The organism is Streptomyces cupreus (assembly GCF_014257025.1).
Lineage (GTDB): Bacteria > Actinomycetota > Actinomycetes > Streptomycetales > Streptomycetaceae > Streptomyces > Streptomyces cupreus.
Genome location: NZ_JACMSF010000053.1, coordinates 1 through 57671, shown reverse-complemented (window position 1 = coordinate 57671; position 57671 = coordinate 1). Strand labels below are relative to the sequence as shown.

At 70.8% G+C, this 57671-nt stretch carries 38 protein-coding genes and 2 pseudogenes (1 of these 40 running past the window's edge); 11 read left to right on the top strand and 29 right to left on the bottom strand.

What is annotated here, in order from left to right; genetic code table 11:
• Both H4N64_RS34500 and H4N64_RS34495 read left to right on the top strand, forming a co-directional pair.
• Positions 1 to 325: the end of a PaaI family thioesterase gene (locus tag H4N64_RS34500; RefSeq protein ID WP_186286474.1), read on the top strand. The gene continues 410 nt to the left of window position 1, outside the view; 325 of the gene's 735 nt are visible here — the last part of the coding sequence; its start codon lies beyond the left edge, outside the window; it ends in the stop codon at positions 323 to 325.
• 235 nt (positions 326 to 560) lie between these two features.
• Positions 561 to 1547 (top strand): cytochrome P450, encoded by a 987-nt coding sequence (locus tag H4N64_RS34495; protein ID WP_336246881.1) that lies wholly within the window; start codon positions 561 to 563, stop codon positions 1545 to 1547.
• Positions 1548 to 1590: 43 nt separating this feature from the next.
• Here the strand turns inward: H4N64_RS34495 and kynU are convergent, their stop codons facing one another.
• The 13 genes from kynU to H4N64_RS34430 all read right to left on the bottom strand — a co-directional run bounded on the left by kynU (position 1591) and on the right by H4N64_RS34430 (position 17610).
• A complete protein-coding gene (kynU, locus tag H4N64_RS34490) occupies positions 1591 to 2784 on the bottom strand; it encodes a kynureninase (RefSeq protein ID WP_186286472.1) in 1194 nt (397 codons plus the stop codon).
• The gene (locus tag H4N64_RS34485; protein WP_472910309.1) at positions 2730 to 2963 is read right to left on the bottom strand and encodes a flavin reductase family protein; all 234 of its coding nucleotides are present in this window, start codon (positions 2961 to 2963) and stop codon (positions 2730 to 2732) included. Before H4N64_RS34485 ends, kynU begins: the two co-directional genes overlap by 55 nt.
• Positions 2964 to 3017: 54 nt before the next feature.
• Positions 3018 to 4607, bottom strand: a complete 1590-nt coding sequence (locus H4N64_RS34480; protein ID WP_186286471.1) for a tryptophan halogenase family protein — start codon at positions 4605 to 4607, stop codon at positions 3018 to 3020.
• Positions 4604 to 5533 carry an alpha/beta hydrolase gene (locus H4N64_RS34475; RefSeq protein WP_260860148.1) on the bottom strand — a complete coding sequence of 310 codons (930 nt, stop codon included), beginning with the start codon at positions 5531 to 5533 and terminating at the stop codon, positions 4604 to 4606. Before H4N64_RS34475 ends, H4N64_RS34480 begins: the two co-directional genes overlap by 4 nt.
• A gap of 31 nt (positions 5534 to 5564) precedes the next feature.
• Entirely contained in the window at positions 5565 to 6470 is a 906-nt protein-coding gene (locus H4N64_RS34470; protein ID WP_260860147.1) for a tryptophan 2,3-dioxygenase, read from the bottom strand.
• Positions 6471 to 6603: 133 nt separating this feature from the next.
• Entirely contained in the window at positions 6604 to 8418 is a 1815-nt protein-coding gene (locus tag H4N64_RS34465) for a non-ribosomal peptide synthetase (protein ID WP_186286470.1), read from the bottom strand.
• Between the two features lie 55 nt (positions 8419 to 8473).
• Positions 8474 to 9856 (bottom strand): FAD-binding oxidoreductase, encoded by a 1383-nt coding sequence (locus H4N64_RS34460; RefSeq protein WP_186286469.1) that lies wholly within the window; start codon positions 9854 to 9856, stop codon positions 8474 to 8476.
• A gap of 65 nt (positions 9857 to 9921) precedes the next feature.
• Entirely contained in the window at positions 9922 to 11304 is a 1383-nt protein-coding gene (locus H4N64_RS34455; protein ID WP_186286468.1) for a DoxX family protein, read from the bottom strand.
• Between the two features lie 40 nt (positions 11305 to 11344).
• Positions 11345 to 12019, bottom strand: a complete 675-nt coding sequence (locus H4N64_RS34450) for a class I SAM-dependent methyltransferase (protein WP_186286467.1) — start codon at positions 12017 to 12019, stop codon at positions 11345 to 11347.
• Positions 12020 to 12135: 116 nt separating this feature from the next.
• A complete protein-coding gene (locus H4N64_RS34445) occupies positions 12136 to 12954 on the bottom strand; it encodes an ABC transporter permease (protein ID WP_186286466.1) in 819 nt (272 codons plus the stop codon).
• Positions 12951 to 13934: an ATP-binding cassette domain-containing protein gene (locus H4N64_RS34440; RefSeq protein ID WP_186286465.1), complete on the bottom strand. Its 984-nt coding sequence runs from the start codon at positions 13932 to 13934 to the stop codon at positions 12951 to 12953. Before H4N64_RS34440 ends, H4N64_RS34445 begins: the two co-directional genes overlap by 4 nt.
• 65 nt (positions 13935 to 13999) lie before the next feature.
• Positions 14000 to 14938, bottom strand: a complete 939-nt coding sequence (locus H4N64_RS34435) for an NAD(P)/FAD-dependent oxidoreductase (protein ID WP_186286464.1) — start codon at positions 14936 to 14938, stop codon at positions 14000 to 14002.
• Between the two features lie 293 nt (positions 14939 to 15231).
• Positions 15232 to 17610 (bottom strand): ATP-binding cassette domain-containing protein, encoded by a 2379-nt coding sequence (locus H4N64_RS34430; RefSeq protein ID WP_186286477.1) that lies wholly within the window; start codon positions 17608 to 17610, stop codon positions 15232 to 15234.
• 157 nt (positions 17611 to 17767) lie between these two features.
• Between H4N64_RS34430 and H4N64_RS34425 the strand changes: the two genes are divergently transcribed.
• The 3 genes from H4N64_RS34425 (at position 17768) to H4N64_RS34415 (ending at position 21665) form a co-directional block, all read left to right on the top strand.
• The gene (locus tag H4N64_RS34425) at positions 17768 to 18544 is read left to right on the top strand and encodes a MerR family transcriptional regulator (RefSeq protein ID WP_186286463.1); all 777 of its coding nucleotides are present in this window, start codon (positions 17768 to 17770) and stop codon (positions 18542 to 18544) included.
• 68 nt (positions 18545 to 18612) lie between these two features.
• Positions 18613 to 19821 (top strand): erythromycin esterase family protein, encoded by a 1209-nt coding sequence (locus tag H4N64_RS34420; RefSeq protein WP_186286462.1) that lies wholly within the window; start codon positions 18613 to 18615, stop codon positions 19819 to 19821.
• An 89-nt stretch (positions 19822 to 19910) separates the two neighbouring features.
• A complete protein-coding gene (locus H4N64_RS34415; RefSeq protein ID WP_186286461.1) occupies positions 19911 to 21665 on the top strand; it encodes a non-ribosomal peptide synthetase in 1755 nt (584 codons plus the stop codon).
• 6 nt (positions 21666 to 21671) lie between these two features.
• Here H4N64_RS34415 and H4N64_RS34410 read toward each other — a convergent pair whose 3' ends face one another.
• Positions 21672 to 22859, bottom strand: a complete 1188-nt coding sequence (locus H4N64_RS34410) for a cytochrome P450 (protein WP_186286460.1) — start codon at positions 22857 to 22859, stop codon at positions 21672 to 21674.
• Positions 22860 to 23047: 188 nt separating this feature from the next.
• Between H4N64_RS34410 and H4N64_RS34405 the strand changes: the two genes are divergently transcribed.
• Positions 23048 to 23743: a tryptophan 2,3-dioxygenase family protein gene (locus tag H4N64_RS34405; protein ID WP_336246882.1), complete on the top strand. Its 696-nt coding sequence runs from the start codon at positions 23048 to 23050 to the stop codon at positions 23741 to 23743.
• Positions 23744 to 23882: 139 nt separating this feature from the next.
• Here the strand turns inward: H4N64_RS34405 and H4N64_RS34400 are convergent, their stop codons facing one another.
• The 9 genes and pseudogenes from H4N64_RS34400 to H4N64_RS34365 form a co-directional block, all read right to left on the bottom strand.
• A complete protein-coding gene (locus H4N64_RS34400) occupies positions 23883 to 24386 on the bottom strand; it encodes a winged helix-turn-helix domain-containing protein (RefSeq protein WP_222109746.1) in 504 nt (167 codons plus the stop codon).
• Between the two features lie 190 nt (positions 24387 to 24576).
• Entirely contained in the window at positions 24577 to 24789 is a 213-nt protein-coding gene (locus H4N64_RS34395; RefSeq protein WP_113687523.1) for an MbtH family protein, read from the bottom strand.
• Positions 24790 to 24836: 47 nt separating this feature from the next.
• A complete protein-coding gene (locus H4N64_RS34390) occupies positions 24837 to 34244 on the bottom strand; it encodes a non-ribosomal peptide synthetase (protein ID WP_186286458.1) in 9408 nt (3135 codons plus the stop codon).
• An 8-nt stretch (positions 34245 to 34252) separates the two neighbouring features.
• A pseudogene (locus tag H4N64_RS47145) lies at positions 34253 to 34489 on the bottom strand (phosphopantetheine-binding protein); the annotation flags it as partial.
• A gap of 126 nt (positions 34490 to 34615) precedes the next feature.
• A pseudogene (locus H4N64_RS34385) lies at positions 34616 to 42046 on the bottom strand (amino acid adenylation domain-containing protein); the annotation flags it as partial.
• Between the two features lie 245 nt (positions 42047 to 42291).
• On the bottom strand, positions 42292 to 42630 hold the full coding sequence (locus tag H4N64_RS34380) for an antibiotic biosynthesis monooxygenase family protein (protein ID WP_186286456.1): 339 nt from the start codon (positions 42628 to 42630) through the stop codon (positions 42292 to 42294).
• Positions 42621 to 43997 (bottom strand): FAD-dependent oxidoreductase, encoded by a 1377-nt coding sequence (locus H4N64_RS34375; RefSeq protein ID WP_186286455.1) that lies wholly within the window; start codon positions 43995 to 43997, stop codon positions 42621 to 42623. The genes H4N64_RS34380 and H4N64_RS34375 overlap by 10 nt, the downstream gene beginning before the upstream one ends.
• A gap of 66 nt (positions 43998 to 44063) precedes the next feature.
• Positions 44064 to 45098 (bottom strand): isocitrate/isopropylmalate dehydrogenase family protein, encoded by a 1035-nt coding sequence (locus H4N64_RS34370; RefSeq protein ID WP_186286454.1) that lies wholly within the window; start codon positions 45096 to 45098, stop codon positions 44064 to 44066.
• Between the two features lie 7 nt (positions 45099 to 45105).
• Positions 45106 to 45852, bottom strand: coding sequence for a thioesterase II family protein (locus H4N64_RS34365; RefSeq protein WP_186286453.1), 747 nt, complete (start codon positions 45850 to 45852; stop codon positions 45106 to 45108).
• A 364-nt stretch (positions 45853 to 46216) separates the two neighbouring features.
• Between H4N64_RS34365 and H4N64_RS34360 the strand changes: the two genes are divergently transcribed.
• Positions 46217 to 47803 carry a (2,3-dihydroxybenzoyl)adenylate synthase gene (locus tag H4N64_RS34360; RefSeq protein ID WP_186286452.1) on the top strand — a complete coding sequence of 529 codons (1587 nt, stop codon included), beginning with the start codon at positions 46217 to 46219 and terminating at the stop codon, positions 47801 to 47803.
• A gap of 528 nt (positions 47804 to 48331) precedes the next feature.
• Here H4N64_RS34360 and H4N64_RS34355 read toward each other — a convergent pair.
• On the bottom strand, positions 48332 to 49663 hold the full coding sequence (locus H4N64_RS34355) for a class I SAM-dependent RNA methyltransferase (RefSeq protein WP_186286451.1): 1332 nt from the start codon (positions 49661 to 49663) through the stop codon (positions 48332 to 48334).
• 70 nt (positions 49664 to 49733) lie between these two features.
• Positions 49734 to 51782, bottom strand: coding sequence for an amino acid permease (locus tag H4N64_RS34350; protein ID WP_186286450.1), 2049 nt, complete (start codon positions 51780 to 51782; stop codon positions 49734 to 49736).
• A 403-nt stretch (positions 51783 to 52185) separates the two neighbouring features.
• Here H4N64_RS34350 and H4N64_RS34345 point away from each other — a divergent pair, with 403 nt between their 5' ends.
• Together H4N64_RS34345 and H4N64_RS34340 are read left to right on the top strand one after the other, a co-directional pair.
• Positions 52186 to 52857, top strand: a complete 672-nt coding sequence (locus tag H4N64_RS34345; RefSeq protein WP_186286449.1) for an NAD-binding protein — start codon at positions 52186 to 52188, stop codon at positions 52855 to 52857.
• A complete protein-coding gene (locus tag H4N64_RS34340; RefSeq protein ID WP_186286448.1) occupies positions 52857 to 53534 on the top strand; it encodes a potassium channel family protein in 678 nt (225 codons plus the stop codon). Before H4N64_RS34345 ends, H4N64_RS34340 begins: the two co-directional genes overlap by 1 nt.
• Before the next feature lie 58 nt (positions 53535 to 53592).
• Here H4N64_RS34340 and H4N64_RS34335 read toward each other — a convergent pair whose 3' ends face one another.
• Both H4N64_RS34335 and H4N64_RS34330 read right to left on the bottom strand, forming a co-directional pair.
• Positions 53593 to 54333, bottom strand: coding sequence for a DUF3159 domain-containing protein (locus H4N64_RS34335; RefSeq protein ID WP_186286447.1), 741 nt, complete (start codon positions 54331 to 54333; stop codon positions 53593 to 53595).
• 3 nt (positions 54334 to 54336) lie between these two features.
• Positions 54337 to 54735 carry an OB-fold nucleic acid binding domain-containing protein gene (locus tag H4N64_RS34330; protein WP_186286446.1) on the bottom strand — a complete coding sequence of 133 codons (399 nt, stop codon included), beginning with the start codon at positions 54733 to 54735 and terminating at the stop codon, positions 54337 to 54339.
• A gap of 135 nt (positions 54736 to 54870) precedes the next feature.
• Between H4N64_RS34330 and H4N64_RS34325 the strand changes: the two genes are divergently transcribed.
• Complete coding sequence (locus tag H4N64_RS34325) at positions 54871 to 55440, top strand: TetR/AcrR family transcriptional regulator (RefSeq protein ID WP_186286445.1); 570 nt, start codon at positions 54871 to 54873, stop codon at positions 55438 to 55440.
• 9 nt (positions 55441 to 55449) lie between these two features.
• Positions 55450 to 56589 (top strand): SGNH/GDSL hydrolase family protein, encoded by a 1140-nt coding sequence (locus tag H4N64_RS34320; protein WP_186286444.1) that lies wholly within the window; start codon positions 55450 to 55452, stop codon positions 56587 to 56589.
• Here the strand turns inward: H4N64_RS34320 and H4N64_RS34315 are convergent.
• Positions 56586 to 57269 carry a response regulator gene (locus tag H4N64_RS34315; protein WP_186286443.1) on the bottom strand — a complete coding sequence of 228 codons (684 nt, stop codon included), beginning with the start codon at positions 57267 to 57269 and terminating at the stop codon, positions 56586 to 56588. The two genes, H4N64_RS34320 and H4N64_RS34315, sit on opposite strands and share 4 nt — an antisense overlap.
• A partial coding sequence (locus tag H4N64_RS34310; protein WP_260860145.1) for a sensor histidine kinase occupies positions 57266 to 57671 on the bottom strand: 406 nt, incomplete at its 5' end. The genes H4N64_RS34310 and H4N64_RS34315, both read right to left, overlap by 4 nt.

The window sequence follows — 57671 nt, the reverse complement described above, 5'->3', positions numbered from 1 at the left end:
GACGCCGACGGCGGCGCTGTCCGACCGGCCCGAGCTGGTATGGAGTGTTCTGGACTGCCCCGGCGGATGGACCGCGGACCCTGTCCGGGAGCCGATGGTGCTCACCCGCATGACCGCCGTTCTGCACAGACCGCCCCGCCCGTCGGCACCCCATGTCGTGGTCGCACGCCGATGGCGTCGGCAAGGCCGCACCGCGACGGTCGGCACCGCCTTGTACGACGACCGTGGCGAGCTGGTGGCCAAGGCGACGGCCATGTGGACCGTTGTCTGCGTCCGGGAACCGGCTGACGGCCGAGAACAGGGAGACCTCGATGAAGTTGAGTGAACCAATCGCGCCGGCACCGTCCACGGATCTGGACTCGCTGGATCTCACGGATCCGCGCCTGTACGCCTCCGGTGATCCGCACGCCATCTGGACAACGCTGCGTGAGCGCGCCCCGGTCCACCTCCAGTCGTCACCGGACGGTCGCCGATTCTGGTCGGTCACCAAACACCATGACGTCCGCGAAGTGCTCCGGGACCACACCAGGTTCACCTCGAGCCGGGGGACCCTGCTGTCGGTGCTCGGCAGTCGCGACCCGGCCGGCGGCAGAATGATGGCGGCCAGCGACCCGCCGGAGCACACGATGCTGCACGAGCCGATCGCCAAGCTGCTGTCCAGGAAGGCACTGGAGCCGTTCGTCCCGAAAGTCAGGCAGGTGGCCCACGGCCTGCTGGAGCGACTGGCCGACGGCCCCCGCGACCTGGCCGAACTCGCGGCGGGTTTCCCGATGGCGTTCACCGGCACGTTGATGGGCATTCCGCAGCAGGACTGGGCGCGGCTGACGGTGCTCACGACCGCGGCCATCGCACCGGAAGACCCTGAATTCCGGCTGGGGAACGGGCTCAACACCTTGGCGACGGCACATCACGAGCTGTTCTCGTATTTCTCCCGCCGGACGCGCCACACGTCTCGGGAAGACGGTCTGATCGGCGCGCTCCTCGGCCTGGAGGTGGGCGGGCGCAGACTGCGTCACGACGAGCTGGTCTACAACTGCTACAGCCTGCTGCTGGGCGCCAACGTCACCACACCGCACGCCGTCACCCAAACGGTGCTGGCGTTCATCGAGAACCCTGCGGAGTACCGCAAAGTGGTCGACGATCCACGACTGGTGCCCGGCGCGGTGGAGGAGGGCCTGCGCTGGTCCTCGCCGGCCAATCACTTCCTGCGCCACGCGACTCGGGACACGACGTTGCGTGGCCGGCAGGTGCCTGAGGGCGACGCGCTGGTGACATGGCTGGGGTCGGCGAACCGAGACGAGGAGGTCTTCTCCGAGCCCTTCCGGTTCGACGTCACCCGATCACCGAACCCGCACGTCGCGTTCGGCTTCGGGCCGCACCACTGCGTCGGGGCCGCCTTGGCGCGGATGGCGCTGAACGCGCTGTTCGCCGAGATCGCCGCTTCGGTGGAGCGATTCGACCTCGCCGGCCCGGTGGAGCATCTGGCGTCCAACTTCGCGGCCGGCATCAAGCACATGCCGGTGGTCGTGACGTTGCGCACCACCTGAGCACGCGGGCCCGGCGCGTCAGTGCGCCGCGGGGGTCACTCCCTCAGGTGCACGAACGCAGTGCCTCGACGACTGTGAAGATGTCGGTGTAGGAGATGTAGAGGCTGTTGAACCCGAAGCGCAGCAGACCGGGAGGACGCACGTCGCCCATGATCCCCTGCTTGTTCAGGGCCCGCATGATCCCCTCCGCCTCCGGATGGCGCAGCGTCACCTGGCTTCCGCGCCGATCGCCACGACGCGGCGTGACCAGCTCGAATCCGCACCCGGCCAGGTGGGCGTCGACCGCCTCGATGAAGAAGTCCCCGAGCGCCACGTTCTTCTCGCGGACCGCGGTCATCTCCACGTCGTCGAAGACGTCGAGTGCCGCGTCCAGTGCCAGCATGGACAGGATGTTCGGAGAGCCGACCCGCAGCCGTCCGATTCCGGGTGTGGGCTCGTAGTCGGGCACCATCGCGAACGGTTCGGCGTGCCCGTGCCAGCCGGACAGTGGCTGATCGATGTCGCCGTGATGGCGGCGGGCGGCGTAGACGAACCCCGGGGCGCCGGGGCCGCCCGACAGGAACTTGTAGGAGCACCCCACCGCGAAGTCCACGCCGTCCGCGTCGAGGGTCAGCGGGAGGGCGCCGACGGCATGACAGAGGTCCCAGACGACGAGCGTACCGACGTCGTGCGCCGCGTCCGTGACCGCGCAGACGTCCCAGAGTTCGCCGGTGCGGAAGTCGACGGCCCCGGCTGTGACGACCGCGACCCGCTCACCCAGCCGGCGGAGGGTGGATGCCATGTCGGGCATGGGTACCCGGCGGACCTCCAACCCGAGAATGCGGGCGACCGAAGCGGCCAGGTAGTGGTTCGTGGGGAAACCGCCTTCTTCGACCAGGAGCAGCCGGCGATCCGGACGCAACCGGGCCGCGGCCGTCAGCACGTTGAACAGATGGACCGAAGTCGAATCACCTACGACGGTCTGGCCGGCCTGCGCACCGAGCAGGCGCCCGACGCGGTCGCCGACCCGCAGCGGCACGTCCCACCAGCCGTCCTCGGTCCAGACATTGATGAGGTGGCGGCCCCAGTTCTCGACGATGGCCGTCTGGACCGCCGCCGGAACGCCGACGGACAGGGCGCCGAGGGAATTGCCGTCCAGGTACACCATGCCCTCCGGCAACGAAAACCTCTCTCGCAGCGCGATCAGGGGATCGGCCCGGTCGAGTCGTTCGGCGGTTTCCCGACTGGGGGTGGGCATGGCTGTCTCCATCCAGGTCGACCAGTCACGGCGAACCGCCCACAGCGGACGATCGCGTCCAGCGTCGGGTTCTCCCGGCGCAGGCAGACCAGCAGGGTCGGCGGGGTACCGGTGACGCTGCACAGGGCGGAGCAGGTCATGCCGCGAGGCTCGCCGTCGTGGTCGAGGGACGTCACCACCGTGTTCCTCCGCGTCTCCCCGTGTCCGGCTACGGTCTCGGCGCCGGGAAGCGGTCACTTCCCGTGGATCCGACGCAGGTACGTGTGCATCGGGGGCAGGGTGTCGAGCAGTTCGTCTCGTCGCCGTTGGACCTGCGCGAACACCGCTTCGGCGGATTCGACGGACTCGGGTCGGTAGTCGAGCGGCGTGGGATCGTGTTCCGGCATCATGCCGAGGCCGGCGAACACGCAGTAGTAGTTGGCGTTGCTCCAGAAGTTCCGGAACTCGGCCTCGAAGTTTCCGTAGTAGGTGGTCTCGTCGGTCACCGGTAGGTCCACTCCGAGGCCGGCCTTGTACATCTCGACCTTGTGGACGAACTCCGGCGCGAGCTCCAGCTCCTTGCATGCCCGCCAGAACGGCGTGTCATCGCGCGGTGCGAAGCTGAAATGGCCCTGGATGAAGTCTCTCGTGTCGTCGAACATCGTCTCGATCTCGCTGTTGAACCTGTCCCTCAGCACCGGATCGAAGCGCTTGTCCGGGAAGTGCCTCACCAACTGGTGGAGAGCGGCGTAGGTGAAGTAGATCCCGGTGGACTCCAGCGGTTCCAGGAAATACGACGAAAGACCGATTCCCACACAGTTCTTCACCCATGCCCGCCGGTTCCGGCCGACCCGGAACCGGACGTGGTTCATCGGATGTGTGTCCGGGGAGATGCCCCACATCCGACAGAACTCCCGGGTGGCCTCCTCCTGCGAGGTGAACCGGCTCGAGTACACGTACCCGGTGCCGAAACGGCCGAGCATCGGGATCTTCCAGGCCCAGCCGGAGCTCATCGCTATCGAGGAGGTGAACGGCTCGACGCCGTGCTCGTCGTCGTGCTCCACCCTGGTCGCCACCGCCCGATCGTTGAGCAGGTGGTCGCTCATGTCCAGGAACGGTTCTTTCATCACCTGGTTGATCAGGAGGCTGCGGAAACCGGAGCAGTCGATGAACAGGTCCGCCTCCAGCCTGCGTCCTGCTTCAGTGGTGACGGCGACGAGGTGGCCGCGCTGATCGGTCTCTGCCGCGACGAACTTGTCCTCGATGTGTGTCGCCCCCTGTTTGGCGGTGGCGAATCTGCGCAGGAAGTCGGCGACGAGGTCGGCGTCGAAATGCCAGGCGTAACTCGCCACGCGGCGGCCGTCCAGGAAGCGGGGGGAGAGTTTCCGGTCGAAGAGCGCCGGCTGTGGGTAGCAGGCGCGGTCGAACGGCTCATCGGTCAGTCCGTTGAGCTTCTTGTACGTCCAGTAGTGCGACAGCGGCAGGTTGTCGTGGGTGGGAAGCAGGCCGAAGAGGTGGTCGAACTGGTCCCCGTACCGCCCGTAGGGCCGTGGGCGGGCCATACCGGCGCCCGGAGTGCGCCAGTTGATGAATCTGATGCCCATCTTGTAGCTGGCGTTGCACTCCGGCATCCACTCTTCTTCGGTCAGGCCCAGGTAGTCGAAGAACACCCGCTGGAGATTGGGGATCGTGGCCTCGCCGACGCCGATCTTCGGGATGGCCGGCGCTTCCAGCACGGTGATCCGGACGGTGGAGCCGAGCGCTTTGCCGAGGTAGGAAGCGGCCATCCAGCCTGCCGTACCGCCTCCGAGCACGAGTATCTTCTTGATCAGATTGTCGCTCATACGCGTCCAATGTCTCGGTGGGATCGCACGGAGTCGCCTGCCGTTCGTCTGGACGCCCGCCCGGGCAGCCCGAGCCGACGGCGCACCGCGGCGCCCAGGTCACTGGCGGGATCGTCGAGGTCGAAGGTGATGTCGAAGTGGTTCCGGTGCGTGATCACCAGATCGTGGACGGCGGCCGAACGAGGCGTGGCGGCCTCGACGAGCTCGCGGTGCTGACGCGAGAACTCGGCGGTCTCGGCGCCGCCGCGCGCCACGACCAGCGGCGGCAGCCGGTCCGGAAGGTGGTGGATCGGGCCGAGCCGGGCCGCTGCCTCGGCGTCGAGCCCCAGCGGTTCGTTGACGTAGGTGAGCCGGACCGGCTCGAGGTCGTACACGCCGCTGAGCAGGACCGCTCCAGCGATCACGTCCGCCGGACGTGTGCCCTCGGGCATCCAGCCGTCGAGCAGCGCCATCAGTGCCAGGTGAGCGCCGGCGCTGCTTCCGGCGAGCACGATCCGCTCGTTGTCGACCCCGAGGTCCTGGGCGTGCTCCACCAGCCACCAGACAGCGCGTCGTACCTGATCGACGATCTCGTCGAGCCGGTACCGCGGAGCCAGCCCGTAGCCGATCGCCGCGAACGCGGCGCCCGCCGGCACGAGCCGGCGCGCGGGGAAGGAGGAGTCGTCCTTGCCGAGTTCCTGCCAGTAGCCGCCGTGGACGAACACCAGGAGCGGCGCCTGTGGGCCGCGCGCCGGGAAGAAGTCGAGGGTTTCGCAGGGCAGGGAGCCGTACGGGATGTCGGCGTTCACCGGCAGCTCGGTCCTCGTTCGCGCGCTGCGCATCGCGTAAGCGGTGAGGAAGGCGGACATGTCGTCCACACAGGAGCTCGGAGAATATTGCCGGTCCAGCTCGGTCTGGTTGTACGGGCCGTAGACGAGGAAACTCAATGATCGCCCCCAAATCACCGTGGGATCGGCATCAGATGACGGTGCGGGCGGCCAACAGCTCGGGGAAAAAGCGGTGTTCGGCCACCTTGCGCAGCCAGCTGACACCGGAGGACGCGCCGGTGCCGGGCTTGTGGCCGAGTATGCGTTCCACGGTCAGCAGATGGGTGTAGCGCCACTGCGCGTAGTGATGGTTCAGATCGCACAGTGATTCGGCGAGGGCGTGAACGTCCCGGTGCTCGTGGTGGGACCGGTAGACCCGCGCCCATGCCTGTTCGACCGCGGCGTGCGGCTGGTAGGGCTCGGCGAAGTCCCGCTCGACGCAGTGGTCCGGGACGCCCAGGCCGCGGCGCCGGAGCACGCCGAGCGCCGCGTCGTACAGGCTCGGTGCCCGCAGCGCGGCCATGACCTGCTCGTACACCCAGCCCACCGGCCGGTACGGTTCTGCCATCCGGGGCGCCTTGTTGCCGAGCGCGAATTCGAGTTGCCGGTACATGTAGGACTGGATGCCCGACGCCGAGCCCAGCTCGTCGCGGAAGGCGGCGAACTCCGTCGGCGTGATGGTGCTCAGCGGCTCCCACGTCGTCGTGAGCACCCGCTGGACGCGCTCGGCCCGTCGTAGATACCGAAGAGCCTCGTCGAGGTTGTCCGCGAACAGCAGGTCCCGTATCCGGTTGACCTCGGTGAACAGCAGCTTGAACAGCAGTTCCTGGATCTGGCCGGTGATGTAGAACGACAGCTCGGCGGGTTCGCTGGTGCGCGGGTGCTGGAGACCGAGCAGGACGTCCACGTGGTGGTACCCGATGTAGGCCGTGCTCTCGGAGTCGTTGGCGACATCGAAATCGAGCATCGGCTCACCGCCGGTGCTCTCCGCCCGCCGCCGTCGTTCCTCCTCGGTCAGCGGGGCGTAGGAGCGCGGGGCCATACGCTCCGGCGTCATTGCGACATCAACTCCCATCAGGTGTCGGCCGGCAGCGCCGGAGCTCGAAGGGCCGGCGAGGTGGACAGGGCCACGAAGCCCTGGCCGGAGCATCGCACGCCGATGCGGAGACTGATCAGCAATCTTTCGCTTCTCATTCACCGGCGGACTTTCGGTCTTCGTCACTCCTCATGTCCGCCTGTTCGGGGGCGTCGGCGGTGATCAGCTCGGTAAGCTCGGCGATCGTCGGACAGGCGTAGAAGTCCTGCGGGTCGATCTCGACGCCCGTGCGGGCGCTGATCTCCACGATGATCCGGACGGCCATCAGCGAATGACCGCCCAGCTCGAAGAAGTCGTCGTCGACGCCGACGGGGGACGTCCGGGTGAGATCGCCCCACATCTCGGTGAGCCACTGTTCCAGGGGAGTGCCGGGGCCACGGTAGTCCGAGCTCAGGTCCCCCCGGCCCGGCGGCTCGTACGCGCTCAGCGCGTCCCGGTCGACCTTGCCGTTGGCCGTCAGGGGCAGGGCCTCGAGCCACACCAGGACCGCCGGGATCATGTACGGGGGGACAAGGGTTCCCATGTGTGTGCGCAGGTGCTCGGAGACCAGCGGTTCGTCGGCGACGTAGAACCCGACGAGGGAACGCTCGTCTCCCGACGACGTGGCGACGATCGCAGCGTCCACCACTTCCGGGTGCGCGCGCAGGGCGTGTTCCACGTCGCCCGGTTCGATCCGGAAGCCGCGGATCTTGATCTGCCGGTCCTCCCGTCCATGGAAGTCGAGCGCACCGTCCTCACCGCGGGATCCGAGATCTCCGGTGCGGTACATGCGATCCCCCGGAACCGCCGAGAACGGGTTCGCCACGAACCGCTGAGCGGTGAGCGCCGGATCGTTGAGATAGCCGTGCGCCAGACCGGCGCCGGCGGCGTGGATGCGGCCCTCCTGCCCGTCCGGAGCTGTCCCGACGGCGTCGTCGAGCACGTAGACCGAGGTGCCGTCGATCGCCGGTCCGATCGGCACCCGTGGCGTCGTGACCGGCTCGGCGAGGGCTGCGCAGCAGGTGAACGTGGTGTTCTCGGTGGGGCCATAGCCGTTGATCAGCGTCGTGCCGGGGAGATCCGCCATGGCGGCGTTGACCGACTCCACCGACAGGACGTCGCCGCCGGCGAGCAGGAACCTGAGGCCGCGTAGCCGCGCCGCGAGGCCTGACGCGACCAGGTGGTGGAACAACCCGGCGGTCAGCCACAGGATCGTGACGCCCTCGCCGCACACCAGGTCGGCGAGCGCCCCCAGGGGAAGTTGGTGTGCCGGCGCGACGACCAGCCTGCCGCCGTTGAGGAGGGGCCCCCAGATCTCCAGGGTCGAGGCGTCGAAGGCGATGGGGGCCAGTTGCAGGAAGACGTCGTCGGGCCTGATCGGGAGATGACCCGCTCCGACGACCAGCCGTACGATCGCCCGGTGCGGCACCATGACGCCCTTCGGCTTTCCGGCCGATCCGGAGGTGTACGCGATGTAGGCCGTGCTCTCCGATGACGTACGGGCCACGGGGCGCGTCGCCGGCCGTCGCGAAGCGCACGCCCACAGCTCCGGCAGCGGACACCACGGCGGGTCCCCGCCCGTGGCGGACGGCGTCTCGCCGTGGGTGATGACCAGCACCGGACGGGCATCGCGCAGCACCGTCGCCCGACGCTCCGCCGGCAGGTTGTGGTCCAGCGCCAGATAGACACCACCCGCCTTGAGAACGGCCACCAGGGTGACGATCAGATCGGCCGAGCGGCGCATCAGCAGCGCGACCGGGACCTCCGCGCCCACCCCTCGGGCGCGCAGTTCGTGAGCGAGCCGGTTCGCCCGGCGGTCCAACTCCGCGTAGGTGAGCCGGCCGTCGGCGTCGCACACCGCGATCGCCTCCGGACGCTTCGCCGCCTGCTGCTCGAAGACCTCGACGACAGATATCGCTGTGCCGGACATGCAGGATCCCTTCCTCGTGCGCCGGGCAGTCCGGTCCTCAGTGCGGGAAGCTCCGTCAATCGCTGTCTTTCGGTGGAATGTTGTGGGTGAACCGGAACAGGTTGTGCGGGTCGTGCAGCGTCTTCACGCGTCTCAGCCGCTCGAAGTCCTCGGCCGCGAAGAGTTCCCGCACCTGCTCCTGGAGGACCGGGGCGCCGTCGTTGTAGACGGAATTGAGGCTGCGGCCGGTGGTCCACTGCTTCAGGGCGTCGTAGACACGCTGATGGACCGGCCGGGCTGCCGTGGACGGCGCGGCCGCGCCGCTGGTCATCACGCGCAGCATGTACGCGGCGTCACGGCCCCCGACCGCACCCGGGTCGGTGGACCGGCGGGCGAAGGCCCCGCCGAGGTGACGGATCTCGACGATGCAGGGCACGGTCGCGTCGGGTCCGGCCACGTCCACGACGGTCCGCAGGACCGTGGGATCGAGTTCGCGCAGCAAGACGTTCCCGCCGAAGTAGGCGTGCGGGACGTGCGGGTCCTGGTAGATGGTGCCGACCTCCGTGTACGGCATCTCCCGGACGGTGTCGATCAGACGCGGGCCGAGCGCCCGCAGGGGCGCCACGAGCCGTTCGCCCTCCTCGGCGGAGCCCGTGAAGGCGATCCGGACCTGTGCGACGTAGCGTCCGCGCAACGGCTCGGGGACGGACGGCCACGGCGGGCAGGTCATGAGGCAGATCGAGGAGGTGAGTTCCTCGGGCAGCGTCAGGGTCCATGCCCGGTAGGCGTGCAGCAGGTCGACGGGGTGGTCCGCGGCGAAGTGGAGGCCGCCGCCGTAGAGGCGCTTGACCGGCACGAGGGCGGTTTCGACGGCGGTGACGGCGCCGAAGTTGCCGCCGCCACCGCGCAGCGCCCAGAACAGGTCGGGGTCGGAGCCGGCCGTGACGTGGCGCAGCGCGCCGTCCGCGGTGACGATGTCGATGGCGCGGACGTAGTCGCTGGCGTAACCGGTCCGGCGGCCGAGCAGGCCGATACCGCCGCCGAGGAGATAGCCGACGACGCCGATGTGCGGAGCCGAGCCGTTGACGGGGGCCAGACCGTGCGGGGCGGCCTGCTCGATGACCTCTCTCCACAGCACGCCGGCCTGGGCCCTGACGGTTCCGGCCTCCGCGTCCACCGCGACGGCCTTCATCCGGCGGGTGGTGATGAGAACGCCCTCGCCGTCCAGGGCAGTGACGATGCCGTGTCCGGTGGACTGCACGGCGATGGGCAGCCTCCGCTCGGCGGCGAAGCGGACCGCGGCGCGCACGTCCTCGGGGCGGGTGGCGCCGACGACGACGGCGGGGTGGTGCCGAAAACCGGCCTGGAAACCGGTCCGTTCCTCGTCGTACTCCCGGCTGCCGGGCAGCAGGACGGGTCCTCGCACCTCCGCGGCCAGCGTCTCCACGTCCACGCTCATCCGTTGTTCTCCTTCCGTGGACGGCGGGCCACCGCCCCGCGTGTACCGCTCGGCCGACAGGTCCGCTACCGCAGTGACGAGTTCTCCTGCATCCAGTGGAAGCCATGGCTGACCAGTGGGAAGGTGCCGAGGTCGCGGCGGCGCAGGTGCAGACGGAGGTGGTAGCCGTCGGCGTCGCCCTCCAGGATCAGGCGATCGTCGGCCGGGCGCTCGAAGGCGAACGTCACCTGCCACTTCGGGTCGGCCATCTTGGTCAGTGCGACCGAACGGGCGTTCATGTCGATCGCCGCCATGCAGGGGTCGAGCGAATCGTCCATGTGCTGGATGGCCACGGCGTCGACGGAGTCCACGACGACTCGGCGCCAGCGCAGGCCGTCGGTCGTCACAGGCGGGTGCTGCTCGCCGTCGACGGAGAAGTCGGTGACGTCCCAGACGCCGTACAGCTCGGGCTTTTCCCGTCCGCCCCCGTGGTTCTTCCAGAACGTCCAGTCGTTGCGCAGTTGCGCGCCGAGCAGCCAGAGTCCCGCCCCGGCCTGGAGGGCGGTGGCGACCCGGTTCGCCCGGCGGGAACGGAAGAGGTCCGCGGGGGCAGCCGCCGGGAGCGGGCGCTCCGTGAGCATGGCCTCGGCCAGGCGAGGCGTCTGCGGGGCCAGCAGAAGCAGGCTGAGCAGGAGCAGTTGGAAGGAGTGGACCTTGACGGGGACGTCGAAGGTCATGTTGAGAAGGAGCACCTGGGCCATCTCCGCCGCCGACAGCAGCGCGCCCAGCGATGCCGTGCGCGGCACGATGAGCAGCAGCCCGCCCGCGATCTCCGCACAGCCGAGCAGCATCTGGTACGGCTTCGAGGATCCCGTCTGCGCCCACAGCAGGCTCATCGGGCTGAGGTCGCCGAGCGGCTCGACGAGCTTGGACGGCGGCAGCTGGAACTGGAGCGGGACAGCCTTGGCCGCGCCGTAGGAGAACATCTGCCCCGCGAGGCAGAAACGGGCGGCCAGGCGGAACCACTTGTCCAGCGTCGCGTAGTCCGTCCGGTGCCGGTCCAGCACGGACCAGACCGGGGTGGCCGCGGCGGCGCCCGCGAGCCAGCAGAGCTGCCCCGCCCAGGTGTGCGGGTCGTCGCCGCCGTCGAAGCGGTCACCCAGCTCCGTGCCGAGGACCCGGACGGACATCCAGTTCCGCACCGGGCGTATCGCCCAGAGCTTCGCCCAGGCGTCGGCCGCTTCCTGCAGACGCCCCATTCCGCCCCCGCGCATGGCCAGATAGACCTGCGGGGTGGTCAGGCAGTACAGGCCGGCGTAGACGCAGCCGAACCGGTAGGCGGTGCGGGCGGCCCCGGCCCAGTTCGGCGGGTCCGGGGAGGTGCCGGCCGACGGGAACGCGCGTCTGGCCGCCCGGCCGGCCGGTGAGGACGCGACGATCCGCAGCCACTTGCCTACTCGCACCTTCATCGTTCATCACCTTCTCAGGGGCCGTCTTCGATGGTCGCGGTCAGCTACGGCGGAAACGTCCGAGCCAGGCGTGCACGTCGAGGAGTTCCGACGTAGTCGGGATGATGCCGCGCATGAGAGCCTCGTCGATCGACTCGACCGTCCAGCCGTCGGCGAAGCCGTTGCGCAAGTGGTCGGCGGAGCGTTTGAGGCCGGGCCGCTCGTCGTCATCCGGGAGCGGCGCCGGTATCTCCTCGATGGCCGCGGCGAGCCGCGCCTGCATCTCCGCGGACCCCCGGTCGCTGACCGAGAGGATGTGCGCCACCGCCCCCGGGCGGCAGGCCCGGTGCAGGGCCGCCGCGTAGGAGCGCAGCCTGTCGCCCTCGAAGGTATGGGCGAGGCCGGAGTCGATCACGGTGTCGAAACGCCCTTCGTAACCCCTGAGGTCGAGGGCGTCGGCGACTTCGAAGACGGCGCCGAGTCCGCGTGCCCTGGCCTTGTCCCGGGCGAGGGAGATCGCCGTCGGGGACAGGTCCAGCCCCGTCACCGCGTAGCCCCTGCCCGCCAGGTGGAGGGCGTCCTCACCGGTGCCGCAGCCCGCGTCGAGCACCGTGCCGCCGATGAGGCCCTCTTTCTCCAGGGCGACGTAGGCGGGCTGAGGCGCCCCGATGTCCCACGGCGGGCGGTTACCGAACGGGCTCTCCCCGCGGTAGACGGCGTCGAAAACCTCGGTCATCACCGCGGGTCCGTCAGATGCGCCGGCAGGTTCAGTCATGGCTGCCATGATTGCGTCGGCCCCCGGCGCATCCTCGGTCTCTTGCGGACTTCTGTCACGGAGGTATCGGCCGCCGGTCAGCGCGAGCCGTACTTGCGGACCGCGAGCGGGGCGAACACCGCGATCAGGCCGACCGACCAGGCCACGGTCTGCAGGACATAGCTGGTCGCCGGGCCCCCGGTGAACAGTGCGCGCAGCGCGTTCACCGCCGCCGTCATCGGGCTGTGGGCGGCATACGCCTCCAGCCAGCCCGGCATCGTGCCTGTCGGTACGAACGCCGAGGAGATCAGGGTGAACGGGAAGATCCACACACCGCCGACCGCCTGGGCGGCTTCCGCGTTGCGCACCAACAGCCCGAGGTATGTGGCGAACCACGACACCGCGTAGCCGAACAGCAGCAACAGCAGCAGGCCGGCCAGCGCGGGCACGAGGCCGTTGCGGAACCGGAAGCCGACCAGCAGGCCCACTCCCACGGTCACGCCGGCCACGCCGACGTTGCGGAAGATCTCCGACAGCGTGCGTCCGATCAGCACGGCGGTACGGCTCATCGGCATCGACCGGAAGCGGTCCATGAGGCCCTCGTGCATCTCGGCGGCGACCCCGATGGTGGTACCGGCGGCGGAACCGTAGAGCGCCATCTGGACGAGGATGCCGGGCAGCAGGAACTGGGCGTAGCGTTCGCCGCCGACATCGATGGCGCCGCCGAAGACGTATGTGAACAGCAGGATGAACATCACCGGCTGGACCAGCGAGAACATCACCAGTTCGGGGCTGCGCAGTACGTGTCGTACGTTGCGCAGGGTCATTTGCCACACGTCGGAGAACCACCATGCGAGTGCGTTGCCCGACAGCGTGTACGACGTGCCGCTCTCCCGCGTCAGAGTGGTGGAGGTCATGGCCGCTCGGTTTCCTTCCCACTGTTGCGCCGGTCGGTGCCGTGATCGGCGGATCGGCCCGTCACGGCGAGGAAGACGTCGTCGAGAGTGGGCCGGCGGAGCGCCACGTCACCGATCGCGATCCCCGACTCCCTGAGCAGGTGAAGCAGGTCGGGCAGTGTGCCGCCGTCCGGCAGCGGCGCGTGGACCTGCATCTTCTCGGAGTCGGCGACCGGGTCGGTGCCCAGCCGCTCCCGCAGGATCCGGACCGTCCGCTCCATGGCTCCCGTGTCGAGGAGCGTGATGCCGACCCGGTCCGGGCCCACCTGGGCCTTCAGCTCGTCCGGGGTACCGCTGACGATGACTCTGCCCCGGTCGATCACGGACAGGGAGTCGGCGAGCTGGTCCGCCTCCTCCAGGTATTGCGTGGTGAGCAGTACGGTCGTTCCGTCCGCGACCAGTTCGCGCACGAGCCGCCACACCTCCATACGGCTGCGCGGATCGAGGCCGGTGGTCGGCTCGTCGAGGAAGACGAGCCCGGGCCGCGCCATGAGGCTGGCCGCGACGTCGAGCCGGCGCCGCATCCCGCCCGAGTACGTCTTGGGCTGCCGGTCGGCAGCGTCATCCAGGCCGAAGCGTTCCAGCAGTTCGCTCGCGCGTGCCCGGCAGTCGGACTTCGACAGCCGGAACAGCCTGCCGATCATGTGCAGGTTCTCGCGCCCGGTGAGCAGTTCGTCGACAGCGGCGTACTGGCCGGTGAGCCCGATCATCGACCGGACCCGCCGGGGGTCACGGCGCACGTCCACGCCGAACACCTCGGCCACTCCCTCGTCCGGCGTGATGAGGGTGGTCAGGATCTGGACGGTGGTGGTCTTGCCGGCGCCGTTGGGGCCGAGAAGGCCGTGCACCGTGCCCTCGGGCACCGTGAGTTCGAGGCGGTCGAGTGCGGTGAGCGAGCCGAACCGCTTGCACAGTCCGGCCGTTCTGATCGCTGCTGGCATCTGCCGTGATTCCTTTCCTGGTCCGACGCGCCCTGGGGTGCATGGTGGCGGGGCGGCGACCCGGTTCAGTGGTGCACGGCACCGAGCAGGGCCGACATGTGGATGGCGTCGGCGGCCGCCGCTCCCGCCGCGGTCGACGCGGTGACCGACTGCTTCCAGCGACTGGCCAGGTCCCCGGCCGCGTACAGGCCCGGCACGCTGGTGCACTGGGAGGCGTCGACGACGACGAAGCCGGCGTCGTCGACGGTCAGCTTCAGTTCGTCGGCTGCCCGCTGCACGACGGGTTGCTGCCGCTGTCGCGGCGTCCACACCAGGGTCTGCCGCTCCAGGACCCTGCCGTTGGCCAACTCGATGCCGTACAGGGCCCCTTCCTGGTGGTGCAGGCGGCGGACCGTTCCCGTGACGACGTCCCCTCCCCTGCTTCGCGCGGTCACGCGAGCGGTCTCCAGGCCGGGCATCGACTCCTGGCAGATCGCGATCGTGTCCTCGCTCCAGGCGCGGAAGGCCACGGCCGACAGTCCCGCGAGTTCCGCGTTGTCGGCGACCGTCGCCCAGCGCCGACCGGCGTTCTCCTCACCGAGGCAGAACGGGCAGTGGATCACGCTGCGGCCCCAGCACTCCGCGAAGCCGTCCACGTCGGCCGGATGGACGTCGACGACACCGGTCGCGAGCAGGACGGTTCGGGCCTCGACGGTCTCACCGCCACCGAGGGCGACCCGGAAGCCCCCGCCGGGAGCGGGGGACACGCTGTCGGCGTCGTCCTCCAGCCGCTCCACGGTCGTGTACCGGGAGAGTTCCCGCCAGGCGCGCTCCCGGAACTCGGCGGGAGTGACGCCGTCCATTCCGATGTGGCCGTGAACGCCCGCCGACGCGCTGTTGCGCGGTACCCGGGGGCTGTCCACGACGATCACCGGGTGCCGGTATCTGGCCAGGCCGAGCGCCGCGGTGAGCCCGGCAGGGCCGGCTCCCACGATCACGGTGGTGTGGTCGGCGTGCGAGGACATCGGTCTGATCCCTTCCGTCGGGCGACATGAACGGGGTTCGTCCACCGCAGGAGCGGTCCGGCCGGTGCTCGGTGTGGGAACGCCGGAATGGGCTGTCAGCGGGCGGAAGCCGTCAGCCCGCATTGTGGTCGCCGCCGCGGTGGTGGAAAGGTGCGGGCGAAAGAGGTGAGCCAGACAGTTGTGCGCCTGCGCGGCACGGGCGACGCCGGCTTTCCCGGCCGGGCACGAGCCGGCCGCGGTCGACGCCCCCGCCCCGAGTCACCGGGCGGGGGCAGGCGCATGGCCGCGTCGCGTCAGCCGCCGACGTACTGGGCGAGGTGCTCGCCCGTGAGGGTGGAGCGGGCGGCGACGAGATCGGCGGGCGTGCCCTCGAAGACAATCCGGCCGCCGTCGTGGCCGGCGCCGGGGCCGAGGTCGATGATCCAGTCGGCGTGCGCCATGACCGCCTGGTGGTGCTCCACGACGATGACCGTCTTGCCGGCGTCCACCAACCGGTCGAGCAGGGCGAGCAGTTGCTCGACGTCGGCCAGGTGCAGGCCGCTGGTCGGCTCGTCGAGGATGTAGACGCTGCCCGTTCCGGCCATGTGGCCGGCGAGCTTCAGCCGTTGCCGCTCGCCGCCGGAGAGGGTGGTCAGCGGCTGGCCGAGGCTGAGGTAGCCCAGGCCGACCTCGGCGAGCCGGTCGAGGACGGTGTACGCGGCCGGTGTCCGTGCCTCACCGCTGCGGAAGAACTCGGCGGCCTCGGCCACCGGCATCGCGAACACCTCGCTGATGTCCCGGCCGCCGAGCCGGTACTGGAGCACCGAGGCCTGGAACCGCTTGCCCTCGCAGTCCTCGCAGGTGGTGGCGACACCGGCCATGATCGCCAGGTCGGTGTAGATGACACCGGCGCCCTTGCAGGTGGGGCAGGCGCCCTCGGAGTTGGGGCTGAACAGGGCGGGCTTGACCCCGTTGACCTTGGCGAACGTCTTGCGGATCGGTTCGAGCATGCCCGTGTAGGTGGCCGGGTTGCTGCGCCGGGAGCCCTTGATGGGCGACTGGTCCACCGTGACGACGCCGTCGCGGCCCGCTACCGAGCCGTGGATCAGGGAACTCTTGCCGGAGCCCGCGACCCCGGTGAGCACGGTGAGCACGCCGAGCGGGATGTCCACGTCGACGTCGCGCAGGTTGTGGGCGTCGGCGCCGCGCACCTCCAGCACACCGGACCGCTCGCGCACGGACGGCTTCAGCGAGGCCCGGTCGTCCAGGTGCCGTCCGGTGACGGTGCCGCTGGCCCGCAGATCCTCGACGGTGCCCTCGAAGACCACCTCGCCGCCCTTGGTGCCGGCGAGCGGTCCCAGGTCGACGACGTGGTCGGCGATCACGATCGTCTCCGGCTTGTGCTCCACGACCAGCACGGTGTTGCCCTTGTCGCGCAGTCGCAGCAGCAGGTCGTTCATCCGCTGGATGTCGTGCGGGTGCAGGCCGACGGTGGGCTCGTCGAAGACGTAGGTGACGTCGGTGAGCGCGGAGCCCAGGTGGCGGACCATCTTGACGCGCTGGGCCTCACCGCCCGAGAGCGTGCTCGAGGACCGGTCGAGCGAGAGGTAGCCGAGGCCGATCTGGACGAACGAGTCGAGGGTCTGGCCGAGCACCGTGAGCAGTGTCGTGACCGACGGGTCGGTCAGACCGCGGATCCAGGCCGCGAGGTCGCTGATCTGCATGGCACAGGCGTCGGCGATGCTGAGGCCGTCGATCTTCGCGGACCGGGCGGTCTCGCTGAGCCGGGTGCCGTGGCACTCGGGGCAGGTGGAGAACGCCACCGCTCGTTCCACGAAGGCACGGATGTGCGGCTGGAGCGTCTCCTTGTCCTTGGACAGGAACGACTTGCGCACCCGCGCGAGGAGGCCCTCGTAGGTGGTGTTGACGCCCTTCACCTTGACCTTGACCGGGTCCCGGTGCAGGAAGTCGTGCCGTTCCTGCTCGGTGTAGTCGCGGATCGGCTTGTGCGGGTCGAGGAAGCCCGACTCGGTGAACGACTGCACCACCCAGCCGTCGGGCTTCCAGCCGGGGACTGTGATCGCGCCGTCCGCGAGCGACGTGGAGTCGTCGAACAGCTGGGCGGGATCGATGTCCGAGACGGTGCCCATGCCCTCGCACCGCAGGCACATGCCGCCGACGACGCTGAAGCCCTTCTCGATCTTCTTGCCGTTCACCACGAGGACACCCGACGCGTCGGCCGAGGCGACGTTGAAGGCGAACGCCTTCTGCGACCCGATGTACGGCTTGGCGAGCCGGCTGAAGAGGATGCGCAGCAGTGTGCCCGCGTCGGTGGCGGTGCCGACCGTGGAGCGGAGACTGGTTCCCATCGGCTGCTGGTCGACCAGGATCGCGGTGGTCAGCCCGTCGAGCACGTCGACCTCGGGCCGTGCCAGGGTGGGCATGAAGCCCTGGATGAAGGCGCTGTACGTCTCGTTGATCAGCCGTTGCGACTCCGCGGCGATCGTGTCGAACACCAGGGAGCTCTTGCCCGAGCCGGAGACCCCGGTGAACACGGTCAGCCGCCGTTTGGGGATCTCCACATGCACGTTCTTGAGGTTGTTCTCACGTGCTCCGTGCACACGGATCAGATCATGGCTGTCGGCGGCACACAGCGCAGCGGGCTGGGTGTCCGTCTCCGTGCCGGCCGTCATGGTGTCCCTCCCGTTTGTCGGACGCAGCACGCCTTCGTCATGCGACGTGGTGACGAGTTCCTGAACGTCCCGGTTCATGGGCTCAAGCGTATACCTGCAAAGTCGGTTGAGGGTTTTGAAGGAATCACGCCCAGTTCTTCGGATAAAGTCTCAAACCGTGAAGTACCTGCGTCCATACGACCTGGCCCGTGAGCACGGCATTTCCACCCAGGCGGTCCGCAACTACGAGCGGGACGGGTTCATCCCGCTCGCCCGGCGCACCCCGTCCGGCTACCGCACCTACACCGAGGTCCACGCGGCGGCCCTGCACGCCTATCTGGCGCTCGTGCAGGCATACGGTTACGCCACGGGCGGCGAGATCATGCGGTCGCTCAACACCGGCGACCTCGACGCCGCGCTGACCGCCGTCGACCGCGGCCACGCCCAATTGCTGCGCGACCGAAGCACGCTGGACGCGGTGGGGCGGGCGGTGGAGCACCTCACCCGCGGCCCCGGCCTCGCCGAGCACACCTCCGCCGGCAGCGAGCCGCTCAGCATCGGCGAACTCGCGCGCCGTCTGGGGGTGACCGCGGCGACCCTGCGGAACTGGGAGGCGGTGGGCATCCTCACCCCCGCCCGGGAGCCGGTCACCGGCCACCGTTCGTTCGGCGCCACGGACGTACGCGACGCCGAGCTGACCCATCTCCTGCGGCGCGGGGGCTACCCGCTGGAGCACATCCGCACGGTGGTTCGGCAGATCCGCACGGCCGGCGGCACCGAGGCGCTGTCCGCCGCCCTCGACGACTGGCGGCGACGGCTCACGGCCCGCGGTGTGTCCATGCTCGACGCGGCGGCCCGTCTCGGCGGGTACGTGGCCCTCCTGGGCGTCGCCCCGGCCGGACCGCCGGCCGCCACGGAACCCGCTCCCGCGCCAGGGTCCCCACCGACGGTTTGAGACCTCGCGGCCCGGCGAGTCCGCCCGCGGCGCCGACGGCATCGCCGTAAGCCTCAACAGGTCTTTCAATGATTCGATTGACAGACATGAGAAAGGACTTCCACGACCTTCCCGTCGCCTCGTGCGCCGTGCTGGCGCTCGGCGAACCCACGCACCGGGAACCCGCCTTCGGGTGGGTACGCAACGAGCTGTTCGCCCGGCTGACCCGCCTCGGCTTCCACTCGATCGCCCTGGAGACCGACCGCGTGGCCGCGCTGCGCGTCGACGACTTCGTCAAGGGCGGCTACGGGGATCTCGACGAGGTGGCGCGGGAGGGCTTCTCCCACGGCTTCGGGAACCTGGAGACCAACCGGCGCCTCGTCGCCTGGATGCGCGACCACAACGCGAGCCTGCCGCCGGAGGAGCAGCTGACCTTCCACGGCTTCGACGTCCCGACGGAGACGACCAGCGCCCCCAGCCCGCGGCGCTGTCTCGAGCACGCCCGGGACTATCTGGGGCTCGACCTCGACCTGACCGGGCTGTTCGGCGCGGACGAGCAGTGGAGCCGTACGGAGGCGGTGATGGACCCGGCCATGTCGGTCGGCGCCACGCCCGAGGCCGAGCGGCTGCGGTCCCTCGCCGACGACATGCTCACCCTGCTCCACTCCAACGCCGCCGAGCGGATCGCGCAGACCTCGCGCGCGGAGTGGCTCCGGGCCAGGACACACCTCACCGCCGGCCTCGGTCTGCTGCGCTACCACTGGCAGGCGGCCCAGCGCGTGGAGAACAACACCCGGCTGTCCCGGCTGTTCGCCACCCGGGACGCGCTCATGGCGCAGAACCTCCTGGACATCCGCAGCATCGAGGGTCGCCGGGGGGCGACGCTGGTCTTCGCCCACAACGTGCACCTCCAGCGGACCCCGAGCACCTGGAGCCTGGGAGACCTGCGCGTCGGCTGGCCCGGGGCCGGCACCGTCGTGGCACCGCTGCTGGGCGAGCAGTACATCTTCGTCGCCGGCAGCCTCGGCCGCAGTGAGGCCATCGGGCTGGGCGACCCCGAGCCGGGCACCTACGAGAGCGTTCTGCAGGACCGCGTCACCGATTGGGCCCTGACCCCCACCGGCACGGTCGCCGCCGCCCGGACCCGGACGGACACCACCCCGCAGCAGGGCTACTTTCCGCTCGACCAGGCCCTCCTGGACACCACCGACGCGGTCCTGCACGTCCGCGACGGCGCCGCCGTCACCCGGTCGGGGGACCTCCTGCGCGCACCCGCCGGTGCCGGGAGCGAGCACTGACAGAGACGGGAAGGATTCGCCGGGCTCCCCGGGCGCCGGAGATTAGATTCGCCGTCGATCAGGGAGCCTCCCGAAGGAGCTGACCGCGCTTGAACACGGTTCCTGCACTGTTCGAGTCAATCGTCGCCCGACAGGGCGGAGAGCCCGCCCTCGTCGACGGGGAGGGCACCCTCGGGTACGCGGAGCTGAACACCCGGATCAACCGGCTCGCCCGCAGGCTCATTGCGCACGGTGTCGGTCCCGACTCGCTCGTTGCGGTCGCGATGCCGAAGTCGAGAGAACTGATCGTGGCGATCATGGCGGTGCTCAAGGCCGGCGGCGCCTACCTCCCGCTCGACCCGGACTATCCGGCGGAACGCCTGTCGTTCATGCTCTCCGACGCGCGGCCGGTGCTGCTGCTGCGGTCCTCCTCGGTGGCGCCCCTCGGCGCGGGTCCGGAGGAACTCGTCCTCGACGACCCGGCGTTCCGTGCCACGTGCGCGGCTCTGCCGGGGCACGACGTCGCCCAGCACGAGCGCCGCGCCGCACTGCGCCCCGAGCACCTGATGTACGTCATCTACACCTCGGGGTCGACCGGAACGCCCAAGGGTGTCGCCGTGCCGCACAGCGGTGTGCGCGACATGGCCGCCACCCAGGCGGCCGTCCTGCGGCCGGGCCCGGGCGACCGCGTGCTCCAGTGGGCGTCCATCAGTTTCGACGCCGCCTTCTGGGACGTGTCCCTGGCGCTGCTGTCCGGGGCGGCTCTCGTGATGGTGCCCGCCGACGACCTGCTGCCGGGCCATCCGCTGTGGAACACCTTGCTCAAGTACGGCATCACGCACGCGGTACTGCCCCCGGTGGCGCTCAGCGAGACCGACGCCGAGGACGTCCTGCCCGGCGGGACCGTCATGTCCACGGGGGACAGCTGTACGCCGACGCTGGTGCGCAAGTGGTCGCGGGCACGGCGGATGTTCAACGGTTACGGTCCGACCGAGGTGACCGTCGGGGCGACGATCGCCGGGCCGGTGCGCGACGCCGGTGACATCGGGATCGGCACTCCGTGGTTCGGCAAGGAGGTGCATGTGCTCGACGAGCGCCTGCGCCCGGTGCCGCCCGGCACGGAGGGCGAGCTGTACATCGCGGGCAGCGGGCTGGCGCGCGGCTATCTCAACCGGTCCCCGGCGACCGCGGCGAAGTTCGTGGCCGACCCGTTCGGGCCGCCGGGCACCCGGATGTACCGCACGGGCGACCGGGGCCGCAGGGGCCCGGACGGCGAGCTGTTCTTCGCGGGCCGCGCCGACGGCCAGGTGAAGCTGCGCGGTTTCCGCGTCGAACTCGGTGAGATCGAAGCCCGGCTCGCCGCCCATCCGGCGGTGGACGTCGCCGTCGCCGTGGTGCGGGGTGAGCTGGCCGACGCGCATGTCGTCGGCTACGTCACCACCACGGCGCCGGTCGAGCCGGGTGATCTGCGCGCCCATGTCGCCGAGTCGCTGCCCGCGCACATGGTGCCCGCACGGGTCACGGTGCTGGAGCGGTTCCCGACGCTGGCCAACGGCAAGATCGACCGGGGGGCACTGCCGGACGCGAGCGCTGAGGGACTCCCCGGCGGCGGGCGGGCGCCGGACGCCGTCGAGGCCGATGACTGCGCGGTCGTGGTCTGCGCGATCGTGCGGGACGTCCTCGGGATCCCGGAGGCAACGGCCGCCGACAACTTCTTCCAGCTCGGCGGGCACTCCGTGCAGGCGACCAGGCTGGTCGCCCGGATCCGGGAGCGGTTCGAGGTCGCGCTGTCGATCCGGACCGTGCTGGAGTCGGCGACGATCGGCGAGCTGGCCGCGGCCGTCGAGAGCCGGCTGCCCGGCTGACGGCCGTCAGCGGAAGGCGACCGGCAGACTGGCGTAGCCGTTCAGGAAGTTGGAGTAGATCGGGGCGGGCCGGCCGCACACCTCGATCTCGGCAACCGACTCGGTGAGCGCGCTCAGCAGTGCGCGCAGCTCCGCCCGGCCGAGGAACGCGCCGACGCAGAAGTGCGGGCCGTGGCCGAAGGAGAGATGCTTGTTGGGCGAGCGGGTCGGGTCGAACCGGCGCGGCTGGTCGAACACTTCCTCGTCGTTGTTGGCGGAGGTGTTCCACAGCGTCACGATGTCGCCCGCGCGCACCTGCCGGCCGCCTATCCGCATGTCCCGGGTCGCGGTGCGGGCGAAGTGCATGGCCGGCGTGGCCCAGCGCAGCACCTCCTCGACCGCCGTGTCGATCGCGGCCGACCCTTCGCGCAACGCCCGCCACTGGGCGGGGTGCTCGGCGAACGTCTTCACCGCACAGATCGCCGACACGCGGGAGGACTCGTCGCCGCCGAGCACGAGGCTGTAGCAGTTGAGCGCGACCTCCTCCAGCGTCAACGGGCGGCCTCCCGCCTCCGCCGTCGCGATCATGCTGATCACGTCGTCGCCGGGGTCGCCGCGGCGGTGCCGGGCGAGGTCCATGAAGTAGCCGATGATCTCGTTCCGGGCCTCCAGGGAGTCCAGCCGGTCGGACTCGGCGTCGTCCGAGGAGAGGGCCAGCTTGTTCCAGCGCAGCAGCTTCTCGCGGTCCGCCTCCGGAATGGAGAGCAGATCGCAGATCGTGTTCATCGGGATGTGCTCGGCGACCTCCGCCGCGAAGTCGAACTCCCCTTGCCGCGCGACGGTCTTGATGAGCCGTGACGTCCGTTCCCATACCTTCTCCTCCACCGCGCCGAGGACGCGCGGGGAGAAGGCGCGCAGCATCAGGTTGCGCAGCTCGCGGTGGCGGGGCCGGTCGGTGACCGCTAGCATCTTGCCGCCTGCCGAGTCACCGCCGCTCAGCAGGACGTCCAGTACGGTCCCGCGAGCGGAACTCAGGGAGCGTACGTCGGCGTAGCAGGACAGCACGTCGGCGTGACGGGCGACGACCCAGAAACCGGGATTTCCCTCGTGCCAGTACACGGGCCGGTGCTTGCGCACGTCGCGCCAGAACTCGTATGCGTCGTGCCGTACGAAGGCGGTCGCGTCGGTCAGGTCCAGCTCGGTCGGGGTGGTCATGCCCAAATCGTCACATCGGCGGCGCCGACGCCGGGAAGCTCTTGCGCAGGTCTTTCCTCTTGAATGAGAGACGAAAGATTGCTGATCAGCTGGTTCCTTCCCGTGTCACGCTCAGGAATATGGGTCGTTGGACGCGCCGGATCGTCCGGCTGCGGCCGGCAGATCACCTATGACGAGGAGGCGGCGTCCTGAGTACTCTGACGTATGGGGACTATCTCCAGATGGAGACCCTGCTTTCGCTCCAAGAGCCGCAGGCACCCCACACAGCCGGCCGCGCGGTCGTCCTGGCCGAACAGTTCTTCATCATCACCCACCAGTCCTGCGAGCTGTGGCTGAAGCAGCTCGGGGCTGATCTGGACGCCGCTGCCGAGGCGCTCCTGCCGCCCTGTGACCCGCATGATCTGGAGCTGGGGCTGGAATTCCTGCTGCGGTCCGGCGAGTTGATACGGGTGCTTCAGCAGCAGTTGCTGGTGCTGGAGAAACTGCCACTGCGATACTTCGCCGAGTTCCGGACCTATCTGGACGCGGCGAGCGGCGCGCAGTCCGCGCAGTTCCGGCGGCTGACGGCACTGCTGGGCAACAGCCACCACCAGGGCAGTCTCTACGAGGCGTTCGCGACGGCGGTCGAGTACCACGGGCAGTCCGTGCACGACGTCTGCCGACGTGGCGTGGAGTCCGGCGTGCTGCACCGCCTCGCGGAAGCGCTGGTGGACTTGGGGAACGGGTACTGGCACTGGAAGGTGGCACACCTGGCGCTGGTGTCGAAGATGATCGGGGAGCAGGGCGGAACCGGCGGCTCAAGCGGTGTCGACTTCCTTGCCCGCCGAGTCACCCGACCCTTCCCCGAACTTCGCCGGCTGCGCGGGAAGGTGCACCACTCATAGCCTTTCGGCCGCCGATCGGTACCCATGCATGAGGGCCTCCTGTGGTCGGGCGTGGATGTCGCAGTCCACACCGGCCCCAGAAGGCCCTCAGTTGATCAAGCACCCCGCACACGTGTCACCAACATCCCGGGGCGGCCACCTAGCGGGCTTCGATCTCCAGCGCGTAGCCGCGGCCCCAGGCCGTGCGGATGACTAGGTCGGTCGGTGACAGACGGCGGCGGAGCCGCATGATGTGGAGGTCGAGCGAATTCCTCGTCGGCCTCTGCACGGATTCCGCGAGCCGTTGTGAGAGTTCATGCCGGTACACCACCTCCCCGAAGTGCTCGATGAGCAGCTCCATCAATTCGGTCTGGACATTTGAGATGGTGATCGAATGCGGACCGAAGGTGAGTGTTCCCGCGGAATCGAGGGTTGGTATCTGCCGGCTGTCGAGCCGGTTCTGGAGAGCCCTGACCCGGGCGTCGAGATCATCCCGGGAGATGGGCGCTCGGACCCAGTCCTCGAAGGGGTCGTTGCAGACCGGCGGACGGGCACCCGCCTCCACCACGAGGAGACGGGGTACGCCGTCCCTCCTACATCGGTTCCGAAGGTCTATTTGTGCCGGCCATCGGACGAACATGACATCGCTGGTCGTGCATTTCACAGTGTGTGCGCCTCCCCGTCGACGCAAATTGATGGTTCTTGTCATCGTCGGCCGACGGCGTTCTCACGTCGGCCAAGCAGGCGTAACAGGCCGCAGGCCGTGGTGGTGTGGTTCGGTCTCCACGGCCTCGCCCCGCACAGGTGCCGCCTTTCTCAGACCGGCACCCAGAGCCTTGCCTCACGGCACAACGCTAGCCGTTCATCGCCTCCCGAAGACTGCGCGGCCGCATGTCGGTCCAGTGCTCCTCCACGTAGGCGACGCTCTCCGCCCTTCCGGCGGGGCCGAAGACGCTGCGCCATCCGGCGGGCACCTCGGCGAAGGCCGGCCACAGGGAGTGCTGGTCCTCGTCGTTGACCAGCACGTGGAACTGGCCGTTCTCGTCGTCGAACGGATTGGTGCTCACTATTTGTCCTCCAGGTCTCGTTTCAGCACGTGCGGGTTCGAACAGGGTCACTGTGCTGCCCGCAGAATCCGGTTGATGGTGCGGCTGATCTCAGCCGCGTTCCGCGGCCAGTACATCTCGTTGTGAGCGCAGGCCATGTCGATGCGCTGCACACGACCGTCGACGTGTTCCTTCCAGAGCACGTCCAGGTCCTCGTCCAGTTCCCGCTTGTCGTGGGTCTCCGGGTCGAGGAGTGCGTTGAAGAAGACGACGTCACCGCGGTACCGCGGTGAGGTGAACCGCCGCATCTGCTCCATCTGTCCGATGAAGATCGAGGAGGCGGTGGTGACGAGCGACGGGTATTCCTCCATCCCTGCCAGGTGTCCCATGTAGTTGGCGAGGTAGCGGCGGACCATGGACTCGTCCAGCGCTTCCAGGTCGGCGAAGTGGCTGGAGGGCGCGGCGTCCAGCAGCGCCAGGAGTGCCACCTCGTGTCCGCGGCGCTGGAGTTCGGCCGCCATGGCGTGCGCGAGGGTGCCGCCGAAGGACCAGCCCAGCAGGTGGTAGGGCCCGCTCGGCTGGACCTGGAGCACCTGCCCGAGGTAGTCCTCGACCATCTCCTCGATGGAGCCGGCCGGCGCAGTGGTCCCGTCGAAGCCGCGTGCCTGAATACCGTACAGCGGCCAGGCCGGGTCCAGGTGGCGGGCGAAGCCGAGGTAGGGCCAGCTCAGCCCGCCGCCCGGGTGCAGCCACCACAGAGGGGGCTGTTGCCCCTCGGTGCGGATCGGCAGCAGGACGGCGAACGGGTCCTCGAAGTCGGCGTCGACGTCGGTGGACAGCTGTGCCGCCAGCTCGGCGACGGTCGGATACTGGAATACCGTGCGGATCGGGACGTCCAAGCCCAGCTTCTCGTGGATCCGCCAGACCAGACGGGTCAGCCGCAGGGAGTGGCCACCGCAGGCGAAGAAGTCGTCGTCGATGCCGATCCGGTCCAGGCCCAGCACCTCGGCGAAGAGCGCGGCGAGTTCCTCCTCGCGCGGGGTGCGCGGGGCCCGGTGTTCCCCGTCGACCGGGTCCGGCTCGGGGAGCGCGGCCCGGTCCACCTTGCCGTTCTCGGTGAGCGGCAGCCGGTCGAGGACGACGATCTCGGCGGGCATCATGAACTCCGGGAGCCGGCCGGCGAGCCGCTCGCGCAGCAGGGAGGGCAGCCGGGAGGCGCGGCGGGAGACCGCGGGGACGTTCGCCAGCCGGGCCGAGGCGGCGCCGGCGGGCCGGTACAGGCCGTCGCAGCAGACGGCGTCGACGTCGGGCAGGACGGCCGCCTCGTAGCAGTCACCCGCCTGGGCCGACCACGTGCAGTACACCGCGAGCCCGCGCCGGGCGCCCCAGGCCTCCAGTTCGGCGGGGTCGAGGGTGCCGCCCAGTTCGGCGGGAGCGCCCCATTCGGCGGCCTCGCCGGCCAGGCGGGCGTTGGGGACGCGTGTCAGGCGGAGCCGGCCGCCGTGCCGGGCCAGCGCGGTCTCCAGGTCGGCCAGTTCGCGGACCTCCGACGCCCAGACCGCCTCGGGCAGGTCGCCGAGGTCCAGCGGCTTCGCCGGCGCCTTGTGCAGCACGACCTCGTAGCGGTGCCGGGTCAGCTCGTTGTGGTGGGTGCCCTGCTTGAGGCGGATGTCGGCGGCGACGGCGTCCGGGCGGGCCTCGGCCCAGCGGGTGAAGAAGCCCGGGTCGACGACGAGTTCCTTCTCGGCGAGCACCGCGCGTTCGACGGCGGCCTGCACGGCGGCCGGGCCGTCGGCGGGCTGCCGGCAGCGGTGCACCGCCGCGGCGAACGTGCGCAGGGTGCGGTAGTTGCGGACGTCGCCGAGCACGACGCGTCCGCCGGGTGCGAGCCGGTCCATCGCGAGATCGAGCACCTGGGCGAGGTAGTCGGCGTCCGGGAAGTACTGCACGACCGAGTTGAGGATCACCGTGTCGAAGTACCCGGCGGGCAGGCCGTCGGCGTCGTCGGCGGGCTGGCAGCGCAGGGTCACCTTGCCCGACAGCCGCCGGTCGGCAATGGTCTGGGCGCGCAGTCGTTCGATGACGGGCGCCGAGAAGTCGGTGCCCCAGTACTCCTCGGCCTCCGGTGCGAGCGGGCCGAGCAGCAGGCCGGAGCCGACGCCGATCTCCAGCACCCGGCGCGGGCGCAGGGATCGCACCCGCGCCAGCACCGCCTCGCGCCAGGACCGCATCTCCGCCAGCGGGATGGGGCGGCCGGTGTAGGAGCTGTTCCAGCCGGTGAAGTCCTCACCGACCGTGTCGGTGGCGACTTCTGTCCCGCCGTACATGGTGTCGTAGATCTCGCGCCACTCGCCGACCTGTTCGGTGGCGTCACGGCCGGTGGACGCGGTGCTGTCGGGCACCACGTAGGCGACCATGCGGCGTTCGCCGAGCCGGTCCCGGCGCACGGCGACCACCGCGTTCGCCACGCCGTCCTGTTCGCGCAGCGCCGCCTCCAACTCGCCCGGCTCGACGCGGAAGCCGCGCAGCTTGAGCTGGTCGTCGCTGCGGCTGACGTAGTGAAGGCGACCGGCGGTGTCCCAGCGCACCAGGTCGCCGGTGCGGTACACGCGCGCTCCGGGCTGTGCGGACGGGTCGGGCACGAAACGGGTGGCGGTCAGGCCCGGGCGGCCGGCGTAACCGCGCGCCACGCCGTCGCCGCCGATGTACAGCTCGCCCACCACGCCGGGTGGCACCGGCCGCAGCCGGTCGTCCAGGACGAGGAGCCGGCTGCCGTCCATCGGGGTGCCGATGGGCAGCGGGTCGGTGCACTGCGCCGGGGAGGCCATCCGGTGCCGGGAGGCGAACGTGGTGGTCTCGGTCGGGCCGTAGCCGTTGACCACGGTGACGCCGGGGCAGGCGTCGAGGACCGCGCGGACGGCGGTCGGCGACAGGACGTCCCCGCCGGCCCACACCTCCTGGACGGCGCCGAAGCACTCGGCGTGCTGTTCGGCCATCACGGCGAACAGTCCGGCGGTCAGCCACAGCGCCGTCACCTCCCGCTCGGTGATCACCCGGGCGAGTTCCGCGGTGTCCGGCCGGCCGGCGCGGGCCACCACGGCCGTGCCGCCGCCGAGCAGCGGCACCCACATCTCGTACGTCGACGCGTCGAAGGTGTGCGGCGAGTGGACGAGGACGCGGCGATGGGCGCCGGTGCGGAAGCAGCCGTCGAGCGCGAGGTCGACGACGTTGCGGTGGGTCACCTCCACGCCCTTGGGGCGGCCGGTGGAACCCGAGGTGTACATCACGTAGGCGATGGCGTGCTCGCCGACGCCCTCCACCTCGGGCGGCGAGTCGGGCAGCCCGTCGAGATCCTCCTCGGCGAGTCCCTCGTCCACGATGACCGCCGGATCAAGGTCCGCGAGCAGGAAGTCGATGCGCTCGGGCGGGTAGGTCGGGTCGACCGGCGCGTAGGCGGCACCGGCCTTGAGGACACCGAGGATGGCGGCGACCAGCAGCGGCGAGCGTTCCATCACGAGCGCGACGCGGTCGGCCGGGCGGGCGCCGCGGGCCCGGAAGTGGTGCGCGAGGCGGTTGGCCCAGCGGTCCAGTTCGGCGTAGGTCCAGCTGAGCGTGGAGTCCGCGGAGACCAGCGCGGTCGCGTCCGGCGTCGCGGCGACCGCGGCGGCGAACCGCTCGGGAAGGGTGCCGGCCTCGAACCCGGCGCTTCGGGCCGGGCCGCCCCAGGCGCTCAGCACCGCGCGCTCGTGCTCGGTCAGGACACCGACGGATCCGATGGGCGTGTGCGGCGCCGCGACCGCCTGGCGCAGGAAGTGCAGCCAGCGGTCGAGCAGTGTCCTGACCGTCCCCGCGTCGAAGAGTTCGGTGGCGTACTCCGCGAAGCCCTCGATGCGGGCCGGTGCGCCTTCCTCGTCCCGTTCGGTGACGCTGATGAACAGGTCGAAGCGCGCGGTGCCCAGGGAGAACGGCTCCTCGGTCACGGTCAGGCCGGTCAGGTAGAACTCCGGCCGCGTGTTGTTCTGCAGGGCCAGGCACACCTGGAAGAGCGGGTGGTGGGCGGGCGAACGGACCGGGTTGAGCACCTCGACCAGGTGCTCGAACGGGATGTCCTGGTGGTCGTAGGCGGCGAGGCTGCCCTCGCGGACCCGGCCGACGAGTTCGGCGAAGGAGGGGTCACCGGAGGTGTCAGCACGCAGCACCCACGTGTTGACGAAGAAGCCGACCAGTCGGTTCAGCGCCTCGTCGGTGCGTCCGGCGATGGGCGAGCCGATCGGCACGTCCGTGCCCGCGCCGAGCCTGGTGAGCAGCGCGGCGAGGGCCGCCTGGAGCACCATCGACACCGTGGCGCCGGACTCCCGGGCCATCCGGCGCACGCCGTCGGTCAGTTGGGGGTCGAGTGCGAGCGGCACCAGATCGCCGGCGTACGACGCGACGGCGGGCCGGGGCCGGTCGGTGGGGGGCGTGACGGTCTCGGGCAGGCCGGCCAGCTGGGTCGTCCAGTAGTCCAGCTGCCGCCGGTAGAGGCTGCCCGGGTTCTCGCTGTCGCCCAGCAGTTCCCGCTGCCAGAGCGTGTAGTCGGCGTACTGCACGGGAAGCGGTTCCCACTCGGGCGCCCGGCCCGCGCGGCGGGCCTCGTAGGCGGTGGTGAGGTCCTGGGCGAGCGGGAGGGCGGACCAGCCGTCGGCGGCGATGTGGTGAGCACCGATGAGGAACACCGCCTCGCGTTCGCCGGTCCGCAGCAGCCAGGAGCGGAACGGGATCTCGGCCGCCAGGTCGAACGGGCGGCGCGCCGCCGCCCGCAGGACGCCGGGCAGTTCGGCCTCGGTGACCTCGCGTTCCTCCCAGGGGACCTCGACCACGGCCGGTGGCAGGATCCGCTGGTACGGCTGTCCGTCCGCTTCGCCGAAGACGGTGCGCAGTGATTCGTGCCGCGCGACGACGTCGTGTACGGCGAGGCGCAGGGCGGCCGCGTCGAGCGCGCCGCGCATCCGCAGGGCCAGCGCGACGTTGTAGGTCGCCGAGGGTCCCTCGAAGCGGTGGATGAACCACAGCCGCTGCTGGGCGTAGGACAGGGGCAGCCGTTCGGGCCGGACCTGGGGGCGGAGCGGCGCGCGGAGGTGGTTCAGGGTGGTCAGGTGGGCCGCGAGTTCGGCGACGGTGGGCGACTGGAAGACGGCCCGGATGGGGATCTCCACGCCGTGCTCGGCGCGGATGCGGCTGACCAGCCGGGTGGCCAGGAGCGAGTGGCCGCCGATGGAGAAGAAGTTGTCGTCCACGCCGACCCGGTCCAGACCGAGGACCGCGGCGAACAGCGCGCACAGCGACTCCTCCTCCGGTGTGGCGGGGGCCCGGCCGCCACCGGCCGTGTAGTCGGGCGCGGGCAGGGCGCGCCGGTCGGGCTTGCCGTTGTCCGTCAGCGGAACGGCGGCGATGGGCACGATGGCGGCCGGGATCATGTACTCGGGCAGAGTCTCCCGCAGATGGCCGCGCAGTGCGGGCAGCAGTGCCGTAACGGCGGCGGCGGCCGCGGGGTCGTTCGCCGGGGTGCGTCCGTCGGTGGCCGGCAGGTACGTACCGGTGAGGGGGGTGCCGGCCGCCGGGCCGTCGCGCAGCACGACGACGTCGAGCAGGTCGACCGCATCGGCCGACCAGGTCGGCACCGCGTCCCAGCCGTGCCGGGCGGCCCAGGCGCGGATCTCGGCGGGGTCGAGCGGCGGCAGTTCGGGCGCGGCGGAGCCGTCGAGGCCGAGGGCGCGGGCCGCTGCGGCCTCCTCGGTGAGGCGGGCGTTCGGGATTCCGGTGATCCGCACCGACGGCTCGGGCCGGTCGCATATTCGGTCGGCGAGCCGACCCAGGTCGCCTTCCCAGGCCAGGGTGGGGACGCCGTCGAGCCGTCGCGAGGCGTCCGCCGGTTCCGTGCCCGGCTTGTGCAGCACGACCTCGTAGCGGTGCCGGGTCAGCTCGTTGTGGTGGATGCCGTCCTTGGCGCGGATGTCGGCTCCGGCCGCCCCAGCCCGGTGTGCCCAGCGCAGGAACCACTCGGGGTCGACCACCAGTTCCTTCTCCAGCAGGACGGCCTGGTCGACCGTGGTGCGCAGGACGGCCGGTGCCGCATCGGGGTGCTTCGCCCGCTGGACGCCCGTCTGGAGCGTGCGCAGGGAGGCCGCCCGCCGGATGTCGCCGAGGACGATCCGGCCGCCCGGCGCGAGCAGTTCCCAGGCGCCGTCCAGGACCCGGGCGAGGTAGCGCTCGTCGGGGAAGTACTGCACGACCGAGTTGAGCACCACGGTGTCGAATCCGCCCCGGGGCAGTCCGGTGAGATCGTCGGCGGCCTGGTGGCGCAACCGGACCCGGTCGGCCAGGCCGGCCCGGGTCACCTGGTCGCCGAGCCGGTCGATCACGGCCCGGGAGAAGTCGGTGGCCCAGTACTCCTCCACTCGGCCGGCGATGTGCGCGAGCAGGAGTCCGGTGCCGACGCCGAGTTCGAGGACACGCTCGGGTGACCAGCACAGGACGCCCTTCACGGCGGCGTCGCGCCAGGCCCGCATCTCCTCGAGCGGGATCGGCTCACCGGTGGAGGAGTTGTTCCAGCCGGTGAAGTCCTCACCGAATCCGTGTCCGCTGTCGTCGGAGTAGGTCTGGTCGTAGACCTCCTGCCACTCCCCCACCTGGTCGTCGGTGCCGCAGGCGGGCGGCAGGGCGCCGGTGTCGGGGACGACGTAGGCGACCAGGCGCAGGTCGCCGGGCTGGTCCTCGCGGGCGGTGACGATGGCCTGACGGACGGCCGGGTGCCGGACCAGGGCGTGCTCGATCTCGCCGGGCTCGACGCGGAACCCGCGCAGCTTGACCTGGTTGTCGGCACGGCCGAGGAAGCAGATGTTGCCGTCCGGGAAGAAGCTGGCGCGGTCGCCGGTGCGGTACAGCCTGTCGCCCTCACGCGCGCTGAACGGGTCGCGGACGAAACGTTCCGCGGTCAGCTCGGGCCGGTTGACGTAGCCGACGCAGAGGCAGTCCCCGCCGATGTACAGGTCTCCCTCGACGCCGACGGGGCACGGCTCCATGTTCTCGTCGAGCACGTAGTAGCGGGCGTTGTCGATGGGACGGCCGTAGGGGATGCTGCGCCAGGCCGGGTCGATCTCCCGGACCCGGAAGTAGTTGGACCACACCGTCGCCTCGGTGGCGCCGCCGAGGCTGACGATCTCCGCGCCGGTGAACACCCGGCGGACCTCGTCGGGCAGCGACAGCGGGGTGTAGTCGCCGGAGAGGAACACCAGACGCAGGTCGTCGGTGCCCTGGTACCCGCCGTCCTCCGTGAGCAGGGATGCGACCTGGTTGAGGGTGGTGGGCACCGAGTCCCAGAAGGTGATCGGCTCCGTGAGCAGGACGTCCAGGAGCAACTGCGGATCGCGCTGCTGGACGGCGTCCGCGATGTAGACGCCTCCGCCGCAGCCGAGCAGGCCGAAGATGTCGAAGACGGAGAGGTCGAAGCCGAGCGAGGTGACGCACAGGACGACGTCGTCGGGGCCGAACGCGAACGTGCGGTAACACCAGTCGAGCAGGTTGTGCACCGGGCGGTGGGTGACCGCGACGCCCTTCGGCTTCCCGGTGCTGCCGGAGGTGAAGATGATGTACGCCGTGTTGTCCGGTCCCGCGGCCGGTTCCGGATCGTGGTCGGCGCCGGGCGACCGGGCGTCGGCGAGTTCGACGAGCCGGACGCCGTCCGGCAGGGCCCAGCGCTCGGTGTCCGGCGTGGACAGCACGAGGGAGCACCCGGCGTCGGCGAGCATGCCGGCCACGCGGTCGGCGGGCAGCGCCGGTTCGAGCGGCAGATAGGCGCCGCCCGCCTTGAGCACGCCCAGGACGGCGGCGATCATGGCCGGCCCGCGGGGGACGCCGACGCCGACGACGGTCTCGGGGCCGACGCCGCGTTCCTTGAGGCCCCAGGCGACGCGGTTCGCCCACCGGTTCAGCTCGCCGTAGGTCATGGTGCCGCCGGCCCAGCGCAGGGCGGTGGCGTCCGGGCGCCGTGCGGCCTGCTCCTCGAAGAGCAGGTGGACCGGTCCCGGGCAGTGGACGGGGCGGGCGGTGTCGTTCCACTCGACGAGGATCTTGTGGCGCTCGGCGGCGTCGAGAGTGTCGCCGGACCGGCCGGACCCGGCCTCGGCCGCTGCGCCGACGGTGGTCCTCGGGTCGGCCACGGCCTCCTCGACAACGGCCACGAACCGTGCCGCGATGTCCTCCACGGTGGAGCGGTCGAAGAGGTCGGTGGCGTACTCGATCTCACCCACGACGGAGCCGGTGGAGTCGTCCGGCGCCAGGTTGAAGAACAGGTCGAACTTCGCGCTGCCGGTGGGCAGCGGTTCCATCGTCACGGTGAGACCCGGCAGGTCCAGGTGCGGTGGGGTGTTGTTCTGCCACGCCAGCACCACCTGGAACAGGGGGTGGTGGGCGGTCGACCGCTCCGGCCGTAGCAGCTCCACGAGCCGCTCGAACGGCACATCCTGGTGATCGTAGGCGGCAAGCGCCTTCTTCCGTACCTGTTCAAGCACCCACTCGAAAGTCCGGTCCGCGGTCAACTGCACGCGCAGCGTCCAGCTATTGACAAAAAAGCCCACCAGTTCACTCAGTGCGTCCTCCGTACGGCCCGCGATCGGCGAGCCGACGGTCACATCCTTGCCTCCTCCCAGCCGATGCAGCAATACCACCAAGGCGGCCTGGAGCACTATCGCCGTCGTGACACCATTGGTTTGCGCCAACTTCTCCGCGGCGGCGCGCAGTTCGGCGGACAACCCGATCGGAACCGATCCGCCCCGGAAACTCGCCACCTCGGGACGGGGCCGGTCCAGGGGCAAGGGAAGAGGCTTGGACAAACCGGCCAGTTCCTCGCGCCAATAGGCGCTCTGGACGGAGACGACGCTGTCCGGATCCTTTTCGTCACCCAGCATTTCCTGCTGCCACAGCGCGTAGTCCGAGTACTGCACAGGCAGTTCGGGCCAGTCCGGTGCCGTGCCGGTCACCCGGGCCCGGTAGGCCGTCGACACGTCACGGGCCAGCGGAGCCAGCGAGCCGCCGTCGCCTGCGATGTGGTGGATCACCAGGACCACCAGGAACTCCTCGTCGCCGCTCTGGAGGACGCAACCGCGCAGCGGCACGTCGGTCGACAGGTCGAACCAGCTGCCGCTCACCGACGCCACCACGCCGGGCACCCGCTCGGGGGCCACCCGGCCCCAGTCCTGCCAGGGCAGTTCGATTTCGGCAGGGTCGAGAACACGCTGGTACGGCTGGCCGTCGGTCTCCGCGAAGACCGTGCGCAGGACTTCGTGGCGCACCATCACGTCGCGAAACGCCGCCCGCAGCGCGACGGTGTCGAGCGGGCCGTGGCAGCGCAGGAGCAGCGGGATGTTGTAGGTGGAGGAAGGGCCTTCGAAGCGGTTGATGAACCACATTCGCCGCTGCGCGTACGACAGGGGGGTCATGGTTTTTCCTACCTTTCGGTCATTCTCCGCAGCGGCTTTCGAGTGGAGGCCGGCATCTCGTTCCAGCGGGCGGTCAGTTCAGCGACGGTCGGGGCGGTGAAGAGGATGCGCATCGGGATTTCCACGCCCATTTCCGCGCGTACCCGGGCCACCAGCCGGGTGGCCATCAGTGAATGGCCGCCCAGGAGGAAGAAATCGTCGTCGAGACCGATCCGCTCGGCGCCCAGAACCTCGGCGAACAGCGCGCACAGCGTCTCTTCCCGGGGTGTGCGGGGAGCTCGGTACTCGTCCCCGGCGAACTCCGGGCGGGGCAGGGCGGAACGGTCGAGCTTGCCGTTCGGCGTGAGTGGCAGTTCCGTGAGTGTCACGAACGCGGCCGGGATCATATAGGCCGGCAGCCGCTCTCCGACCGCCTCCCGCAGGAGCTCCGTGGTGGGCGGTTCGGCGCCGGTCTCCGGGACCACGTACGCCACCAGCCGGCGGTCCCCCGGCCGGTCCTCGCGGGCGATGACGACAGCCCGGCTGACCGCGGGGTGGCGGGTCAGGGTGTGCTCGATCTCGGCGGGCTCGATCCGGTAGCCGCGCAGTTTGATCTGGTGGTCGGAGCGGCCGAGGTACTCCACCTCACCCGTGACCGTCCAGCGGGCGAGATCCCCGCTGCGGTACATCCGGGCGCCCGGTGGCCCGAACGGGCAGGCCACGAACCGCTCCGCGGTCATGCCCGGCCTGTCGTGGTAGCCGCGGGCCAGGCCCTCGCCGGCGATCCAGAGGTCACCGGCAGCGCCGGGCGGCACCGGACGCAGCGCCCGGTCCAGCACGAGGATCCGGGTGCCGGCGACCGGGCCGCCGACGGAGGGAGGCATGCCGGAGTGGCCGGGGAGCAGACGGGCGGCGGTGGCGTAGACGGTGGTCTCGGTCGGGCCGTAGAGGTTGGTGACCTCGGCGGCGTGCCGACACAGGGTCTCGGCGAGCGCCAGAGGCAGGGCCTCGCCGGTGGAGATCACCCGCAACCCGGTCAGACAGGCCGGCGCGTGGGTGACCAGGCTCTGCCACAGCGCGGGGGTGGCCTGCATGACGGTGACGCCGGACCGTTCGACGAGGTCGAGCAGTGCCGGCGGCTGGGTGATGTCGTCCTTGCCGGCCAGTACCACCCGGCCGCCGGCGAGCAGGGGCAGGAAGAGTTCCAGCGCGGCGATGTCGAACGCAACGGTGGCGCAGGCCAGCAGCCGGTCGTCCGGCGTCAGGGTGAATCGATCCTGCATGCCGGTCAGCAGGGTCGCCAGCGCACCGTGCCGGACCACTACGCCCTTGGGCGTCCCAGTGGAGCCGGAGGTGTAGATGACGTAGGCGGCGTGGTCGGCGCCGACCGGAACGCGCGGGCCGTGGGCAGGGTGAGGGGACCGGTCGGACAGGTCCACCCCGGCCAGCCTCTTCTCATCGAGGACCAGCACCGGTGCGCTGTCCTCGACCACGGCCCGCACCCGGGCGGCCGGATACTCCGGGTCCACCGGCACATACGTGCCGCCGGCCTTCCACACGGCCAGCAGGGCCACCACCAGGTCGGCAGAGCGGGGAAGCAGCACCACGACCCGGGACTCCGGACCCACGCCCTGCCCGGCCAGCCAGTGCGCCAGCCGGCCGGCTCGCTCGTCCAGCTCCCGGTAGGTCAGCCGGTGCCCGCGGGACTCGACACAGACCGTGTCCGGCGTCTGGGCCGCCCGCGCCGTGACCAGGTCGGCGACGGTGCGCTCCGGGGGCGGGACCGCGGTGTCGTTCCAGCCGTGCAGCACCTGTTCGCGCTCGGCGTCGGACAGCACGTCGAGCGCGCCGACGGTGGCCCGCGAACCGGCGGCGAACTGCCGCAGCACCCGCACCAGCCGATCGGCGAGCGCCTCCACGGCGGTCCGCTCAAAGACGTTGCGGCGGTACTGGAAGGAGATCCGCAGCAGCGGGTCGGCCGCCGCGATCACGGTCAGCGGATAGTGCGGCGGGGCGTACGGGCGGATACCGGTCACCACCGGTTGCGCCGAAGCGCCTGCCGCCGCGTGGCTGGACCGGTCGACGGGGAACGACTCGAACACCACCAGCGTGTCGAACAGTTCCTTCAGCCCGGTCGCCCGCTGGATGTCGGCGAGCCCCACATGGTGATGGTCCAGCAGTCTCGCCTGGGCGTCCTGGAGCCGGCCGAGCACCTCCGGGACCGGGTCGGCCGGCGTGCATCGCACCCGCACGGGCACCGTGTTGATGAACAGGCCGATCGTGGTGTCCGCGCCCGGCAGCCCGGAGGGCCGGCCCGCGACCGTGGCGCCGAACAGCACCTCCTCGCCGCCGGTGAGCTGCGCCAGCACCATGGCCCAGGCGCCCTGCACCAGGGTGTTGATGGTGACGCCCCACTCCGCGGCCCGGCGCGCCAACCTGGTGGTGTCCTCGCCGGTGAGCGGCACGTCGATCTGCCCGCTGCCGATGCCGGCCGGCTGGGCCCCGGGCGTCGTGGGTGCCAGCAGGGTCGGCTCCGCCACACCGGCGAGTTCCTCAGCCCACGCGCGGGTGGAGCGTGCCGTGTCCTGCCGTGACAGCCAGCTCAGGAAGTCCCGGTAGCCGCGCGGGCGCGCCGGTGCGGTGCCGGCGCCGCCGGCCATGTACAGGTCCATCAACTCGCGCTCGATGAGCGGCACCGACCAGCCGTCGAGCAGCACGTGGTGAGCGGTGAGGGCCAGTTCGGCGTGCCGGGGGCCGAGCGTGACGAGGGTCAGGCGCAGCAGCGGTGGGCTGTCCGGGCGGAAGCGGGCGTCCCGCTCCTCGGCGAGGATCTCCTCCAGCCGCGTGGCGGCGTCGGCCTCGCCGGTGAGGTCGAGGTGCCGCCAGGGCAGCGGGACGTCGTCCACGACGACCTGCACGGGCTCACCGGTGGCGCTCGGCTGGAACGCGGCCCGCAGGTTCGGGTGACGGTCGAGCAGGGCCTGGCCCGCCGCCCGCAGGCGCGCCGGGTCCACCGGGCCTTCGAGCCGGAACACGAACTGCGTCTGGTACGCCTCGGACGCGCTCTGCGCGAGCATCGTGTGGTACAGCAGCCCGTCCTGCAACGGCGTGAGCGGCCATACGTCGCTGACGCGTCCGAAGCGCCGTTGCCAGTCGTCCAGTTCTTCCTGGCTGACGGTGAGCAGCGGGACGTCGGACGGGGTCAGGCCCCGACCGCCGGACTCGACCAGGTTCCGCAGGCCGCGCAGGGCGGCGCACCAGGTGCGGGACAGGGCGCGGACCTCGTCGGCGGTCAGAGCTCCGGTGGCGAAGGTGAACAGGGCGGTGAGGCGCGCGTCGTCGCCGGTGCCGGTCACCAGGGCGTTCAGTTCGAGGGCGCTGGGCGTCGGCATGTCCGCGGCGGGCGCGGCGACCAACTCGGCGCATTCGGGCGCCGGGGTCCATCCGGAGCCGCGGGTGGGGTCCTGGCCGGGTGCCGGCTCCGGGCGTTCGAAGGAGAAACGGCCCAGGAAGTTGAATCCGATGTCGTCGGCCGGACACGGGCTCAGCAGCGCCGCGGTGTCGTCGTTGACGTAGCGCAGCAGGGTGTAGCCGATGCCCTGGTCGGGCAGGGCCCGCCGCTGCTCCTTCACCCGCTTGAGGGCGTCACCGGCGGCGGCTCCTCCGGTGATCGCGGCGTCGACGTCGATCCCCGAGATGTCGAGGCGTACGGGGGTGACCGTGGTGAACCAGCCGACCGTGCGGGACAGGTCCGCACCCGGCACCAGCTCCTCCTGCCGGCCGTGCCCTTCCAGCCGTACGACCGTCGTGCCGTCGGTGAGACCCCGCCGTTCCCGGGCCAGCGCGAGGACGAGGGCGGTGAGCAGGACGTCGTCCGCGCCGCTGCGGTAGGCCGCGGGGACGGAGGTCAGGATCGCGTCCGTGAGGTCGGCCGGGAGCTCCACCCGGACAGTGTCGGTGGTGGAGGTGAGGTCCCGGCCGGGGTCGAGCGGCCGGGAGCCCACGGGTGCGACGGGGGCCGCGAGCAGGTCGCGCCACAACGCCACCTCCGCCACCCGTTCAGGGCGGGCCGCCTCGTCGGCCAGGGCGTGCAGCCATCGGCGCAGGGAGGTGCCCACCCGCGGCAACGCGGGGGTTCGGCCGTCCTGGACCTGGCGCCAGGCCGCGGCCAGGTCGGGCAGCAGCACCCGCCAGGACATGCCGTCGACGACCAGGTGGTGGGCCACGACCAGCAGCCGCCCGGGCCCGCCCGCGGCCCCCCGGAACCAGACCAGCCGGAGCATCTGCCCGGTCCGGGCGTCGATGTGCCGCACGGCCTCGGCGGCCTCGGCGCGCAGCAGGGTCTGCCACGCCTCGCCGTCCCAGTCCCCCGGGCAGTCGACCCGGCCGACAAGCGCGCCGGCGTCCACAGTGCCGGGTGGCTGCACCAGCAGGCCGTCGTCCGTCAGCCGTGAGCGCAGGACGTCGTGCCGGTCCAGGACGCAGCGCAGGGCCGCGGTGAGGCCGGGGAGGTCGACGGCTGCGGGCAGCTCCAGCACCAGCCACTGGGCGAGGCGGTCCAGGCCGGGGCCCCGCTCAGCGTGCAACCGGGCCATGGGGGGCAGCGGCAGCAGGCCGACGCCCCCGCCCTCGAGTTCGGTGAGGGCCGCCGGGGCGGTGTCGCGGGTCGCGGCCTGCGCGAGCGCGGCGACGGTGCGGCACTCGAACACGGTGCGCGGGCTGAACGCGAGACCGCCGGCGCGGGCGCGGGCCACCACCTGGATCGCCCGGATGCTGTCGCCGCCCAGAGCGAAGAAGTCGTCGTCCACTCCGATGTCGCTCAGGCCGAGCACCTCGGCGAACGCGGCGGCCAGGAGGCTCTCGTCACCGGTCCGGGGTGGCCGGTGGGCACGGCCGGTGACCTCCGGCTCGGGCAGCCCGGCCCGGTCCAGTTTGCCGTTCGCGGTCACCGGCATTCGGTCCAGCGCGACGAAGGCAGCGGGCACCAGGTGGGCGGGCAGCCGGGCCGCGACGAAGCCCCGCAGCTCGGCGAGGTCCAGACCGGCGTGCAGATCCCAGTCGGTGCCGGTCGGGCCGCTGCCGCCGGAGGTGGCCGGGACGACGTAGGCGACGAGCTGCGCGGCTCCGTCCGCGCCTCGGCCGGGCCGGGCGACGACGGCCGCCCTGAGTACGCCAGGGTGGTCGGTCAGCGTGTCCTCGATCTCCTGGGGCTCGACCCGGAAGCCGCGGATCTTCACCTGGTGGTCGGCGCGGCCGGCGAACTCCAGCTCGCCGTCGGCGTTCCAGCGCGCCAGGTCGCCGGTCCGGTACATGCGCCGCCCCGGTTCCCCGAAGGGGCAGGCCACGAAGCGCTCCGCAGTCAGGCCCCGGCGGTCGTGGTAGCCCCGGGCGAGTCCGGCGCCCGCGATGTAGAGGTCGCCGAAGACGCCGGGCGGCAGCGGTCGCAGCCGGCTGTCGAGGACATAGAGCGCGGTGTTCCAGATCGGGGTGCCGATCGGTATCGTCCGCGCCCCGGGCCGGTACTGCCACGCGGTGACGTCCACGGCCGCCTCGGTCGGCCCGTACAGGTTGTGCAGCGGCACGCCGAAGGTCCGGTGGAACCGCGCGGCCAGCTCGGCCGGCAGCGCCTCTCCGCTGCACACGACGCGGCGCAGACCGGTGCACGCGGCAGCCGTCTCCTCGGTGACGAACTCGGCCAGCATCGACGGGACGAAGTGCGCCGTCGTGACGCCGGCCCGCCGGATCACCTCGGCGAGGTAGTCCGGGTCGCGGTGCCCGTCCGGCCGGGCGACCACCAGGGTGGCGCCGGTGATCAGTGGCCAGAAGAACTCCCAGACGGACACGTCGAACGAGGCGGACGTCTTCTGCAGGACCCGGTCGGTGCCGTCGAGCCGGAAGCGATCCTGCATCCAGAGCAGCCGGTTGACGATCGCGGCGTGGGTGACGACGACGCCCTTGGGGCGCCCGGTCGATCCCGAGGTGTAGATCATGTACGCGGGGTGGTCGACACCGTGCCTGGCACAGATGGCGGGCCCTTCGGTGAGCGGAGCGTCGTCGACCATGACCACGGGGACATCCGTCCGGGGCAGCCGGTCCGCGATGTCCTTGACCGTCAGCAGCAGCGCGGGCCCGGCGTCGGCGAGCATGAACTCGACCCGCGCGGCCGGGTAGTCCGGATCGACGGGGACGTAGGCGGCGCCCGCTCTGAGGACCGCGATCAGGGCGACGACCAGTTCCGGGGAACGGGGCACGGCGACCGCGACGAACCGCTCGGGCCCGGCGCCACGCTCTGTCAGCAGGCGGGCGAGCCGGCCGGACCTCTCGGCCAGTTCCCGGTAGGTCATCCGGGAATCCTCGAAGGTCAGCGCGACGGCGTCCGGGGTGGCTCGGGCCTGTCGGTCCAGCAGTTCGGTCAGGGTCGCCGGCGGCGGGGTCACCGTGAGTCCGGCGTACTCGGTGAGCAGCGCGCGGCGTTCGGCGGAGTGCAGCGCGGTGACGGTCCCGACCGGGGCGTGCGGGTCGGCCAGGGCCGTACGCAGGAACGTCACGAACCGCTCGGCGAGCCCGGCGATGTCCTGGTCGTCGTACTCTGCCCGCGGCGCGTCGAACCGGATGTACAGGTCGCTGTCGGCCCTTCCGTCGGTGTAGACGCAGACCATCACCTCGTCGATCACGCCGAAGGTGCCACCGGCGAAGTGGGCTGAGGCGCCCGCCAGGTCGAGTGCTTCGACGGAAGGGAGCACGTTGACGACGGCGCCGAACGGGCTGCGCGCGTCGCCGGCGTGGCCGGTGGCCCGTTTGATCAGGGATATGTCGTGCCGGGCGTGCCGCAGGACACGGCGCCGCTCCCGGCCGAGCGCCTCGGCCAGTTCCACGAAGTCGGCCGCGGGGTCCACCCGCGAGCGCAGCGGCACCCGGTTGGAGAGCAGGCCGAGGGAGCGGCGCAGTGCGCCGACGCGGTGATTGACGGTGATGGTCAGCAGCGGCTCGGACAGACCGCACATGTGCCCCAGAAACGCGGTGGCGGCCGAGGCGATCAGGTCGGGCACCGAGGTCCCGGCTGCGGCGGAGGCGTGTTCCCAGGCGGCGAGTTCGGCGGCCGAAACCGTCGCGGTGCGGGTGGACATCTCCTGCGGTGCGGTGAGGCCGTCCCAGTACCCGGGCTCGCCGGCGGGGGCGTCGACGCCCGGGCGGACACCGGCGGGCAGACGGGCGGCGGGCAGGTCTCCGGCGAGGTAGTCGCGCCAGAACCGCTCGGCGTCGGCGAACCGCTTCGACGCCCGGTAGGCGGCGTCCTTCGCCGCCGCGTCCTCCGGCGGGTTCGGGGCGCCCTCCGGCAACGCGGAGCCGGCGCGCAGCGCGCGGTAGATCTCGGCGATCCGCCGGGACAGCAGGGTCAGAACGCCGAAGGCGTCGGTGAGGATGTGGTGGAAGACGAGCACGAGCAGGTGACGGCCGGGGCCCAGCCGGATCGAGCCGATCCGCAGCAGCGCGTCCTCGGTCAGGTCGAAGGGCCGGCGCACGAGATCGGCGACGGCGGCGCGAGCCGCGTCGGCGGGGTCGGCGGCGTCGCCGACGTCGAGGCGGAACGGCTCCCACGCCCCGAGGTCCCGGGCGACCGGCCGCAGTCCGTCGTCGCGGCGGAAGTTGACCCTCAGCGCGTCGGCTTCCGCCACCGCCGCCCGCAGGGCCGTGGCGAGCAGGGCGGTGTCCAGGTCACCGTCGATGTCCCAGAGAGTCGCCACGTTGTTCGGTACGTCAGGAGTGAACTCCTGCGCGAGCCACATGGCTTCCTGCGCAGATGTGACGCCGGTGCAACCCATCCAAATGCCCCCAGCAAAGTGGTTTCCCGGTCAATGGCCCCTCGCCATGCCGATGCTTGTCGCCGCCCGTGTGGTTGATCAACTGCGATGAAAGATGTTGGCCAGAGATCAAAAAGGAACCGGCCATCAGCCGAAAAAACTCCGCCATACCGCGCGGGCAGGCGTCCGTCCGGCGCCCGCCGCAACCGTCCTCAAGGACATCCCCGATCGCGGATCCGGGCGTTCCCACGGCCCTCCTCCGCCTGCTAGCGCGGCTCCTCGGCCGCTGCGGCCGGGGTCTGGTTGTCGTGCGCGCTGGTCCGGATCACCTGGGCGACGGTCAGCTCATAGGCGGAGTACCAGTGTTTTCTGCCCATATGCTGCGCCACCCGGTGCTCGGGGTCGCAACGCCACTTGTCCAACGTCTCCTCGTCGCGCCACATCATGACGGCGAGACGTTCACCGTCCTCCCCGGTGTAGTGCTTGACCTCCACCGGGTCGGACCCGGCGATGGCGCGGACCCGCTCCTGCATCCGCTCCTCGGTGGCGTAGTAGTCCTCGCCGGCCTGCTCGGACAGGTGCGACTTGAACAGGATCACGAACATCCGGAGTCCTCCAGGGTGGCTGTGGTCGGGGCGGGGGGAGGGGTGCAGGCGCGCAACCGGTCGTCGGGCGCCGAGACCAGTTCGGTGCCGTACCGGGCCAGCAGATACGCCACGAGCCGGTCCAGACGCTGGTCGTCGCGCAGTACGGAGGCGTAGCTCTCCTCGGTGAAGGCGCACCGCTCGTACAGCGGCACGAACCGGTCCGGGAAGAGGGCCGTCAGCCGCCCGCGCAGCACGTCCGCAGCGGTCTCCTCGCGAGGTGGGTTGGCCATGGTGAAGTAGTGCCGGTAGGAGAGCCGGGAGATCGCGTCGGCGTCCTCGGTCCGCGACTTCTCGTAGGCGGCCAGGCCCGCCGCCCAGTCGGCCGAGGCGTCGAGGCAGTCGACGAGGACCCGGGCGTCCTCGAAGCCGCAGTTCATGCCGTGCCCCATGAAGGGTGCCATCGCGTGACAGGAGTCACCGAGCAGCGCGAAGGTGTCTCGCCAGACCCATCGGTCGCAGCGGACGGCCGTGAGGGTCGAGACGGCCTTGGCGGCCAACTGTTCCGCGATGTCGGGGATGATCGCGGTGGGCTCGGGAAAGTGGGCGGCGAACATCTCGGACAGGTCCTGGCCGCCGTGGGCCGCCGCGTAGGACGGGGCGGGGCCGTCGAGACGCATGAACAAGGAGCCGGAGAGCTTCCCCGACGGCAGGGGGTGCGCGGCGAACATCGCCTTCCCGGTGGGCCAGTAGTGCGTGATGGTCGGGTCCAGCCGGCCGGCCGGCACGTCGATCTCCTGGTAGGCCAGGTCCAGCCTGCGCACCTCGACCCGGGCACCGCGCGCCTCCAGGGCGGCCCGGGCCGCGGAGTGCGCGCCGTCGCAGCCGAGGACCCGGCGGCACGTCAGCCGGCGCGAGCCGTGCCGGTCCTCCACCAGCACCGCGGGTGCGTCCAGGTCCACCGAGCTCACCCGCTGCCCGAAGCGGATGCGCACACCGGGGGTCGCCTCGGCGGCGTCCAGCAGGATCTGGTGCAGCCGCCGGCGCTCCACCGCCCAGATGGGCTGTCCGTCCCGGCTGTAGGGAGTCAACCGCGTCCGGCCGTCGGACAGATGCCCGCAGCGTCCGTGCAGGGGGACGCATATCCGGCGCACGGCGTCCGCCACGCCCAGGTCCGACAGGGCGCGCCAGCCGCGGGCCGACAGCATCACGACGAGTGACCGGCGCTGTCCGCCGGGCTCCCGCCTGGGGTCCGCCCGCTTCTCCAGCAGGGTGACCGGTCCGAAGCGGGGCGCGAGGTAGAGAGCCGTGACCGCGCCCACCAGACCGGCCCCCACGATGACGGTCTCCGGGTTCCCGTCCGTGCGGTTCGTGCCGTTCCCGTTCATGCTGTCCCCGCCCCTCGTCCGTTGCTCCGCCCGCAGTTCCGCGGTCGTGTACGCGTCCGCACCTCGCTATGGCCGCCGCAGTTCCGTCAGGACCACGGTGCCCACCTCCTTCGTGCTCAGGGATCCGCCGAGATCGGGGGTGACGCGGCCGGCAGCCACGGCCGCGGCGACCGCCCGGCGGACCGCGTCCGCCTCCTCGGTCCGGCCCAGGTGTTCGGCCAGCAGGGCCACGGAGAGGATCGCGCCGAACGGATTGGCGGTGCCGGTACCCGCGATGTCCGGGGCGCTGCCGTGCACGGGCTCGAAGAGCCCTTGTCCGGTCACGGGGTTGAGATTCGCCGATGCCGCAACGCCAAGGCCGCCGGCGAGCGCGGCCGTGAGGTCGCTCAAGATGTCGCCGTAGGAGTTGTTGGTGACGATGACGTCGAACGCGGTCGGATCGGTGGCCAGTCGCAGGGCGGCGGTGTCCACGTAGAGGTGGGACGTCTCGACGTGCGGGTGCCGTGCGACCGCCTCGCTCCAGCACCGCTGCCACAGCTGTCCGCCGTTGCGGACGGCGTTGGCCTTGTCGACGAGGCACACCGACCTGCGCGCCACGGAGAAGGCGAACTCCAGCACCCGTGATACGCCTTGGCGGGTGCTGAGGTCCACGTCGATGGCGATCTCCTGGGCGGTCCCGGTGCGCGTACCGCCACCGATGCCGCTGTAGAGCCCCTCGGTGTTCTCCCTGACGATCACGCAGTCGATCGCCCGGCGGGCCGGGTCGCGCAGCGGACTGAGCCTGTCGTGCCAGAGTCTGGCGGGCCGGTAGTTGACGTAGAGGTCGAGTTCGAGACGCAGAGTGGTGAGGACAGCGCGCACGTACGCGGTGTCGCTGAGCCGGGGATCGCCGACCGCGCCGAGGAGCGCCGCCTCGCTGGACCTGATGCGGTCGAGGTCGGCTTCGGTCAGCGCCGTTCCGGTACGCAGATAGGTCTCCGCGTTGACGTGGTCCAGGACGTCCGTCCGCGCCCCGAGGCCGAGGGCGTCGAGGACGTCCAATGCCGGCTCGATCACCTCGGGACCGATGCCGTCACCGGGGATCACGGCGATGGTCGTCAAGGCCGCCTCACTTCCGTCCCTGGCTCAGCACGTCCGCGACGAGTTCCGCGACGTCGGTCGTCACGTGGAAATGCCCGCCCGGCCGCACGGTTCCCCTGAAGCCACCGGAGGTGACGCTCGCCCACCCCGCCAGTTGGGCCTGCTCCACCAACGGGTCGCCCTCGCCGTGGTAGCAGCTCACGGGACAGGACAGCGGACGGGTGCCGGGACGGGGCCGATAGGTCGCGTGGGCCCGCAGGTCCGAGCGGATGACGGGCAAGAGGAGGTCGCGCAGCTCGGCGTTCTCGGCGATCGCGGGTTCGATGCCGCCCAGCGCGCACAGCGTCGTCCAGAACTCGTCGTCGGGTGCCAGGTGGATGCTGCTGTTGTTCATCCGTCCGGGCGGCAGAGCGGCGGACACGCAGAGCGCCAGGGGTTCCTCGCCGGCGTCCCGCAGCAGCAGGGCGGTCTCGTAGGCGACCAGCGCGCCCAGGCTGTGCCCGAACAGTACGTGGTCGCCCGGCGGCATCCGCAGCAGCTCCGCCGCCACGCACCCGGCCATCGCGGCCACGTCGTCCACGGGCGGCTCTCCGAAGCGGTCGCCACGGCCCGGGTACTGGACGGCCATCAGCGACACACCGGGCGGCACCGCGGCCGCCCACTCGCCGAAGGCGATCCCCGAGCCCCCCGAGTGCGGGAAGCACACCACCCGCACGCCGAGAGGGTCACCGGCGGTCATCGACCGCACCCAGCCACGTTCCCGTATCCGGCTCATCCTCTTCGCCTTCCTGGCCGGCCATCGTTCCGTCCGCACCATGTTTTCCACTCGTCGCGGATTCGCGTGGCCCGCGACAGATGTCGGCAAGAGATCGGGGGGCGGTGGACCGCGGCGCTGACGATGCCAAGGGACAGGACAGCAAGGACCGCAGGCAGGCCGCCGCACGGCACCAGGCTCACGTCGCGCGCGGACGTCGCGCACCACCGCACCGGACACCGCCCGCCACCGCCTGGAGGCACCCGCCCTCCAGCCGCGTTGCCGCTGGCCCGCGGCCAGGACGGACCGAGGGCACCCGCGGCTCCACCCGGCCTCCGCGCCCCTCGATCCACGCCTCGACCGACCGCTGAAAGGGAACGCGATCATGCTTGACGGTTTTGTGCACTGGCCCGAACAACTCGCGGCGGACCTGCGCCGGACAGGAGTCTGGCTCGGCCGGCCGATCGGCGACCTGTTGCACGAGTCGTGCGAACGGAACGCCGAGCGGGTGGCCGTGGTGTGCGGCGAACGCCGGATGACGTACGCGGAGCTGTCCCGGCGGGCGGACCGGTTGGCGGGCGGCCTGATCGGACTGGGCATCAGGCCCCTGGACCGGGTGGTGGTGCACCTCCCCAACATCCCCGAGTTCGTCGTTGTGGTCTTCGCGCTGCTGCGGGCCGGAGCGATCCCGGTGCTGGCGCTGCCCGGTCACCGCAGGACCGAGATCGCGCATCTGTGCGCTCACTCCGGGGCTGTTGCCTATGTGGTGAAGGACGAGTTCGGCGGGTTCGACTTCCGTACGATCGCCCGGGAGATCCCGTCGGTCCCGCACGTGATCGTCAGCGGCGACGCCCAGGAGTTCATATCGCTGGAGTCGCTGGACGCCCAGGACGTCGTGCTACCCCGGGTGGACGCGTCCGACCCCGCGCTGTTCCTGCTCTCCGGGGGCACCACCGGACTGCCGAAGCTGATTCCCCGGACCCACGACGACTACGAGTACGTCATGCGGGCCAGCGCGGAGGCGATGCAGGTGGGCCCGGAGGTGGTGTACCTCGCCGTCAACCCGGTCGCGCACCAGGCGGCCCTCGCCTGTCCGGGCGTGTTCGGCAGTCTCCTGTTGGGCGGGAAGGCGGTCCTCACGTCGAGCGTGCGGCCCGACGACGTCTTCTCGCTGATCCGCCGCGAGGCCGTCTCCGTGACCACGGTCGTGCCCTCGGTGCTGCGGCTGTGGGCCGATTCCGGACGACCGCCCGGCGAACTGTCCCGTCTGCTGATCCAGGTGGGCAGTGCCCCGCTCGACCCGGCCCTGGCGCGCCGTGCGGCCCAGGTGCTGGGCTGCCGGATCCAGCGGTGGTACGGGATCAGCGAGGGGCTGCTGACCCACACCCGGCTCGACGACCCGGAGGAGGCGGCCATCAACACGGACGGCCGCCCCATGTCACCGGGTGACGAGGTCCGGATCGTCGACGAGTCGGGAAACCCCGTGCCCGACGGGGAGGCGGGCGAGATGCAGGTGCGGGGCCCGTACACGATCCGCGGGTACTACCGGGCCCCGGAGGAGAACGCCCGCTCGTTCACGCCGGACGGCTTCTTCCGCACCGGCGACCTCGTCCGGCGCAGGCCGGACGGCAACATCATGATCGTCGGCAGGATCAAGGACGTCATCAACCGGGCCGGCGAGAAGGTCTCCGCGGAGGAGGTGGAGCGGCATCTGCGCACCCACCCCGCCGTGCAGGACGCGGCCGTGATCGGCGTGGCGGACACCGTGCTCGGCGAACGGACCTACGCGTTCGTCGTCCTCAACGAGGCGGACGTCCGCCCGTCCGCCATGAAGGAGTTCCTCAGGGGCCGCGGCTTGGCCGCCTTCAAGATCCCCGACCGGCTGATCTCGATGCCGCAGCTTCCGCGCACACCGATGGGGAAGGTGGACAAGAAGGCACTGCGCGCAGGGATCGCCGGCTCGGAACGCTGATGATGCCCGGGGCGCGGGACGGAGCCTGTGTACGTTCCGCGCCTGCCTCGGCCGGTTGGCCACCGCATCCGCCCGGAATCCCACCACGGCACTGGGAACTGCCCGGCCCTTCCGCCGACCATGCCGCACACCGGCTCGTGAGCGGCGGATGAGCAGTCCGCTCGGCCCAGGCACCGGCGCGATGTACGCGTCTGGCGAGCAACGCCCCCCTCCGCCGTCGGCGCCCTGGGCGTGACCACACGGCCGCCGTCCAGCACGAGGTCAACCGGCCAGGACCCTCGACCCGAGCTTGACAGACCGCCGAGTGAGTGCCATGACGCCCCGTCGGAATCAGCGTCGAACGAGGGACAGGACGTTTCCCCGAGCGCCCTCACCATCTCGAGGCAGAGCGCTCCCCGCCATGCCCCGCTGGGTGAAGCCGCAGGTGATACGTGGGGCGCCATCCTGCGCCACGCTCCACGCGGTGGACTTTCGGGAAACAGGTCGAGCACACCCGGCAACCCCGGAGCCGGCTAACAAAACTGCACGTCAGAGGCCTTTCGCAGCGGGCTCAAGAATAGCCACGCACTCCACGTGCGAGGTCATCGGAAACAGATCGAACACCCGCAACGTCCGCACCCGATACCCCCCGTCCCGGAAGTACCCCAAGTCCCGGGCCAGCGCAGCCGGATCGCACGCCACATACGCGATCCGCCGCGCCCCCAGCGACGAAAGATGCTCCACCGTCTTCCGGCCCGCCCCCGCCCGAGGCGGGTCCAGGACGATGAGGTCGGCCTCGGTGATACCGGTCCGCGGCAGCACCGCCTCGACCTTGCCCTGTTCGATCCGTACCCGGTCGAAGTCCGCGAGGTTGTGGCGGGCGTCCTCCACCGCGCGCTTGCCGGACTCGATACCGAGGACCGCGCCCGCCTCACCGAGCCGGTCCGCCAGCGCCCCCGCGAACAGGCCCACTCCGCAGTACAGGTCCAGCGCCATCTCGCCCTTGCGCGGCAGCAGGCCCTGCATCACCGCCGTGACCAGGGTGTCCGCCGCCTTCGGGTGGACCTGCCAGAAGCCGCCGCTGCCGACCCGGTAGGTGCGGCCGTCGGCGCGTTCGCGGACGAAGGGGCGGCCGTGGACGCGGTGGGTGCCGCCGTCCTTCTCTCCGACCCGCATGACCGACACCGGCTTGTCCAGCTCGACGATCGGCAGGCGGGCGCCGGGGCGCGGCGTGAGGATCACCTGGCGGTCCTGCGATCCCGTCGCCGCGATCGCCTCGATCGACGCCATCCCGGGCCAGTCCCGCCGCTCGATGCCGAGCTCGCTCACGCCCTCGGCCGCGATCATGCAGTGCTCGATCGGCTCGACCTCGTGCGAGCGGTGCCGGCGCAGCCCCGCCCGGCCGGTCGAGGGGTCCACCGCGTACTGCACGCGCGTGCGCCACTGCGGCACCTGCCCGGCCGGCAGCTTGTCGCCCTCGGCGGGCATCACCGTGCCGTCCCAGCCGGCCTCCTCGGGCGTGAGCCCGGCGAGCCGCGCCAGCTGTTCCGCGACGACCTCGCCCTTCAGCCGCCGCTGCGCCCCCGGCTTGGCGTGCTGCCAGTCGCAGCCGCCGCAGCGGCCCGGACCGGCGTAGGGACAGGGCGCCTCGATGCGGTCCTTGGACGCGTCGAGCACCTCGACGGCGTCCGCGCGCAGGAAGCGGGCGCCCTCCTCGCCCTCGGTGACCCGGGCGACGACCCGCTCCCCGGGCAGCGTGTGCCGCACGAAGAGGACCTGGCCTTCGTCGGTGCGGGCGATGCAGTGACCGCCGTGGGCGACGGGGCCGACCTCGACCTCGTACTCCAGCCCCACCAGCGACTTCTTCGGTTCTGCCTGCATGGCGGGGTGACTCCAGATGCGTAAGGGGAACGGGCCGGACACCGAAAGGGCCGGACAACAGCCCACCAGTCTACGACTGTTTCGAGGACTCCTTCGCCCGCTCCTGAGCCGGACCACGCCGCACGGAACCCGGCGCGTTCCACTCCTGCCGCTTGCGGGCCCGCTTCTTCGCGACCTCGGAGGACTGGAGCTGGTAGGGCACCGACGTCACCATGACACCCGGCGTGAACAGCAGCCGGCCCTTCAGGCGCAGGGCGCTCTGGTTGTGCAGCAGATGCTCGTACCAGTGTCCGACGACGTACTCGGGGATGATCACGGACACGGCGTCGCGCGGCGACTCGCGGCGCAGGTTCTTGACGTACTCGATGATCGGCCGGGTGATCTCGCGGTAGGGCGAGTCGAGGACCTTCAGCGGTACGTCGATGCCGCGCCGCTCCCACTCGGCCTTGAGCGCCTTGGTCTCGGCCGCGTCGACGTTGACGCTGAGCGCTTCGAGGGTGTCGGTGCGCATCAGCTTGGCGTAGGCGAGGGCGCGCAGCGTGGGCCGGTGGATCTTGGAGACCAGGACCACGGAGTGCACCCGAGAGGGGCGGACGCTGTCGTCGCTCGGACCCTCGGGGGCGGCGATCTCCTCGGAGACCCGGTCGTAGTGCTTCCGGATCGCGCTCATGGTCACGTAGAAGATCACCATGCCGAGCAGCGCGACCCAGGCGCCGTGCGAGAACTTGGTGACCAGGACGACGACCAGCACCAGGCCGGTGAAGAAGGCGCCGAAGGTGTTGATCGCCCGGGAGCGGATCATGTGCCGGCGCTTGGCCTGGTCGGTCTCGGTGCGCAGATGACGGTTCCAGTGCCGGACCATGCCGGTCTGGCTGAGCGTGAAGGAGACGAACACGCCGACGATGTACAGCTGGATCAGCCGCGTGGAGTCGGCGCCGTAGATCCACACCAGCAGTGCGGCCGCGCCGGCGAGGAGCACGATGCCGTTGGAGAACGCGAGGCGGTCGCCGCGGGTGTGCAGCTGGCGGGGCAGATAGCGGTCCTGGGCGAGGATCGAGCCGAGCAGCGGGAAGCCGTTGTACGCGGTGTTCGCGGCGAGGAAGAGGACCAGCGCCGTGGCGGCGGCGAGCAGCACGAAGAAGAACGTGCCGTCACCGAAGACGGCGGCCGCGACCTGCGAGATCACCGGGTCCTGGACATAGTCGGCGCCGACCGGCACACCGTTGTCGATCAGGTCCTTGGCCGGGTTCTCCGCCATGTGCACATCGGTGACCATGGCGAGCCCGATGATGCCGCAGAACATGGTGACCGCGAAGAAGCCCATGAGGGCGAGCGTGGTCGCCGCGTTCTTGGACTTGGGCTTGCGGAAGGCGGGGACGCCGTTGCTGATCGCCTCGACGCCGGTGAGCGCCGCACAGCCGGAGGAGAAGGCGCGCAGCAGCAGGAAGACCAGGGCGAAGCCGGCCAGGCCCTCGTGCTCGGCCTCGATATGGAAGTCGGCGGTCGGCGACTTCATGGTCTCGTCGAGGACCACACCCCGGAAGGCGCCCCAAGCGATCATGATGAAGACACCGACGACGAAGACATACGTCGGGATCGCGAAGAGGCTGCCGGATTCCTTCACCCCGCGCAGGTTCATCAGCGTCAGCAGCACGATGATGCCGATGGCGCACAGGACCTTGTTCTCCACGACGAACGGGACGGCGGAGCCCAGGTTCTCCACGCCGGAGGAGATGGACACGGCCACGGTGAGGACGTAGTCCACGAGCAGCGCGCTGGCCACGGTCAGCCCGGCCTTGGGGCCGAGGTTGGTGTTGGCGACCTCGTAGTCGCCGCCGCCGCTCGGGTAGGCATGCACGTTCTGCCGGTAGGAGGCGACGACCGTGAACATCAGGACGACGACCGCGACCGCGATCCAGGGGCTGAAGTGGTACGCCGACACGCCCGCGATGGACAGGACCAGCAGCACCTCGCCGGGCGCGTAGGCCACGGAGGACAGCGGGTCGGAGGCGAAGACGGGAAGTGCGATGCGCTTCGGCAGGAGCGTTTCCCCGAGCCGGTCGCTGCGCAGTGCGCGCCCGATCAGAATCCGTTTGGGCACGTCGGTCAGTTTGGACACAACAGAGGATCGTAGGCGTTCGAACGGGCTGCCGCCCACCCGCCACCCCAGTTCCGCGCGGCCCCTGCCCTCCGGGTGAAATCGGAGGCGGCGCGGCTGCGGATTCCGCAGCTCGCGGCATCGGCATGCCTATATGACTAAACCCGCTGATTTTTCTCGCCGTTGCCGCCCTCCGGAGGCCCCATGGACACCACCGCCCAGCTGATCGGCGCCGCCACCGCTCTCGTCGGCCTCGGAATCCTGACACTCGCCAGCGTCCGCAGCATCAGCCGCCGCTGATCGTCTCGAACGCACGGCAACCGTGCACAGGGGTGCCGACGTCCTACCGCGCGTGTGTAGCTTGGGCGTCGATCTGAGACCCTGATCTGGCTGAGCAGTATCTCTTCACCTTGGAAGGACGGTCGTGCACATCGTCATCATGGGCTGCGGAAGAGTGGGTTCCGCTCTCGCCCAGACCCTGGAGCAACAGGGGCACACGGTCGCTGTGATCGATCGGGACCCTACCGCCTTCCGCCGACTCGGCCCCGGTTTCGGCGGCCGCCGGGTCACCGGCATCGGCTTCGACCAGGACACCCTGCGCGAGGCGGGCATCGAGGAGGCCGGCGCCTTCGCCGCCGTCTCCAGCGGTGACAACTCCAACATCATCTCCGCGCGCGTGGCCCGCGAGATGTTCGGCGTGGAGAATGTCGCGGCCCGGATCTACGACCCCCGCCGCGCCGAGGTCTACCAGCGCCTCGGCATCCCCACGGTCGCGACCGTGCGCTGGACCGCCGACCAGATGCTGCGCCGGCTGCTGCCCTCGGGCGCCGAGCCCCTGTGGCGCGACCCCACCGGTGGCGTCCAGCTCGCCGAGGTGCACACCTCCACGGCCTGGGTGGGCCACAAGATCAGCAAGCTTCAGGAGGAGACGGGCGTCCGCGTGGCGTTCCTGACCCGCCTCGGCGAGGCCATCCTGCCCAGCTCGCAGACGGTGCTGCAGGAGGGTGACCTGGTGCACGTGATGATGCGCACCGACGAGGTCGACAAGGTCGAGGCGGCGTTCGCCAAGGGTCCCGAAGAGGAGGGCGGTCACTGATGAGGGTCGCCATTGCCGGTGCCGGCGCCGTCGGCCGCTCGATCGCGGGCGAACTGCTGGAGAACGGCCACGAGGTCCTGCTGATCGACAAGGCGCCGACCGCCATCTCGGTCGAGCGCGTCCCGCAGGCGGAGTGGCTGCTCGCCGACGCCTGCGAGATCACGTCCCTGGACGAGGCGGCGCTCCAGCGCTGCAACGTCGTGATCGCCGCGACCGGCGACGACAAGGTGAACCTGGTCGTCTCCCTGCTGGCGAAGACGGAGTACGGCGTCCCGCGCGTCGTCGCCCGCGTCAACAACCCCAAGAACGAGTGGCTCTTCAACGAGTCCTGGGGCGTCGACGTCGCCGTCTCCACCCCCCGCCTGATGTCCGCCCTGGTCGAGGAGGCGGTCAGCGTCGGCGACCTGGTCCGCCTGCTGCGCTTCAGCCACGGCGACGCCAACCTCGTCGAGCTGACCCTGCCCGAGGAGTCGGCCCTGGCCGGCACCCAGGTCGGTGATGTGGAGTGGCCGCAGGACACCTCGCTGGTCACGATCATCCGCGGCACCCGGGTGCTCACCCCGTCCCGGGACGACTCGCTGGAGGCGGGCGACGAGCTCCTGTTCGTGGCCGCCCAGGCCCGCGAGGAACAACTGGAGGACCTGCTGTCGGTGCGCCGCGAGGACACGGCGGGCTGAGCGGGGTCACGACAACGAAAGGGCGCCCTGGGAGGTCCAGGGCGCCCTTTCGCTTGCTCTATTCGGCGGACCGGGCCGCGGCCTTGCGCTCCTCCTCGGCCTTCTCGGCCTTCTCCGCCGCTTCCATCTCCGCGAACACGTCGATGGGAGCGGGCGCCTTCGCCAGAAAGACCCACGTCAGCCAGACGGCCAGCAGGAACGGCGGGATCTTCAGCGCGACCAGGACCCAGCCCAACTGCTCGGTGTCCGCCCACCAGTACAGCGGGAAGAGGATCGCGCACTTGGCGAGCAGGATCAGGCCCCAGGCCCAACTGGCCTTCGCGTACGCCTTCTTGCGCCCCGGGTTCCGCTTGCGCCAGGAGAGGTTCTCCTTGAACACCGGGCCGAGGATCAGCCCGATCAGCGGGACACCGCACAGCGTGGTGATGATGTACGTCAGACCCAGGCCCAGCGTGTAGAGCATGCCGGGCAGATAGAAGTCCTTGGCGTTGCCCGTCATCATCGCGAAGACGACACCGAAGGCCACGCCGAAGACACCGCTGAAGGCGTGCTTGACGGTGTCCTTCATCACCAGGCGGACGACGACGAGCAGCAGGGACACACCGAGCGCGGCGATCGCCGACAGGTGCAGGTCCTTGTTGATGGTGTAGATGGTGACGAAGAGCAGTCCGGGCAGCACCGTCTCGATCATGCCGCGCATGCCGCCGAAGGCCTCGAACAGCGCGGCCTCGGTCACCGCCCGGGCATCCTGCTCAGCGTCTGCGGTGGTGTCTTCGGTCGGCTTGTCGAGCGACGTCACCGGCTACTCCCGTCCGAGGGGTCTCAGTTCGTATTTCGGGTTGAAGAGCACCCGGCGGCCCCGGCTCATCGAGATCCGGCCCGATGCGATCAGCTTGCGCCCCGGCTCGATTCCCACGATGGAGCGTCTGCCGAGCCACACCACGTCCAGCGCGGCGGAGCCGTCGAACAGCTCGGCCTCCAGGGCCGGGACTCCGGCACGCGGCCGCAGAGTGACCGTGCGCAAGGTACCAGTAACGGTGACTATCTGTCGGTCACGGCAGTCACCGATGCGTGTGCAGCCGGCCGTCTCGGCGTCCTCGCGCAGTTCCTCGGACTCCAGGTCCTCCTGCGACGAGGAGAGCCGGTCGAGCATGCGCCGGAACCGGCCCGCCGGCTTCTCGGAACGAGGAACAGAACTCATGTCTGAAGCGTACCGGGGTGCACCGACACCTTCGTACCCGCGGGGAGGGGCCTCGAACCGGTGGTGAGCACCCCTCGACTTGCCTAAAGCTTTTAGGCAATCCCACAATGGCTTTCGGTAAAGGAAAGGACGGTCATGGTACGCGCAGGACTCACTCCGGAGCTGTTGACCCGGGCCGGGGCGGAGCTCGCCGACGAGGTCGGCTTCGACCGGGTGACCGTGTCGGAGCTGGCCCGCCGCTTCGACGTCAAGGTCGCCAGCCTGTACTCACATCTGAAGAACTCCCAGGAGCTCAAGACCCGGATCGCCCTGCTGGCCCTGGAGGAGCTCGCCGACCGGGCCGCCGACGCGCTGGCGGGCCGGGCCGGCAAGGACGCCCTGACCGCGTTCGCCGACGTCTACCGCGACTACGCCCGCACCCACCCCGGCCGCTACGCCGCGGCCCGCTTCCGCCTCGACCCGGAGACGGCGGCGCAGAGCGCGGGCGTACGGCACGCCCAGATGACCCGGGCCATCCTGCGCGGCTACGACCTGACCGAGCCGGACCAGACCCACGCCGTCCGCCTCCTCGGCAGCGTCTTCCACGGCTACGTCGACCTGGAGCTGGCCGGAGGCTTCAGCCACAGCTCCCCCGACAGCGAGGAGTCCTGGGCCCGCATCCTGGACGCCCTCGACGCCACCCTGCGCAACTGGCCCCAAGCCTGAAGGTCGTTCATGTACTCCACGCCCCTCACCCCCGCCCTCGTCCGCGGCGCCCTCGACCTGGAGCACACCGAGCACGGCCTGCTCCCGCACCGGCTCCCCGCCCGGGCCCGCGCCCAGTACGCCGACCCCCAGCTCGCCATGGCCGAGTCCCAGCCCTCCGGCGTACGGCTGACCTTCCGCACCCGCGCCACCGCCGTACAGCTGAAGACACTGCCCACGAAGCGGACGTACGTCGGCGCCCCGCCCCGTCCGGACGGCGTCTACGACCTGCTCGTCGACGGCACTCTGACCGCCCAGGCGGTAGCGACCGGTGGCAATACCCTCACCATCGACATGTCGACCGGCACCGCCGAGCACCGGCCAGGACCGGTCGCCACCCTGCGCTTCACCGGACTGCCCGCCCGGGAGAAGGACGTGGAGATCTGGCTGCCGCACAACGAGACCACGGAACTCGTGGCCTTGCGCACGGACGCCCCCATCGAGCCTCTCCCGGACCGCGGCCGCAAGGTGTGGCTGCACCACGGCAGCTCCATCAGCCACGGCTCCGACGCGGCGAGCCCCACCGGCACCTGGCCCGCCCGCGCCGCGACCCTGGCCGACGTCGACCTGATCAACCTGGGCTTCGGCGGCAGCGCCCTTCTGGACCCTTTCACCGCCCGTGCGATCCGGGACACCCCGGCCGACCTGATCAGCGTCAAGATCGGCATCAACCTGGTGAACCTGGACCTGATGCGGCTGCGCGCCTTCACCCCGGCCGTCCACGGCTTCCTGGACACCATCCGCGACGGCCACCCCGACACACCGCTGCTGGTCGTCTCCCCGATCCTGTGCCCCATCCACGAGGACACCCCGGGCCCGGGCGCCTTCGACCTCGCCGCCCTGAGCACCGGAAAGCTGAAGTTCCAGGCACTCGGCGACCCCGCCGAGCGGGCCGCCGGAAAACTGACCCTCACGGTGATCCGCGAGGAGCTGTCCCGGATCGTGGAACAGCGCCGACAGGACGACCCGAACCTCACCTACCTGAACGGCCTCGACCTCTACGGCGAGCAGGACTACGCCGAGCTGCCCCTCCCCGACGAACTCCACCCGGACGCGGCCACACACCGCCGTATCGGCGACCGCTTCGCGGAACGCGTCTTCGGGGGCTAGCGCTCGAAGCGATACCCCATCCCGGGCTCGGTGATGAAGTGCTTCGGATGTGAGGGATCGGCTTCCAGCTTCCGTCTCAACTGGGCCATGTACACCCGCAGATAGTTCGTCTCCGTCCCGTAGGACGGCCCCCAGACCTCCTGCAGCAGCTGTTTCTGGCTGACCAGCCGCCCGGAGTTGCGCACCAGCACCTCCAGCAGATGCCACTCGGTCGGCGTCAGCCGGACATCCGCCCCGTCCCGGTGGACCTTCTTCGCGGCCAGGTCGACAGTGAACGTGCCGGTCTCGACGATCACGTCCTCCTCGCCGCCGCCGGGGGGCTCGGCGCGCCGGACCGCCGCGCGGAGCCGGGCCAGCAGCTCGTCCATGCCGAACGGCTTGGTCACGTAGTCGTCGGCGCCCGCGTCCAGCGCCTCGACCTTCTCGTCGGAGGAGTGCCGGGCGGACAGCACCAGGATCGGTACCCGGGTCCAGCCGCGCAGGCCCCGGATCACCTCGACGCCGTCCATGTCGGGCAGACCGAGGTCGAGGACCACCACGTCGGGGTGGCGGGCGGCGGCGAGCTCAAGGGCACTGGCGCCGTCCTGCGCGGCGTCCACCTCGTACTTGCGCGCCTTGAGGTTGATCACCAGGGCGCGCACGATCTGCGGCTCGTCCTCGATCACGAGCACCCGGGTCATGTGGCCTGCCTTTCGGGTTCCGGTACTACGGGGTGAACAAGCTCGTCGGCGGCGACGCGCAGTGTGAGGACCATCGTGAGGCCGCCGCCGGGGGTGTCCTCCGCGTTCAGCGTCCCGCCCATCGCCTCCGCGAACCCGCGCGCCACCGCGAGTCCCAGCCCCACCCCGGCGCCGCGCGGTGCGTCACCGTACCGCTGGAAGGGCGCGAAGATACGCTCCTTGGCGTCGTCGGGGACTCCGGGCCCGCGGTCCACGACCCGGACCTCGACGCGGTCGGCGATCGAGCTTGCGGAGACGAGGACGGGGGCGCCGGGCGGGCTGTACTTGACGGCGTTCTCCACGACGTTGGCGACCGAGCGCTCCAGCAGCCCTGGGTCGACGGCCACCATGGGCAGGGTCTCC

Coding starts and splice junctions, on each gene's coding strand:
- kynU (WP_186286472.1), bottom strand. CDS start 2,784: ATGCCCACCCCCAGTCGGGAAACCGCCGAACGACTCGACCGGGCCGAT.
- H4N64_RS34480 (WP_186286471.1), bottom strand. CDS start 4,607: ATGAGCGACAATCTGATCAAGAAGATACTCGTGCTCGGAGGCGGTACG.
- H4N64_RS34470 (WP_260860147.1), bottom strand. CDS start 6,470: ATGACGCCGGAGCGTATGGCCCCGCGCTCCTACGCCCCGCTGACCGAG.
- H4N64_RS34465 (WP_186286470.1), bottom strand. CDS start 8,418: ATGTCCGGCACAGCGATATCTGTCGTCGAGGTCTTCGAGCAGCAGGCG.
- H4N64_RS34460 (WP_186286469.1), bottom strand. CDS start 9,856: ATGAGCGTGGACGTGGAGACGCTGGCCGCGGAGGTGCGAGGACCCGTC.
- H4N64_RS34455 (WP_186286468.1), bottom strand. CDS start 11,304: ATGAAGGTGCGAGTAGGCAAGTGGCTGCGGATCGTCGCGTCCTCACCG.
- H4N64_RS34450 (WP_186286467.1), bottom strand. CDS start 12,019: ATGACCGAGGTTTTCGACGCCGTCTACCGCGGGGAGAGCCCGTTCGGT.
- H4N64_RS34445 (WP_186286466.1), bottom strand. CDS start 12,954: ATGACCTCCACCACTCTGACGCGGGAGAGCGGCACGTCGTACACGCTG.
- H4N64_RS34440 (WP_186286465.1), bottom strand. CDS start 13,934: ATGCCAGCAGCGATCAGAACGGCCGGACTGTGCAAGCGGTTCGGCTCG.
- H4N64_RS34435 (WP_186286464.1), bottom strand. CDS start 14,938: ATGTCCTCGCACGCCGACCACACCACCGTGATCGTGGGAGCCGGCCCT.
- H4N64_RS34430 (WP_186286477.1), bottom strand. CDS start 17,610: ATGACGGCCGGCACGGAGACGGACACCCAGCCCGCTGCGCTGTGTGCC.
- H4N64_RS34420 (WP_186286462.1), top strand. CDS start 18,613: ATGATTCGATTGACAGACATGAGAAAGGACTTCCACGACCTTCCCGTC.
- H4N64_RS34410 (WP_186286460.1), bottom strand. CDS start 22,859: ATGACCACCCCGACCGAGCTGGACCTGACCGACGCGACCGCCTTCGTA.
- H4N64_RS34390 (WP_186286458.1), bottom strand. CDS start 34,244: ATGACCCCCCTGTCGTACGCGCAGCGGCGAATGTGGTTCATCAACCGC.
- H4N64_RS34380 (WP_186286456.1), bottom strand. CDS start 42,630: ATGTTCGTGATCCTGTTCAAGTCGCACCTGTCCGAGCAGGCCGGCGAG.
- H4N64_RS34375 (WP_186286455.1), bottom strand. CDS start 43,997: ATGAACGGGAACGGCACGAACCGCACGGACGGGAACCCGGAGACCGTC.
- H4N64_RS34365 (WP_186286453.1), bottom strand. CDS start 45,852: ATGAGCCGGATACGGGAACGTGGCTGGGTGCGGTCGATGACCGCCGGT.
- H4N64_RS34360 (WP_186286452.1), top strand. CDS start 46,217: ATGCTTGACGGTTTTGTGCACTGGCCCGAACAACTCGCGGCGGACCTG.
- H4N64_RS34355 (WP_186286451.1), bottom strand. CDS start 49,663: ATGCAGGCAGAACCGAAGAAGTCGCTGGTGGGGCTGGAGTACGAGGTC.
- H4N64_RS34340 (WP_186286448.1), top strand. CDS start 52,857: ATGAGGGTCGCCATTGCCGGTGCCGGCGCCGTCGGCCGCTCGATCGCG.
- H4N64_RS34330 (WP_186286446.1), bottom strand. CDS start 54,735: ATGAGTTCTGTTCCTCGTTCCGAGAAGCCGGCGGGCCGGTTCCGGCGC.
- H4N64_RS34325 (WP_186286445.1), top strand. CDS start 54,871: ATGGTACGCGCAGGACTCACTCCGGAGCTGTTGACCCGGGCCGGGGCG.
- H4N64_RS34320 (WP_186286444.1), top strand. CDS start 55,450: ATGTACTCCACGCCCCTCACCCCCGCCCTCGTCCGCGGCGCCCTCGAC.
- H4N64_RS34315 (WP_186286443.1), bottom strand. CDS start 57,269: ATGACCCGGGTGCTCGTGATCGAGGACGAGCCGCAGATCGTGCGCGCC.